Below are 54,378 nucleotides of genomic sequence, written 5' to 3' on the forward strand. Positions count from 1 at the left end.
CGCCGCGGGCCGTCGACGAGTACGTCGCGAGACAGACTGCAGCGCAAACGGCCTAGGCAACCGGGTCCGACGTGAGGTGGGGTCGCCCACCTACACTCGACGGGTGATTCGATTCGACAAGGTCACCAAGACCTATCCCGGCCAGAAGCGCGCTGCGCTCGACGCCGTCGACCTGGAGATCGAGAAGGGCGAGTTCGTCTTCCTCGTCGGCTCCTCCGGCTCGGGCAAGTCGACGTTCCTGCGCCTGATCCTTCGCGAGGCCCGGCCGACGACCGGTCGTGTCTACGTCGCCGGCAAGGAGATCAACAAGCTCTCGAGCTGGAAGGTGCCCAAGCTGCGCCGCCAGGTCGGCACGGTGTTCCAGGACTTCCGGCTGCTCCCCAACAAGACCGTGACCGAGAACGTCGCCTTCGCGCTGCAGGTCATCGGCAAGTCGCGCAGCGAGATCAACAAGGTCGTCCCGGAGACGCTGGAGATGGTGGGGCTCGAGGGCAAGGGCCACCGCATGCCCGACGAGCTCTCGGGCGGTGAGCAGCAGCGCGTCGCCGTGGCGCGTGCGTTCGTCAACCGGCCCATGATCCTCATCGCCGACGAGCCCACCGGAAACCTCGATCCCGCGACGAGCGTCGGCATCATGAAGCTGCTCGACCGGATCAACCGCACTGACACCACCGTGGTCATGGCGACGCACGACTCGTCGATCGTCGACCAGATGCGCAAGCGGGTCATCGAGCTCGACAACGGACTCGTCGTCCGTGACGAGGCCCGCGGCATCTACGGCTACCAGAACTAGGAGACGTCGATGCGAAGCACCTTGAGTGAGCTGCGTCAAAGCCTGTCCCGCAACAAGTCCATGACGATCTCGTTGGTCGTCACCATGACGGTCTCCCTGCTGCTCGTCGCCCTCGGTCTGCTGATCCAGAGCCAGGCCGACCGGACCGAGAAGTACTTCGGCTCCAAGCTCCAGCTGCAGGTCAACCTGTGCACCAAGAACTCGCCGAGCTCCAACTGCATCGGCGGGGTCGCGACGGACGACCAGAAGACGGCCGTGCAGCAGGCGTTGCGCGAGAACCCCGAGGTCAAGTCGTTCGACGTCCGCACGCCGAGTGACAACTACGAGCGGGCGCGTGCACTCCTCGGGCAGTCCGACTCCGGCCGCAAGCAGCTCGAGACCCTCAGCCCCGACTCGTTCCCCGAGTCGTACTTCGTGACGTTGAAGGACGCCGAAAAGTATGACGGCGTGGTCAGCCAGGTCTCGGGCATGGACGGCGTGGGCAACGTCAACTCGCTCAAGAAGCTGCTGAGTCCGCTGTTCGACTTCCTCACGAACATGAAGGTCGGTGCCTGGGCGGTTGCGCTGCTCCTGATCATCGCGGCGATCCTGCAGGTCTCCAACACGATCCGCATGACGGCGTACGCCCGGCGGCGGGAGATCGGCATCATGCGACTCGTCGGCGCCTCCAGCTGGCACATCCAGCTGCCGTTCGTCCTCGAGTCGCTGATCGCCGCGCTGCTGTCGGCGGCCTTCGCCGCTGGTGGCCTGGCTGCGTTCATGTACTTGGTGGTCTACCGCTACCTCCGGCACACGCTGGGCCAGCTGACGACGTGGGTGGGCTGGCATGAAGCCCTGATCGTCATGGGTGGGACGACGTTGCTCGCCCTGGTGCTCGCACTCGTACCCACGCTCGTCATGACGCGGAAGTACCTCGACGTCTAGCCACTCCCGACGCGGGAAATGCTTCACGGTGTGACTCATGTGACGTAAGGTGCGGGAGAGGCAACCGACACGTCTTCCCTCCGGGGAGGATCTTCCCCCGAGGTCGAGGTCATGTTTTCCACCACCCGCAGAGCATCGCTGGCGGTGCTGCTGGTCGCGGCGCTGATCGCTGCGCTGACGACCCCGTCGTTCGCCGACAAGCGTGACGACCTCGAGAAGCAGAAGAAGGGCGTCAGCGGCAAGATCGGTGACGCGAAGAAGGATCTCGAGCAGTCGACGCAGAAGTACGCCAACGCGGTGGCCGCGCTCAAGAAGGCCCAGGGCAAGCTCAACGCGGCCCAGTCCAAGCTCAGCAACACCCGCGGGGCCCTCGCCACCGCGAAGGCTCAGGACGCCCAGATGCAGGCCAAGCTGGTCTCGACCCAGGCCGAGCTCGACGCCGCCGTGGCGCGCCTCAGCCAGGGCAAGTCGGAGCTGCGCAGCTCCGAGGCCAAGGTCGAGCAGTTCGCGGTCCAGAACATCGAGCAGGGCGACCCGGGGATGCGTGCGTTCAGCGAGCTCCTGCAGGGCGAGGACCCCAGCGCGTTCACGGAGCAGATGAGCCTCAACGACGCGGTCAGCGACGATCAGCTCGCGACGATGCAAGGTCTCGCCGCCACCCGGGTGCTGCTCGAGGTCAACCGCAAGCGGGTGACGAAGCTGCGCGACCAGGTCAAGGTGCAGCGCGAGGCCGCCGCCGCCAACCTCGTCCGCAAGCAGCAGCTCGAAGCCGCAGCCGAGGATCAGAGGGCCCAGGTCGCCGAGCTCGTCGTCGCGCGCAAGGGTGCGCGCAAGACCGCGGCACGACTCCGTGAGGCCGACAAGAAGCAGCTGGCCTCGCTCGAGTCCGACCGCCGCAGCCTCGAGGCCAAGATCCGGGCGCTCACGCCCAAGCAGGTCAACAATGCCGGTGGCGACGGCGGGGGCACGCTTTCGTACCCGGTCAGCGGCTACCCGATCACCTCGCCGTACGGCATGCGGTTCCACCCCGTGCTGCACGTCTGGAAGCTGCACGACGGCACGGACTTCGGCGCGCCGTGCGGCACGCCGGTCCACGCCGCTGCGGGGGGCACGGTCCTGCAGACGTACTACAACGGCGGCTACGGCAACCGGATCATCCTCAACAACGGGCGGATGCGCGGCAAGGGGATCGTCACGACGTACAACCACCTGACGCGCTGGACCGTGCACCCGGGCGAGCGGGTCAAGCGCGGCGAGACGATCGGCTACTCCGGCACGACCGGGTACTCGACCGGCTGCCACCTGCACTTCATGGTCCTGGTCAACGGCGCGACCGTGAACCCGATGGGCTGGCTGTAGGGAAGCGTGCCGGTCGTCGAGTCGAGCGTGATCCTCGGGGTCGATCCCGCGACGGCGTTCGCGGTCTCGCAGACCACCGGCGAGACCAGGCTGCGGTGGGACCCGTTCATCCACGAGCAGCACCTGTTGGACGGCGCGACGACGCCCGCCAAGGGCGTACGGACCGCCACGCGACACCGGCTCAAGGTCCTGCGCATGACGAGTGAGTACGTGTCGTTCAACCCGCCGACCAACGTCGGGATGAAGATGCTCGACGGTCCGTGGTTCTTCGAGTCGTTCGCCGGTGGCTGGCGGTTCGCTGCTGAACCGGGCGGCGGCACGCGCGCGACCTGGCGCTACAACTTCCGCTGCCGTCCCCGCTGGCTGGCACCGGTCATCGAGTGGATCGGAGCCCGCGTGCTCCAGCGGGACATCGACCGGCGGATCGCGGGATTCGCCCGCGGGTGCGCCGACCCGGTGGTCCTGGCGGCCGTACGCCGCTGAGTGTCGGCCCGACATGAGAACATGGAGGCGTGGCCAAGGAAACCGGGCGCAAGCTCGTTGCGCAGAACAAGAAGGCGCGCCACGACTTCCACATCGAAGACACGTTTGAGGCCGGACTGGTCCTCACCGGCACCGAGGTGAAGTCGTTGCGTGCAGGTCGCGCATCCCTCGTCGACGGATTCGGTGAGATCGAGCGCGGCGAGGCGTGGCTGCTGCACGTCCACATCCCGGAGTACACCCAGGGCACGTGGACCAACCACGAGACCCGCCGGCGCCGCAAGATGCTGCTCAACCGCCAGGAGATCGACCGGATCGAGCGGCGTACGTCCGAGAAGGGCCTGACGATCGTCCCGCTCTCGCTCTACTTCAAGGACGGCCGCGCCAAGGTCGAGATCGCGCTCGCCAAGGGCAAGAAGACGTACGACAAGCGGCATGCGATCGCCGAGCGCGATGCGACCCGCGAGGCAGAACGCGACCTCGGACGCCGGCTCAAGGGCATGTAGCGGTGGCCCTGCAGGACGCCGACCTCCCGGCATGGACCGAGAAGCTCGGCATCCCGGGCATCGTCGACGTCCACACGCATTTCATGCCCCCGGCGATCCTCGCCAAGGTCTGGGCCTACTTCGACTCGGCGGGCCCGCTGCTCGGCCGCCCCTGGCCGGTGACCTATCGGGGGAGTGACGAGGAGCGCGTCGCACAGCTGCGCGCGATGGGGGTCAAGCGGTTCTCGGCGCTCTCCTACGCCCACAAGCCCGGCGTCGCCGAGTTCATGAATGCCTGGACCGGGGAGTTCGCGGCGAGCACGCCCGACGCGTTGCACTCGGCGACGTTCTATCCCGAGCCGGAGGCGGCGACGTACGTGCCGAAGCTCATCGCCGACGGGGTCGAGGTCTTCAAGGCGCACGTGCAGGTCGGGGACTTCGCCCCGAACGACCCGCTGCTCGAACCCGTCTGGGCCGCCCTCGCGGAGAGCGGCACGCCGATCGTCCTGCATGCCGGCTCCGGCCCCGCGCCCGGGACGCACACGGGCCCCGCCGGAGTCGCCGATGTGCTGTCGCGGCATCCGAACCTCGCGCTGATCATCGCGCACCTCGGGATGCCCGAGATCTCGGAATTCCTCGAGCTCGCTGAGACTTATGCCCACGTGCGGCTCGACACCACGATGGCGTTCGTCGACTTCTGGGGACTGCCGGTCCCCGATGGCGTGGTGCCGCGCCTGGCCGCGTTGCAGGACAAGATCCTGTTCGGCACCGACTTCCCCAACATCCCCTATGCGTACGCGCACCAGGTCGAGGTGCTCGAACGCCTCGACCTCGGCGACGAGTGGCTGCGCTCGGTGCTGTGGCACAACGGCGCCGAGCTGTTCGGGGTCGCGCCATGAGTGGAGACGGCATGAGACTCGCGAGCGCGCAGGGCAAGTGGCTGCTGGCCGCGATGATCCTCGGCTCCGGCATGGCGTTCCTCGACGGCTCGGTCGTCGGGCTCGCGCTGCCGGCCATCACGCGTGATCTCGGTGGCGGACTGCCGGGGCAGCAGTGGACCGTCAACGCCTACACGCTCACGCTCGCGGCGCTGATCCTGGTCGGCGGCTCGTTGGGCGACCGGCTCGGTCGCCGCCGGGTCTTCGTGGTCGGCGTCGTGTGGTTCGCCGCGGCATCGGTGGCCTGCGCCTTGGCGCCGACGATCGAGGTGCTGGTGGCGGCCCGTGGCCTGCAAGGCGTCGGCGCCGCACTCCTGACACCCGGCAGCCTGGCCATCATCTCGGCGTCGTTCGTGCCCGAGGACCGCGGCCCGGCGATCGGGGTCTGGTCGGGCCTCGCCGGGGTCACGACGGCCATCGGGCCCTTGGTCGGCGGCTGGCTGGTCGACTCCGTCGGCTGGCGCTCGATCTTCTGGATCAACGTGCCGCTCGCCGCGGCCGTGGTCTACCTGTCGGTCAAGCGCGTGCCCGAGACGACCGGCGAGCAGAAGAAGCTCGATCTCGGCGGCGCGGCTCTGACGGCGGCCGGACTGGCCTTCCTGACGTACGGGCTGGTCGAGAAGTCGTGGATGTGGTCGATCGGTGGCGTTCTCGTCCTGGTGGCGTTCGTCGTGCACCAGAAGGTCACGCCGCACGCGCTGGTGCCGCTCGAGCTGTTCGCCAACCGCGTGTTCACGGCGGCCAACATCTGCACGTTCGCGATCTATGGCGCGCTCGCTGCGTCGGGCTTCCTGCTGGTGCTGCAGCTCCAGTACGTCGCTGGGTTCTCGCCGCTCGAGGCGGGGCTCTCGACGATCCCGGCGACGATCCTGATGCTGCTGTTCTCCGCCAAGGCCGGCGCGCTCGCGACCCGCATCGGCCCTCGCTGGCCCATGACGTTCGGCCCGTTGGTGGCGGCCGGTGGCCTGCTGTGGTGGCTCATGATCGACGAGGACGCCACCTTCTGGATCGACGTGCTGCCCGGGTCGGTCATCTTCGGCGTCGGCCTGGTGCTGTTGGTCGCGCCGCTCACGACGGCGGTGCTGGCTGCGGCTCCCGACATGCAGACCGGGATCGCGTCAGGCATCAACAATGCGGTCGCGCGCACGGCGTCGCTGCTCGCGGTCGCCGCGATCCCGCCGATCGCCGGGATCGCCGGCTCGGACTTCGCCGACCCGGACGTGTTCGCGCCGGGCTTCCGCATGGGCACCCTGATCTGTGTCGGCATGCTGGTCGTCGCCGGAGCGTGCGCAGCCGCGCTGATCCACGGCCGTGCTGTCAGCCCCGAAGCCCTGCTCGCCGACGACTGATCGGAAGCCGTACGACCCGCTGCTGGAATTCCTGAGGCGGCCCGGAGGTTGTACAGGAGTAGGATGGAAGCGTTGCCTCGGCAGCGTTTGAAAACTCAAGAGGGGCTGATCGGTTTCGACTAAGGTCGTTCGATTCAGGTGAAGCGGGTAGAGGATCCAGGGTTATCTCTTAAACGATCTCTGGAAACCAACAAGTGCCGATTCAAAGCGCACTGACTTCGCCCTCGCTGCTTAAGCGATAGGTGAAGGGCTGGCCCGGGGGCGTTCCCGCTCCGGATCGCCAGTCTCATTTAGGGGACTTGCTGATCACACGGCGTCGCAGCGTGTGATCGGGACTTTTCTGCGACTGGGCCTGTCGGCGACGCGTTCGTCCGAGCGTCGGGGCCGAAAAAAGCGATAGACGAACTGCACCCGGAGAAGCCCTGACTCAGCGCCATAGGACCGGGGTTCGATTCCCCGCAGCTCCACGAATGAGAAGTGCCCCCTGCCGACCCCGTTCTTGGGTCGGCAGGGGGCACTTCTCATTCATGAACCCAGCAGAGTGAATCGAGTGGGCCCCTGACACGCGGCGCCTCAGTGCGGCGAAGCCGCCAGTCCAGCGTCGCCGGACAAGGGATCCCGGCAGCTCGCTCCTCGTGAATAGGATCCCGGCAGCTCGTGAAAGCAGCGGAGTGAATCGAGAGCGGTGCTTCTACAGCTCCGTCTCGGTCAACGGCTCGGGCGACCCCGCGACCCGGATCTCGACACGGGCGATCGAGCCCTTCGGCACGGCGCTCGAGGTCGACAAGGACGTCGCCTTGGGGCTCGTCGCGACCCACGACGCCGCGATCGTCTCGCGGCCGGACGTGTCGATGACGACGAGCTCGTACACGCGCTTGGCGCTGTAGCCGCTGGTGGCGAGGTAGTGGCAGTTCCAGTCGAGCCGCGTGCCCCATGACTTCTTCTCGACCCGCAGGCTGGCGGTGATGATGCCCGGCTGCACCTCGCTCATCGCGGCGAACTGGCCAGACGGTGCGTCATCCGCCGACCCCACGGCGTACCCGGCGACGCCGAGGCCCAGGGCCGCAGCGACTCCCGCACCAGCGATCGCGAGGCGTACGCGACGCCGGCGACGCACGGCCGCCGTGGCCAGCCGGGTCACGAGGCCGTCGGACTCAGGCACCTCGACCGGCTCGAGCAGTGCGATCGCCTCGTCCTTGCCCAGAGTCGCGAGGATGCCGGGCATGCCGGCGAGCTCGGCGACAGCGGCCGAGCAGGACGTGCACGTGGCCAGGTGCTCCTCGTACGCTCGTCGGTCGTCGGGCCCGAGCTGGCCGAGGACGTACGCGGCGTCCCAGTCGTGGAACGGATCGTCGTTCATCGCGTGACACCTCTTTCCTGCATCGCGAGCCTGAGGGCACGGAGTGCGTAGTGCATGCGTGAGCGGACCGTCCCTTCGGGAATGCCCTCCTCGCGCGCGACCTCGGCGGCGGACCGGCCGAGGTAGTAGGCGTTGACGACCGTCTGACGGTGCTCGGCGGACAGCGACCTGAGGGCGTCGGCCACCAGCCAGCGGTCGAGTGTGGCGTCGGTGCCGTCGCCGCGCAACGTCTCGGGCAGTCGCTCGCTCGTCACCTCGTGCAGATGGCGGGCGCTGCGCCGGTCGTCGATGACCAGGTTGCGGGCGACGGTGAACAGCCAGGCGCGCGATGCTGCATCGCCCTGCTCGAGGATGGCTGGGCGTCTCCACGCGCGGAACAGCGCCTCCTGCACCACGTCCTGGGCCAACGCCGGGTCGTACGTCAGCCGGGTGACGTAGCGCAGGAGGGCAGGCGCGTGCGCATCGTGCAGTGCACGCAACAGCTCGTCCTGGTCCTCGGGCATCGGTCCTCCAGCCCCTACAACGGGAAGCGCGGCCATTTCGTTCACCTTCTCCGTTCATTGAACGCCTCAGGCGTCCATCTCGTCCTCACAACAGGGGCGTGTCCGCGCCCCGCGAGATCGAGAACAGGTGATCGCCATGAACAGCAGGCTCACACTGGCCGTGGCAGGCGGTTCGCTCGCCCTGCTCAGCCTGACGGCATGCGGAGGCTCCGACTCGGCCGGCGCGGTGCCGCCGAAGGGCTCGGTCATCGGTACGTCCGACAGCTCGCTCGGCACGATCGTCGTCGACGGCAAGGGCATGACCGCGTACGTGTTCGACAAGGACTCGCCGGGCTCAGGCAAGAGCGCGTGCACGGGGGAGTGCGTCGAGGAGTGGCCCGCGATCACGTCCTCGTCCGACCAGCCCAAGGTCGACGGGGTGACCGGCAAGGTCGGCACGATCACGGGCAACGGTGGAGCCAAGCAGGTCACGCTCGACGGCAGGCCCTTGTACACGTACCACGACGACGGTGAGCCCGGCGACACCGAGGGCCAGGGCGCGGAGGGAGGCACGTGGTGGGTCGTGTCGCCCGCCGGGAAGAAGGTCACCGAGACGTCCGGCACCGGCGGCGGGGGCTACTGAGCGCTGGGGAGCCGACGTATCGTCGAAGACATGTCGACCTTCACTGACGCCCAGATCGAAGAAGCCCTCGAGTCGCTGCCCGGCTGGTCACAAGAGGGCGAGGCGATCGTCCGAACGTACGAGTTCGCTGACTTCCGCGCGGCGCTCACCTTCATGAACCGCGCGGCGGGCCCGGTCGAGGAGATGGACCACCACCCGGAGTGGACCAACGTCTACAACCGGGTCGACATCCGGCTCACCAGCCACGACGTCGGCGGCGTCACCGGCCGCGACATCCAGCTCGCGAACGTCCTCGAGCGCGTGGCCGGGGCGGTGGCCTAGGCCCAGAGGTCGCTGCCGAACTGGAACCAGATCGCCGAGATCACGGCGACGTACCAAAGGATGTTGATCAGCAGTGTCCACTCGGTCACGATCCGCGAGACCGGGTTGTCGGGGGCGTACGCACGCAGGTTTCGCGCGGTGACCCAGACGAAGATCGGGATCATGATGGTCCAGACCACCATGCAGTAGGGGCACAGGCCGTGGATGTCGTAGATGCTCTGGTACTGCAGCCACGTGACGAACGCGATGCCGAAGATCACGCCGAGCTGGAGGCCCAGCCACACGAACCTCGGCAGCGTGACCCGAGCCAGCACGAGGACGCCGATCACCACGACGATCGCGAAGCCGGCAACACCGATGATCGGATTGGGGAAGCCGAACGCCGAGGCCTGGTCGGTGTTGATGACCTTGCCGCAGCCGACGATCGGGTTGATGTCACAGGACGTGCTGCCCGGCTTGCCGTCGGCGAGGTCCTGGAGGTAGTTGACCTTCTCGATGATGAGCCTCGCGGCGGAGAACAGGCCGATCGCTCCGCCGATCGTCAGCAGGAGCCCGAGCGCGCGGCTCGCGAGGGTGTCGTCGCCCGTGGTGTCGACGTCGTCGATCAGATCGGTCATAACCGTGATCCTAGGGTGAGCGGGCAACCCGGGGTGGGGCACATCACTGGCGTAACCGGATTATGTGAGTTAGAGTCTTCACATACCACCAGTATGTGAGAGGTCATCATGAGCGCGGACACCACCACCCCCGAGCACGTCGACGTCATCATCGTCGGAGCTGGACTCTCCGGCATCGGCGCGGCGTACCGGCTCCAGGAGCAGTGCCCCGGCAAGTCGTACGCGATCCTCGAGGCACGCGAGGCCGTCGGCGGCACGTGGGACCTGTTCCGCTACCCGGGCATCCGCTCGGACTCCGACATGTACACGTTGAGCTTCCCGTTCCGCCCGTGGACCAACCGCAAGTCGATCGCTGACGGCGAGCACATCCGTGACTACATCAGCGACGCCGCCGACGAGTTCGGCATCGCCGAGCACATCCAGTTCGGTCACCGCGTGGTCTCGGCGTCGTGGTCGTCGGAGGACGCGCGCTGGACCGTGACGTCGCAGGTCGGCGACGCGCGCATCGTGCAGACCGCGTCGTTCCTCTACCTCTGCAGCGGCTACTACAACTACGACAAGGGCTTCCAGCCGGAGTTCCCCGGTCTCGACTCGTTCGACGGGCAGGTCGTGCACCCCCAGTTCTGGCCCGAGGACCTCGACTACGCCGGCAAGAAGGTCGTCGTGATCGGCAGTGGCGCGACGGCGGTGACCTTGATCCCGTCGATGGCGGAGGACGTCGAGCACATCACGATGCTGCAGCGCTCTCCGACCTACATCACGACGCTGCCGGCCGAGGACAAGCTCGCGCAGGTCATGCGCAAGGTGCTCCCGGCGAACCTCGCGCACCGGGCGGTCCGCCGCAAGAACGCGATCGTCACGATCGGCTTCTACCAGTTCTGCCGGCGCTTCCCGGCTGCGGCGACCAAGCTGCTGCTGGGCCGGGTCAAGCGCCAGCTGCCCGAGGGCGCCGACATGACGCACTTCACACCCCGCTACAAGCCGTGGGACCAGCGCCTGTGCATCGTGCCCAACGGTGACCTGTTCCGGGTCATTCGCCGGGGCAAGGCGTCGATCGTCACCGACACGATCAAGACGTTCACCCCCACCGGCATCGAGCTCGACTCCGGTCAGCACCTCGACGCCGACGTCGTCGTCACCGCCACCGGTCTGCAGGTCGTCGCGTTCGGCCAGCTCGAGATCGAGGTCGACGGCCAGCGCGTCGACCCGCACGAGGTCTATGTCTACAAGGGGCTGATGTTCAGCGGCGTGCCCAACCTTGCGTGGTGCGTCGGCTACACCAACGCGTCGTGGACCCTGCGCGCCGACCTGTCGTCGCAGTACGTGTGTCAGTACCTCAATCACCTCGACGCCAAGGGCTACGCGTTCGGCATGCCCGACCCCAAGGGTGCGGCCGGGCAGGCACGGCCGATCCTCGACCTGACCTCGGGCTATGTCATGCGCGTCGCGGACCTGCTGCCGCAGCAGGGCACCAGCTCGCCGTGGACGATCCGGCAGAACTGGCTCCTCGACTCGTACGACATGAAGCGGACCGACCTGGAGCAGGACATGGTGTTTGAGAAGGCCACGGTGTCCGTCTCCGCCTGAGCCCGGGGGCGATGCGCCAGCTTGTCTGCGGGCAGTCCATGATGGTGGCTGCGCGTCGGGGGATCGCACCTGCTCTGGCGTGTCGCCACGACCAGGTGCCTGGGGGAACGCATGACCGACGCTGCCACGACCGAACCGAGCCAGCCCACCAACCGCCGACGGTTGCTCCTCGTCCTCGGAGCGGTCCTGATCGTCGTGATCGCGCTCGTCGTGGGGTCGTTCCTGTACGCGGCCTCGGCAGCGAAGGGCAAGGCGTCGGACTACGACGACGCGTACGCCGCGTGGAAGGCCAAGGACAAGCCGGTCCTGCTCGCGGCGACCGCCAAGGTGCCGAGCACGACGTTTCCGATCAAGGGAGACGTCTACACCGCGAAGAGCCGGCGGTCACAGAAGCAGGGGTGTGATGCCGTGGCGGCATCGCGCAAGGACATCGCGGCCGCGGCCGACCGTCTGCCGACCATCGACGGCGGCGGGCTGCTCGGCACCGTCAGCTCGGACTACAGCGACGCCGGCGACCACTCGGTGAAGCGCCAGAAGGTCGTGAAGGCGTACGTCAAGCGGGCCTCTGCCGCGTTGGCGCAGATCGAACGCGACTGCCGCTTCAACATCAAGGTCAACTCGACCTCCGCCGCCTACTCGAAGGTGTTCAACCAGGCCACGAAGTACCTCCTCAAGCGTGGGCAGTCCGAGGGCAATGGCAGCTGCACGAGCTTTGACACCTGTGTGTCGCCGCTCGCCTCGAAGAAGAACAAGTACGCCGACCTGCGGCTCAAGGCGACGCGCATGTATGAGTCGACCGGATTGAAGCTGTGGACCTCGAGCGCGTGCACCGAGACGTCCTTCAAGACGGCCTGCCGCACGATCGGCCAGGCCTACACCGCATCGACCAAGCAGCAGCTCAAGAACTACCGGTACGTCCGCACGAGTCGTTCGGCCGTCAACAACCCGGGGATCTCGAAGGGCAACAAGAAGCTCGACAAGATCGCCGCGCAGGGGCAGAAGCGCATCAGGAAGGCTGTGCTGGCCCTTGGGCCGGCCTACGCCAAGGACAAGAAGGTGCGACGCTCGCCAGGCTGGACGGAGAACTTCTTCACGCTGTCGGCGCGGATCCTGCTGGACGACCTCGCGGACGAGCGGGCGGCGCTCGGCAAGCTTTAGGTCTGGCAGCGCGGGCACCAGAACGTGTTGCGCTCGGTGGTCGGCTGATCGCCGAGCGAGCCGCTGCGCAGCGGGGTGCCACACCGCCGGCAGCGCGCGCGCTCTCGCCCGTAGACCCAGCGCTCCTCGCCGTGGCGGGCACTGCCGGTGAACGATCGCTCGATGCGGGACTTGTTGACATCGAGCATCCTCTGGCCTCGTGAGATCACCCGTCGGACGTCGGCGATGTCGCCCACCGGCCGGGCCGGGGCGAGACCCATCAGGAACAGCAGCTCGTTGACGTACTCGTTGCCGAACCCGGCGACGTTGCGCTGGTCGAGCAGGGCGAGGAACACCGGCCGGCCCGGATCGGCAGTGACGCGCCGGGCTGCCTCGTCGAGGTCGAAGTCAGGGCCCAGCAGATCGGGCCCGAGGTGGCCGACCACCGAGTCCTCGTCGGTGCGAGCCAGCACCTCGAGGATGCCGAGTGAGTAGCCCACGGTCTGCCACTCGTCATTCTCCAGCACCGCGCGTGCCGTGTGGCCCGGCCGACGCCACGGGCTGCCGAGCCGGTAGACGTGCCAGGCGCCCTCCATCTTGAGGTGGGAGTGGATCGAGTGCTCGGGCGTGCGGATCAGCAGATGCTTGCCGCGGCTGACCACCTCGTCGACAGACGTGCCGGTGAGGTCGACCGTCGCCCAGGCGGGCACGCGGAAGTCGGTGCGCGTCAGCTCTCGGCCCGCGAGCGCCTTGTCCAGGTGGCGTGCGGTGCGCCAGACCGTGTCGCCCTCAGGCATCGAGGCGGAGGCCCTTGATCGTGCGCTCGAAACCCGCCTCGAGCAGCGCCTCGCCGAACGGTGTGCCGGCGACGGACTGTCCGTCGGCGGTCTCGATCGACAAGCGACTGATGCGCTTGGCGCGCACGGTGGTGGCGAGCGACGCTGCGGCGGCCGCCAGCCGTGCGGGCTGGTCGTCGAACATCAGGACCTTGCGCCCGCCGCGTTCGAGATAGGCGACGAGGCGACCGTCGTGGATCACCACGAGCGATCCGGCCTTGCGCGCCGGTCGGTGCCGGGTGCCCTCGTCGTCGGTGCTGCGTTCGGGCCACGGCAGCGCGGCGCCGAACGGGTTGGCCGGATCGGTCGCGGCGAGCGTGAGTGCCGCTGCATCGCTGGGCCGGTCGTCGTCGGTGACGTGACCGCGCATGCGGTCGACCGTGGCGGGAGCCGCGAACTGGGCCGCTCCGAGGGTCTCGATGTAATAGCCGCGGAGCACGGCTCCGGTCTGCTCGAGCTCGCGCAGGACGCGGTAGACGCCCGCGAACCCGCCGGGGGTCTGCTCGGCCATGACGGAGCCACGGGTCACCACCCCGTAGCGCCCGACCAGGGACTCGGTTCGAGCCAGCTGGAGGCTGGTCGGGTCGCTCGACGTCTCGGCGAGGGCGAACCACCGGCCGCTGACGGTCGGCGGTCCCTGCAGCGCGACTCGCGGGGCTCGCGCACGCCGGCCATGAATGCGGGCCCGGGGCGTGGGACGCGTCGTGCGGTGCGCGCCGCCACGACCGACGAGGGTGCGGACCGGCGCGAACGTGTCGTTGCTGACCCGGCCGGACCACACGAGGTCCCACAGGGCGTCAGCCAACGCGCCGTGGTCGTCGGTGCCGACCGTGTCGGCGAGCTGGCGGAACAGGAACGCGCCACCCCCGTCCAGGGCGTCGGCGATGGTCGCCTGCAGGGAGTCGGCCTCGGGCGGGGTCGTGCCGGCAGCACGGAGCACGAGGTCGGCCGGGTGCAGCTGGACCCAGCCGTCGTTGCCAGGAAGGGTGCCTGCACCCGACCACATGACCTCGCCCGCCGTCGTGAGCTCGTCGAGCATGGCCGGGGAGTAGTCGCGTACGCGTGCCGGGAGCACGAGCGACTCCCAGGCCGAGGCAGGCAGCGCCAGGCCGGCCAGCTGGTCGATCGCGGTCAGCACGCCGTCGGGCCCGCGGAGGTTGCCACCCACGCCCTGCCAGGACGGGAGGAAGCGGGCGTAGGTCACCGGGTCGACCGGTTCGACCTGGTGGCGCGCAGCGGCGAGCGAGCGGGAGCGCAGACGGCGCAGCACACCCGGCTCGACCCACTCGGTGCCGGTGGCCTGTGGCCGGAACTCGCCCTCGGTCAACCGACCGTCGCGCGAGAGGCGGCGCAGGACCTGGAGCACCACCGCGCTGCCGAGCCCGAACCGGGCGGCGGCCTCGTCGGTCGTGAACGGGCCGTGCGTGCGGGCGAAGCGTGAGAACAGATCGGTCAGCGGGTCAGCAGTGACTTCGAGGAACGCCTCGGGCACGCCCATCGGCACCACGACTCCCAGCGCGTCACGCAGGCGGCCGGCGTCCTCGACCACGGCCCAGCGCACCTCGCCGGCCATCGCCACCTCGATGACCCGTCGCGACTCCTGCAGCTCGCCGAGCCAGGTCGCGGCATGCATCGCGACCTCGGGCTGCAGCCGCGCGACAACCTCCGTGGTGGTGAGTGGGCCCAGCATGCGAAGCAGATCGGCGACGCCCTCGACGTCCTTGGCCCGCCGGTCGTCGGTCAGGCGCTGCAGCTCGAGCTCGGTCTGCTCGATCACGGCGGGGTCGAGCAGCTCACGCAGCTCGGCGCGGCCCAGCAGCTCGGCGAGGAGGGTCGGGTCGAGCGTCAGCGCCGATGCCCGGCGCTCGGCCAACGGGGTGTCGCCTTCGTAGAGGAAGGCGGCGACATAGCCGAACAGCAGGTTCTGGGCGAACGGCGAGGCGCGCTCGGTCGTGACCTCGGCGATCTGGACCTCTCGCGACGCCAGCCGCGTGGTCAGCGCCATCAACGCCGGCAGGTCATAGACGTCCTGGAGGCACTCGCGGGCCGTCTCGAGCAGGATCGGGAACGTCGGGTGGTTGCGGGCCACGTCGAGCAGCTGGGCCGACCGTTGGCGCTGCTGCCACAGCGGCGCCCGGGACCCGGGGTTGCGCCGGGGCAGGAGCAGGGCCCGTGCGGCGCACTCGCGAAATCGCGAGGCGAACAGCGCCGAGCCGCCGACCTCTTCGGTGACGATCTTGTCGAGGTCGTCGGTGTCGAACACGAACAGGTCGGCTCCCGGGGGCTCGACCTCGGTGTCGGGGATGCGAGCGACGATCCCGTCGTCGCTCGCCACGACGGATCCGTCCATGCCGTAGCGCTCGACGATGCGGGCACCGATCGCGAGAGCCCACGGGGCATGGACGCGCCGGCCGAACGGGGAATGCAGGACGACCCGCCAGTCGCCCAGCTCGTCGCGGAACCGCTCGACGACCAGCGTGCGGTCGGACGGGACCTGACCCGTGGCCTCCTTCTGGTCGCGGAGGTAGGCCGCGAGGTTGTCGGACGCCTGACGGCCGAGGCCGAGAGCTGACGTGCGCTCCGCCAGCTTGGCGGGCGAGAGACTCGATGCCTCGCGGACGAAGCCGCCGATCGCCTCGCCGAGCTCATAGGGCCGGCCGACCGCGTCGCCCTTCCAGAACGGCAGCCGAGCGGGTTGGCCGAACGCCGGTGTGACGATGACCCGGTCGTGGGTGATCTCCTGGATGCGCCAGCTCGTGGCGCCCAGGGCGAAGACGTCGTTGATGCGCGACTCGTAGACCATCTCCTCGTCGAGCTCGCCGACCTTGCGGCTGGCGCCGGAGTCGTCGGTGCCTGCGGCGAGGTTGACCGAGAACATGCCACGATCGGGGATCGTGCCTCCGCTGGTGACCGCGAGGCGCTGAGCGCCCGGCCGGCCGGTCAGCGTGCCGGCGTCGCGGTCCCACACGAGCCTGGGTCGCAGCTCGGCGAACTCGTCTGAGGGATAGCGGCCCGCGAGCAGGTCGAGTGTCGCGTCGTAGGCGGAGCGTGGGAGCGTCGCGAACGGGGCGCTGCGGCGTACGGTGTCGAACCACTCCTCGACGTCGATCGGCTCGAGAGCGGTCACGGCGACGGTCTGCTGGGCGAGGATGTCGAGCGGGTTGGCGGGGATGTCGAGCCGCTCGATCAGGCCCTGCTGCATGCGCGAGGTGGTGACGGCGGCGCCCAGCAGGTCCTGGCGCGAGGTCGGGAACGTCACGCCTTGCGAGACCTCGCCGACCTGGTGCCCGGCGCGTCCGACCCTCTGAAGCCCGCTGGCGACCGACGGCGGCGATGAGACCTGGATGACGAGGTCGACGGCGCCCATGTCGATGCCCAGCTCGAGGCTCGAGGTCGCGACGACGCAGCGCAACCGGCCTGACTTGAGCTCGTCCTCGATCAGCGCTCGCTGCTCCTTGCTGACCGATCCGTGGTGCGCCCGGGCCAGGACGGCCTCGGCTCCCGAGCTCTGCGCGCTGCCGCCCATGAGCTGGGCCGGGGGGCGCCCGGTGCCGGTGCTGACCGGCTCCGCACCGGAGTGCGAGGCGTAGGCCTCGTTGAGCCGGGCGGTGAGGCGCTCAGCGACGCCACGGGAGTTGACGAAGATGATCGTCGAGCGGTGCTCGAGGACCCGCTGCATGATGGCTTCCTCGACGTGCGGCCAGATGCTGCCGCGTGGCTGCTCGTCATCGAGGGCCCGGGCCGCGCTGCCCTCGTCGCGGGGCGGAGCCGGGATGCTCGTCATGTCGTCGACCGGCACCTGCACCTCGAGGGCCAGGCGCGCCGGCGACTCCGGAGCGACGACCGCCACCCGGGAGGCGCCGCCCAGGAACCGCGCGACCTCGTCGTGCGGGCGTACGGTCGCGCTGAGGCCGATCCGGCGCGCCGGCTGGTCGAGCAGGGCGTCGAGCCGCTCGAGCGACAACGCGAGGTGCGCGCCTCGCTTGGTGCCTGCCACGGCGTGGATCTCGTCGACGATCACGGTCTCGACCGCGCGCAGCGTCTCGCGTGCGGCCGAGGTCAGCATGAGGAACAGCGACTCGGGCGTCGTGATCAAGATGTCGGGCGGGTGGGTCACGAGGGCCCGGCGATCGCGCTGGGGGGTGTCGCCGGAGCGGACGCCGACCGTGACCTCGCGGAACTCGTCGCCGCGCCGCGCCGCCGCCTGCGTGATGCCGACGAGCGGCGACCGCAGGTTGCGCTCGACGTCGACCGCGAGCGCCTTGAGCGGGGAGATGTAGAGCACCCGGGTGCCCTCGGACTCGCCGGCATGCATGAGCCGGTCGATCGAGGACAGGAAGGCCGCCAGGGTCTTGCCCGATCCGGTCGGGGCGACCACCAGGACGTGCTCGTCGCCGGCGACCGCGTCCCACGCCCCGAGCTGGGCCGGAGTCGGCGCATCGAAGGACTCGTCGAACCACTGCCGGGTGGCGGGGGCGAATCGGTCGAGCGTGCCGGTCATCGTCCCATCGTCGCAGCCACCACCGACATGCGCCCGGGAGTGCCGGGACCAGCGGCTCGGGCCGGATAGTCTGAGCATCGGTCCGTACGTCCAGGCAAGGGGAGCGGGAGTGTCGGAGAAGCGGCTCAAGGGCATCGCCGCGCTCGTGGGGGTCGCGCTCCTGGCAGCGGTCACGCTCGGCGCACTGCTCGGCTCGCGGGCGACGGCCGGCGACCTCCAGACCGAGGCCGAACGCGCGCTCGCCGGTGCGGACCTTGCCGACGTGCGCGTCACCTTCCACGGCCGGGAGGCCGAGCTCAGTGGCAGCGACGCCGACCAGCTCGCCAAGGCTCGGCGCATCGTCGAGGGGATCGACGGGGTTCGTTGGGCCGACGTCGCGCAGACCGGCACCCCGGCACCCCGACCGCCCGACACGACTCCCACGCTCAGGCTCAGGCACACCGGTGCCGGCATCTCGATCGAGGGCACGGTGCCCGACGCCGATGCGGCCGCGGGCATCAAGGCGCGGGTCGCCGAGGACTTCGCGGTCCCGGTCACCGGCGACCTCATGATCGACCCGGCCGTGGGCGGTGCGCCGTGGATCGCGCGGCTGCCCGGCGTCTTCGGCGACATCGTCGGCGTCAAGGGCCTCAGGCTCGCGATCGACGGCACCGGCACGCTCGACCTGTCCGGCTCGATCGAGAGCCGGGCCGGGGCGGACGACGTACGCCGCCTGGTCGCCCAGGCCGCGCCCGGTCTCGACGTCGTGGGTCGTCTGGACGTACGGCCGGGCCCCTTGTCCGAGGCGGATGCGGCCGTCCTCAACACGGCGACGCTCTACTTCGCGTCGGACAGCTCCAGGCTGCGTGCCTCCGGCAGGCGGGTGCTCGACTCGGTCGCGGAGGTCCTCGCCCGCAATCCTGCTGTCGAGCTCCGAGCGGGTGCTCACGCGGGACCGCACGACCCGGCCGCGGGGGAGGTGCTCGGCCTGGCCCGCGTCGCCGCGGTCAAGGCCTACCTGGTCCGCGCCGGTGTGAGCCCCGAGCGGCTCAGCACAAGGACGTTCGCGTCCGACAGTCGTACGGTCGGCGCGTCGGCCGGGAAGTTCCGTCGCGTCGACTTCGTCGTGACGAGCCACTGAGCGTGTCGGCGTACACGATCGGCGAGATCGTCGGGTGGTTGCTGCTGGCTGCGGTGCTCGGGTTCGCCCTGGGGTGGATCGCACGTGAGCTGGTGCTCCGACAACGCGAGGCGACCCGTGCGGCGGACGTACCGCAGATGAAGCAGCCCGAGCCGGTCGCGCCGCCGGCCCCGGTCCCGGCCAGGAAGGCTGCCGCGAAGAAGACGGCCGCGAAGAAGACTCCGGCCAAGAAGGCTGCGGCGAAGAAGGCTCCGGCCAAGAAGGTGGCAGCCAAGAAGGCCGCCACGAAGAAGGCGGCAACGAAGAAGGCGCCGCCTCAGCCCGGGCCCGACGACACCTGACCGACAGGCCCGTGGCGGTACGCCGAGTGCCCCTGCGCATGAGGCATGCTGGCGGCATGAAGTTGCGCCTGCTCGTCGCGGTCACTGCGGCGGCCCTCACCCTGACCGCCTGCTCCTCGTCGTCGGACGGCAAGAAGGAGCCGACGACACCTGACGCGTCCAAGGGCACCGCTGAGAAGCTCGTCGAGATCTCGCCACTGACGGGTCGCCCGATGCCTCACGGCCGCCCGGCCAACCCGGTCTTCGTCGTCAAGATCGAGAACACGGAGGGTGGCGCTCCCCAGTACGGTCTCAACAAGGCTGACCTGGTGATGGAAGAGCTCGTCGAGGGCGGTCTGACGCGACTCGCGGCGTTCTACTACTCCACGATCCCGTCCAAGATCGGGCACGTACGTTCACTGCGCGACACCGACATCGGCATCGCCTCACCGGTCGGCGGCCAGGTCGTGGCATCCGGCGGCGCGGCCGGCACCTACCGGCGGGTCCAGCGGGCCGGCGTCACGGTGTTCTCCGAGGACGGCGGTGCACCGGGCTTCAGCAGCGACCCGCTGAAGGTGCGCCCCTACAACCGGCTGATCAACCTCAAGACCGTGGCGAAGAAGGCCAAGGCCACCAGGATCCTCGGCCCCTACCTGCCCTGGACGCCCAGGAAGTCCACGGCGAAGCCAGCCGCCACCACCGGCACGCCGCCCGCTCCGCCACGGCACAAGACCACCCGCGCAGCGACCGTACGCTTCTCCAACTCGACGTCCACCCGTTGGAAGCTCGCCGGCGGCACGTGGCAGCGCACCAACGGGCATGCCGCGGCCGGGCAGGACTTCAAGGCCAACACGATGATCGTGATGTTCTGCCGCGTCGGTGACGCAGGCTACACCGATCCCGCCGGCAACCCCGTCCCGGAGACCAAGTTCGAGGGCTCGGGCCGGGCGCTGGTGTTCCACGGCAGCACCGTGACCGAGGTCGAGTGGCACAAGCCGAGTCTTGACGAGGCGATCACGTTCCGGACCAAGGCCGGCCAGGCGTACACGATCGATCCGGGCAAGGTCTTCTTCGAGCTCGTGCCCAAGGGGGACGGCAAGGTCACCCTCGGCTGACCTTTCGACAGGCTCAAGGAGCGAGGGGCCGGCTCAGGGAGCGGGAGCGAGCGTCAGTCGATCGAGGGCAGCAGGCGCAGGCCGGCGAGGATCGTGCCGATGGCCGCCTGCACGTGCTCGCTCGCGGCCTCAGGGTCCTCGGCGTCGGCCACGAATTCCGACGCCGACCTGATGGCACCGTAGAACACCGCGCCGAACGCCTCGTTGAGCTCGCCGCCGCCACCGAGATCGGCCAGCAGGTCGTCGACCGTGCGCTGCACGATGCCGAATGACGAGGCCCGCTCCGCCTCGGCCCAGCGTTCGTGGCCCAGGGCGACGGGGCCCTCCTGCATGCAGATGCGGCGGAACTGCGGCTCGCGGCAGACTTCAAGGAACTTCTCGAGGCCGATCTGGGCCCGCTCCCACGGGTCCTTGGAGGCGTTGATGGCCTTCTCGACGTCGTTGGCGGTGGCTTCCTGCACCCGGAAGAACACACTTTCGAAGAGCGCGAGCTTGCTGGGGAAGTGGTGGTAGAGCGCGCCCTTGGTGACCCGCGCGGCGGCCACGACCTCGTCGAGCGAGGTGCCGGCATAGCCGTGATCGGTGAACAGCGTCGTGGCGCTCTCCAGGAGGGCCCGCTTGGTGCTGGACGAATAGTCCTGGCGCCGCGTCGTCTTGCGCGCGGTCCGCAGGACGCTCTTCGTCACGCGTGCGTGGTTGGGCATACCGACCAGTCTAGGGCCCGGCAGCCCTCGTGGGGCGAATCACATACCGGGGGTTTGTCTTTGGTGCGAGTCTCGAACATACTGAGAGTACGTACCGAGAGTATGGAACTCTCGATTCGACGGGAACAGAAAGGAGCACACCATGACCTGGGATGCTTACAACCGTCGCAAGGAAACACTCCGTGACCTGCTCGCGATCGCCGATCGGCGCCGCGACCTGACACTCACCGAACTGCTCGACACGGTCGACGAGGGCCGCAGTGCCTTCGCGAACGAGACCGAGCTTCTCTTCGATCTCCAGATGGCCTGGTTCCAGCGCCTCAGTGGACAGCTGGACCGCCTCGTCAGCGAGAGCGTCGAGACCCCCGAGCTGATGGCCGTCACCGCATGGGTCAACGCCGCGGCAGAGATGCCCGGCGCCCGCGCCCTGCTGGACGCTCATCTCCACGAACCCGCGCTCGCCAAGGCATTCGCCAAGGAGCAGGCCTTCCTGGCTGCTTCGGCCGGCGTGCCGATGGATCATCCGGACCTCACGGGTCACGGTCGCCGCATCATGGACTCCGCTCGTGAGTCCGTGGTCGACGAGATCGAGATCGTGGACGAGGAGCCCCGCATGGGACTCGTCGCCAAGCTGCGCAGCGTCATCGCCGCGTAGTCCTCTGGTTCAGGACCACCCCGTCCGGCGCCGCCCTCCCTCAGGGCGCCGGGCGGGGTTGTGTCTTTTCAGGACCGCTTCGTCGCGAGCCCGGTGATCTGCTCGCCGACCTCGACCTCGATCGCGTCGCGGAACTCCGAGCGGAAGATTCCCAGAGTCACCTGGCTCGCGATCGGCAGCAGGTTCTCGACGATGCTGAGGACCTGCGGCCAGTCGTCCTCGGGCAGCCCCGCGTCGATGAACGGCTGGACCAGCTCCTTGACGACCTCGCGGACGAACGCGTCGGCGATCGTCCGCAGGTGGGACTTGAGCAGAGGGAACAGGGCGATGACGGTCTCGGGGGCGAGCCCGAGCTTGACCGCGGCAGCTCCCGAGCGTACGACCGCCGGTTCGATCAGGCGGACCTGGTCGCTGCCGATCTTCTCCACGAGACCGAGGCCGACCAGCGACTCGATCAGCGTGTCGTCGCGGTGCACCCCGGCCAGTGCTGCCAGGTCGTCGCGCGACATCGTCTCGGGCTCGGCGGTGTCCGGCTGGTCGAGGATCGCGATGAGGTCGAGGGTGTGCCCGGCGGCGTGGGGGGCGTTGAGGATCGCCTTCTCGATCGCCGCCAGCGTGAAGCCGCGCTCGATCAGCTGGCGGATGAGCTGCAGCCGCTGCAGGTGCTCGCGGTTGTAGTAGCCCGTACGTCCTTCGAGTCGTGGCGCCTCGATGAGGCCACGGCCGGCGTACGCCCGGACGTTGCGGACCGTCATCTGGGCTCGCGCGGCGAGCTCGTCGACGGTGAACTCCTCGCCGTCCGTCGGATCCTCTGGCATGCAGGAATCATAGGGGCAGCTCGATTGCGGGCGGAGCGTGGTGGCAGGGGGCATCATGGAGGCATGGACACGTTGCGAGGGAGGCTCCTGGTGGCCACGCCGGCCATCGAGTCCGGCCCGTTCATGCGCAGCGTCGTGTTCGTCCTCGACCACGACGCCGACGGAGCCCTCGGCGTTATCCTCAACCGGCCGCTCGACTCCGAGGTCGACGACGTGCTGCCCGACTGGGCCGGCCTCGTCAACGCACCTGTGTGCCTGTTCGACGGCGGGCCCGTGGCGATGGACTCGGCGCTCGCGCTCGGCGTCATCGCCGACGTCGCACCTCCGATCGGCTGGCGCCAGATGGCCGGGCGCGTGGGCCTCGTCGACCTCGAGGGACCGCTGCCGGGCAACGGCGAGTTCGCCGGCATCCGGGTGTTCGCGGGCTATGCGGGGTGGGGCGCGGACCAGCTCGAGGCCGAGCTCGAGGAGGGTGCGTGGCTGGTCGTCGAGGCCCAGGACGCCGACCTCATCTCGCCGCAGCCCGAGACGCTCTGGCGCGAGGTCCTGCGACGCCAGGACAACGACGTGAGGTTCTGGACGACATTCCCCGACGACCCCTCCGCCAACTGACCCGCGTGTCCTGAGGACTCGTTAGACTGGCCACGTGGCTTTCTTCGGGCGAGGTACTCAGACGGTTGTCGACGAGCGCACCGACATGCGCACCGAAGAGGGTGACCACGAGAAGTTCTCGCACTACGTCCCCAAGGACGAGCTGACCGAGGCCATGATCATGGGTCACCCCGTCGTCGCCCTGTGCGGCAAGGTGTGGGTGCCGAGCCGTGATCCTGAGCGCTTCCCGGTGTGCCCCGAGTGCAAGGACATCTGGGAGAGCCTCAACGACGGCGACGAGGGGGACCCCTCGGGTGACGCGTAGCCAGCACCTCCGGGTCTGGCAGCGTGAGGCATTCGAGCTCTACCAGCGCGCGCAACCGCGCGACTTCCTCACGGTCGCCACGCCGGGCGCCGGCAAGACGACCTTTGCCCTGACGATCGCCGCCGACCTGCTCGCCCGCGGCGTCATCGAGCGCGTCGTCATCGTCACGCCGACGGACCACCTCAAGACCCAGTGGGCGCTCGCCGCGTCCGGCATCGGCATCACGCTCGACCCGTCGCTGGCCGGGCAGGGTGTGCTCGGCAAGGACTTCCAGGGCTTTGCCGTCACGTACGCCGGGCTCGCGGTCAACCCCAATGCCTATCGGGCGCGCATCGAGCACCGCCCGACGCTCGTGATCCTCGACGAGGTGCACCACGCGGCCGACGCGCTGTCGTGGGGCGATGCCGTCCAGGAGGCGTGCGACCCCGCAGTGCGGCGCCTCGCCCTCACCGGCACCCCGTTCCGCTCCGACGACAACCCGATCCCGTTCGTCACCTACGCGCCGCAGCACGACGGCACGATGACGAGCGTCGCCGACTACTCCTACGGCTATGCCCAGGCGCTCAAGGACCGGGTCGTACGTCCGGTGCTGTTCATGGCCTACTCCGGCCAGATGCACTGGCGCACCCGAGCCGGCGACGAGGTCGCGGCGCGGCTCGGTGAACCGCTCGACCGGGCGGCGACGGCGCAGGCGCTGCGCACGGCGCTGGACCCCAACGGCTCGTGGATCCCCGAAGTCATCACGGCGGCCCACACCCGGCTGATGGAGGTGCGCCGCGACGTTCCCGACGCCGGCGGCATGGTGATCGCGAGCGACCAGGACACCGCGCGGCAGTATGCCGCCGTGCTCGCCGAGATCTCCGGTGCGGCGCCGACCGTCGTGCTGTCCGACGAGGCCGGCGCGAGTGCGCGGATCGCCGAGTTCTCCGCCGGGATGACCCCCTGGATGGTCGCCGTGCGCATGGTCAGCGAGGGCGTCGACGTTCCACGCCTCTCCGTGGGTGTGTATGCCACCACGACCTCGACGCCGCTGTTCTTCGCCCAAGCGGTCGGCCGGTTCGTGCGGGCCCGGCGCAAGGGTGAGACCGCGTCGATCTTCGTGCCGAGCGTGCCACGCCTGCTGCAGTTGGCGTCCGACCTCGAGGCGCAGCGCGATCACGTCATCGGTCGGCCGGTCAAGGACGAGCAGGACCTCTTCGCCGCCGAGGCCGAGCTGATGGCCAAGGCCAACGAGGACCAGGGTGCCTCGGACCAACTGGGGGAGTACCGCGCGCTCGGCAGCGACGCGTCCTTCGACCGGCTGGTCTACGACGGCGGCGAGTTCGGCTACGACGCGCTGTCGGATGACGACGGCGAGCTGGACTTCCTCGGCATCCCGGGGCTGCTCGACCACGACCAGGTCGCCGAGCTGCTGCGCACGTCACGAGCCAAGCGGGCCAAGGCGAAGGCCAAGGACGCCTCGGCGCCCGAGGCCGATGTCGCCTTCGAGAAGCGCAGCGAGCTGCGACGCGAGCTGCACGCGCTCGTGGGCGCCTGGCACCACCGCACAGGTGCGCCGCACGGTGTCACGCACAGCCGGCTGCGGCAGCAGTGTGGCGGGCCCCCCGCGGCCCAGGCCTCGGCCGCACAGCTGCAGGAGCGCATCGACGCGATCCGCGCCTGGGCGCTCAAGGCCTCCGGCTGATCAGGCCGCAGGCGTGAGCGTCCGCTCCCGCCGGTACTCGCGCCACTCCCAGGCAATGCGGTCTCGGTTGACGCACCAGACGATCAACCAGAGCGGCCACCATGCGCCGGCAACCACGCCGATCACGACGCTCTTCCAGACCGGGTAGCCGCTGAGGCACCGGCTCCGGCGATAGCTCGCCACGGCGACGACGAGGAACACGACCCAGTTGGCCGTCGTGAGGAGCACCTCGCCCAGCGACGGCGACAGCGGGCTGAGCTCCATGGCTCGAGCCTACGGCTCACCGCGTGCGGCAGGGTGCGAACGGCTACGCTCGCGGGCGTGACTTCGACGATGGCGCTGCGCACGCGCGTGTTCGCGGCCCTGCTGGGCCTCACCGACAAGGGCATCGAGGACGTCGTCGACCTTCCGGCACACCGGGCGAAGCGGGTCAGGCTGCAGCGCACCCTCCCCGGCCAGTACGTCTTCGGCCGCGCCGACCGGGCCGCGGTCGCGGAGGAGATCGCGGTCGGCAACGGCTCCCGTGCGCTCGTGCATCGGCCCGCCGACGCAGCCGCGCCGCTGCCCGTCGTCATCAACTTCCATGGCGGCGGCTGGGTGCAGGGCAACCCCGAGCAGTCGCAGTGGATGGCGAGCCGGATCGCCGTGCGCAATCGCGCCGCCGTGATCTCGCCGGCGTACGCGCTGGCGCCCGAGCACCCGTTCCCGGCCGGCGTCGAGGACTGCTGGGCGACGCTGGAGTGGGTCGTCGCGCACGCCGACGAGCTGGGCATCGACCCGGATCGCCTCGCGGTGATGGGTGACAGCGGCGGAGGCAACCTGGCCGCCGTGCTGGCACTGCTCGCCAGGGACGCCGGTGGTCCCAAGGTCCGGGCCCAGGTGCTGATCTATCCCGGCACCGAGATGTACGACCGCTACCCGTCCGAGGATCGTCATGCCGAGGCCCCCGTGCTCACGTCGAGGAACATGCGCGCGTTCGCCCGGCTCTACATGGGCGAGCGCTACGGTGACGAGGACTTCCGCGCCTCGCCGATCAGGGCGACGTCGCACGCCGGCCTGCCGCCGGCGTTCATCCTGACGGCCGAGCTGGACCCGTTGCTCGACAACGGCTCGCGCTATCGTGACGCACTCGAGGCGGCCGGCGTGGCGGTCCGCTATGCCGAGTACGCGGGCGCGATCCACGGGTTCATGAGCCTGCCGGGTGTCGTTCCGGTCGCGAAGCGGGCGCTCGACGACATCGTGGACTACCTCGGTCGTACGCTCTGAGGCATTGTGACAGTGGTGCTGTCACGGTAACGTCAGGCCATGCGACGTGACCACTGGCAGCGCCGGATCGCCGAGCTCGACCCGGAGACTCAATACGAGGAGATCGCCCGGATCGGCCTCCACCACGAGTTCCCGTGGGACTACCAGCAGGCGCTGAGCTTCGCGTTGTTCCGGACGTACGCCGTGCCGTCGATCGGCCGGCTGCTGTTCGACACGGGGGAGTTCACCGAGCGCACCCAGAAGCGGCACGACGACACCGCTCTCGTCCTGGAAGCCGTGCTCGTCGACGGCATGGAGTCCCCGGACGGTCGAGCCGCCGTGCGCCGGATGAACCAGATGCACGGCAGCTACGACATCTCGAACGACGACCTGCGTTACGTCCTGGCGACGTTCGTCGTCGTGCCGCACCGATGGCTGCAGGACTACGGCTGGCGCAAGCCCAGCGACCGTGAGGTGACCGCCGGGGTCAGGTACTACCAGCGGCTGGGCGCGCTGATGGGCATCAAGGACATCCCGCACGACCTCGCCGGGTTCGAGGAGCTGATGGACTCGTACGAGACCGAGCACTTCACGCCGGACCCGAAGACGCGGGCCGTGGCCGACGCGACGCTCGAGCTGCTGGTCTCGTTCTATCCACGCATCGCCGCCAAGCCGGTCGAGGTGTTCAGCCGCGCGCTGATGGACGACGCGCTGCTCGAGGCGTTCGGCTACGAGAAGCCGTCGCGCCTGGTCGTCGCGATGGCGCGGGGTGGCCTGCGGCTGCGGGCCCGGATCGAGCGGTTCATGCCGCCGCGCCGCACCCCGCAGTACGCGCGCGACCTCAAGCGCATCAAGACGTACCCGGGTGGGTTCATGGTCGAGCGGCTCGGCACCTTCCCGTCGACCATGCCGGAGATGGACGACGTCGCCTGAGTTGTACATCCGCGTGACTTTCGTGACCCGCGTCTCGTTATGACTCCCAAGTAACTTGGGAGGCTTCATGCGGCCGGTCTCACGCCACCGTCACTTCTGGCCCGTCACGATCGCGATCACCACGATCGCCGTCACGATGGGATCGTTCCCCGCGTACGCGAGCTGGGCCCAGCAGTTCCACGACCGACCGGCGACCGCACCGGCTGCCGGGGCCGTGATCGACGAGTCGAAGCCGCACACGCACAACGACCCGGCGACCAAGAACGCGATATCCCGGGCGCCGCAGTCGGCCGACACCGCTGACCCCACGACCCTCACCGAAGCGGTCACGCACGTGAGCAGAGTCGCCGAGCAGCGCGACGAGCCGGACCCGACCCTCGTACCCACCACGTCGCCCGCGGCACGTACCGCGGTGCCCCAGGACCGCTATGCGATGGCCGGCGGGTGCTACGCGCTGCAGTCCGCGACGACTGGCAAGTGGGTCGTGCGCGACGGTGGAGGCTACGCAGCCAAGGGCACCTCGCTCACGGGGGCGCTGCCGTTCCACTTCCAGGCGACCGACCTGGGAACGTACCTGCTGTTCGCGCCCGACAAGTCCTTCCTGGGTGCGAGCACCCTGACGCGGCCGAACCCGCACCTGAACCCCAGCGCGATGTCCGACTGGACCGTGACGAAGTCCGGCTCGACCTTCACGTTCAGCCTGCCGACGAAGAAGATCTCGCTCGGCCGGTCGTCCACCGGTGGGCTGGTCAACGGCGCCGCTGCGCCGTTCAACCTCAGGCTGGCGAACGGGTGTGCCGCCTGGCCCGAGGTCGATGTCAACGTCACCGGCAACCCCTTCGCGGGTGCGACGCCCTACCAAGAGGTGCGCGGCTACCTCGACGCACACACGCACGGGATGGCGTTCGAGTTCCTGGGCGGTGACGTGCACTGCGGCCGCCCGTGGCACCCGTACGGCGTCGCGTACGCACTCAAGGACTGCATCGACCACGAGCTCACCGGCGGCAGTGGCGCGGTGCTCGAGAACTTCCTCAAGGGCGGCACGATCGAGCCGCACGACACCGTCGGCTGGCCGACGTTCAAGGACTGGCCCGCCCCGGACTCGCTGACCCACGAGGGTACGTACTACAAGTGGCTCGAGCGGTCGTGGCGTGGCGGACAGCGCATCCTGGTCAACCTGCTGGTGGAGAACAACCAGCTCTGCATGCTCTACCCGCTCAAGCGCAACTCGTGCGACGACATGGCGTCGATCCGCCTGCAGGCCGGCGACATGCGCAAGCTCGAGCGCTACGTCGACGCGCAGAGCGGCGGCCCGGGCAAGGGCTGGTACCGCATCGTCACGGATCCGTTCCAGGCGCGTGAGGTCATCAACCAGGGCAAGCTCGCGGTCGTGATGGGGATCGAGACCAGCGCGGTGTTCGGCTGCTCCAGCAAGCTCGACCGGCCGCAGTGCACGACCGCCTCGATCGACCAGCAGCTCGACGAGGTCCATGCCCTCGGCGTGCGGCAGATGGAGCTGGTCAACAAGTTCGACAACGCGCTGGCAGGGGTGGCCGGCGACACCGGCACCGCCGCCCCGCTGATCAACGCCGCCAACTTCCTCGAGACCGGGTCGTTCTGGGACATGCGAAAGTGTCCCGACGGCAGCGATCCGGAGGTGCACGACAAGGATCAGCTCGCGCTGCCGTCCGTCGCGCCCCAGCAGGATGCGCTGTTCGGCGCTATCGCGGGGCTGGCAGTGCCGATCAAGCTCCCGCTGTACGCCTCCGGGCCGCACTGCAACGCGCGCGGTCTCACGAACCTCGGTGACCACACGATCGAGGAGATGGCCAAGCGCAAGATGATCTTCGACCCCGACCACATGAGTGTCGTGGCCCGCAAGTCGTCGCTGGACCTCGCCGAGAAGCTGAAGTATCCCGGCGTCGTGTCGAGCCACTCGTGGGCGACCCCGGACGCGTACCCGCGCATCTATGAGCTGGGCGGGGTCGTGACGCCGTACGCAGGGGACAGCGCGGGCTTCGTCGAGAAGTGGCGCAAGCACCTGACCTGGGCAGACCCGCGCTACTACTTCGGCTTCGGCTACGGCGCCGACATCAACGGCCTGGGTGCACAGGGCAACCCGCGCGGCGCGAACGCCCCCGACAAGGTGACCTATCCGTTCGCAGGTCTCGGCGGTGTCACGATCGACAAGCAGGTCAGCGGCAAGCGGACGTACGACATCAACGTCGACGGCGTGGCGCACTACGGCCTCTACCCCGACTGGATCGAGGACCTGCGCAAGCAGGGCGGTCAGGCGATCGCCGACGACATGGCCCGCGGCTCCGAGGCATACCTGGACATGTGGGAGCGCGCCGTCGGTGTCACCAACGACGCGTGCCGCGATCCCCGGGCGATCAAGGCCGAGAGCGTCATCAAGGGCATCCCACTCGGCACCACGGTGCAGAACGTGCTGCTCAAGGCCGGGCAGCCCCACACCCGGCTCGCGACGACGTTCACCTACTGTGCTCGCAGCGCTGCTGGGTCGAACGTCACCCGCACCGTCACGTTCGGCTCGACCGGCAAGGTGACCAGGATCAGCTGACCGGGAAGCATCGGCGGGGGTCGCGCGTTGCCCATGACGTGAGACTTTCCGTGCTGGACCTCGTCCCCGTACGCACCGACCAGTCGACCGGGGACGCGCTGGCCGCGACCGTGTCGCTCGCGCAGGTCGCCGACCGTCTCGGCTTCACCCGTTTCTGGGTCGCCGAGCACCACAACATGCCGGCGGTCGCGGCAACCTCGCCGCCGGTGCTGATCGCGATGCTCGGTGCGCAGACGACGTCGATCCGGCTCGGCTCGGGCGGCGTCATGCTGCCCAACCACGCACCGTTGGCGGTCGCCGAGCAGTTCGCCCTGCTCGAGGCCGCGACGCCCGGCCGCATCGACCTCGGCATCGGGCGCGCCCCGGGCTCCGACCCGGTCACCTCGATGGCGCTGCGCGGAGCCGCGGGTCGCGACGACACCGACATCGAGAACTTCCCGCAGTACCTCGACGACGTCGTGGCGCTGATGGGCGCCGAGGGCGTACGTGTCGCGGTGCCGCGCCAGAACTACGTCCTCAAGGCGACGCCCGCCGCGTCGACCGAGCCGCGCATGTGGCTGCTGGGCTCGTCGATGTACTCGGCGCACCTCGCCGCGGCGAAGGGCCTGCCGTACGTGTTCGCGCACCACTTCTCGGGTCAGGGCACCGCCGAGGCGCTCGAGGTCTACCGCTCGGAGTTCCAGCCCAGCGACCTGGCCGCGGAGCCCGTCACGTTCCTGACGGTCAATGCGTCGGTCGCGGAGACCGAGGAGGAGGCCGCGGCGCTGATGCTGCCCAACCTGCACATGATGGCCCGCCTGCGCACGGGGCAGCCGCTGACGGCGCTCGACCTGGTCGAGGACGCCCAGGCGCTCGAGCTGCACCCGCAGGCCGCGGCGATCGTCGACTCCGGGCTCGCCCGCGCCGTCGTCGGGACGGCTGAGCAGGCGGCGACCCAGATCCGGGAGCTCGCTGCGAAGTTTGGCGTCGACGAGGTCATGGTCAACCCGGTCGCGTCGGCCAGGCGTGGCACCGATCCGCGTACGGCTCCGGGACGCGAGCAGACGTTGGAGCTGCTGGCGAAGGAGCTGCTCTAGAGCTCCGTGTACATCACGTGCAGCCCGACCCGGCCTTGTGCCGGGTGCTCGAACGCCCCGGGGACCGTGCCGACGATCGTGAAGCCGTGGCGCTCGTAGAGCTCGACGGCTGACGTGTTGGACGCCGCGACGGCGTTGAACTGCATGCCGGCATAGCCGCGCCCTCGTGCCCAGTCGAGGGCGTCGCGGACCAGCGCTCCGCCGATGCCCTGGCCCCGAGCGTCCTCGGCGACCATGAAGCTCGCCGTCGCGACGTGCGAACCGGGCCCGGGCCGGTTGGTGTTCATGTGCGCCGTGCCGAGGATCTGGCCGTCATCGTGGGCGACGACCGTGCGGCCGGGCGGCGGCTGGACCCAGAGGTCGTACGCCTGCTCGGACGTCATCGCCGGATCGTAGGTGAACGTGTCGGCCGCACGGATGACAGCACGCACGATCGGCCAGACCTGCGCCCAGTCGTCGGCCTGGAATGCACGGACCTGCACGTCAGAACCAGATGCTCAAGAACGGTGCGACGGGGGAGCGGAACATGGCGTCGAGCGCGGTGGCGTCGCCGTGCACGCGTCCGGCCGACTGCAGCACACGGGGCGAGGTGCCGCCGAGATAGATCACCGCGAGGTCCGCGATCGTCATGGACACGTCGGCCGGCTCCTCGGTCGGGGAGACCGTGGCGGCCCCCGCATCGTCGATCTCGAGAGCCCAGCACCCGTCGCCCGCCTCGAACGGATCGGTCACGCGCAGGACCAGGCGACCGGACGCTGCATAGGTGCGCGCCTCGAGCGCGGCCGGGACGTCGAGGACGCGGATCCAGAGATGGTCGAGCTCGGCGACCTTGACGGCGCGGAAGTCCGACACCATCCACCGCACGGGTTCGTCGACCGGTCGCAGGTGCGCCTTGACCTCGGACACGAGATCCATCTCGAGGACGAACCGCCACAATGCGGCGTAGGCGTCGTCGGTCGCCGTCACCAGGTGCAGCAGGTCGAGCCGGTGCTGGGTGAAGTCGTCGGGGTTCTCGGTCAGCGTGTAGCTGGCCCACCCCTGCATCTGGCCGTTCTCGTCGTCGTAGCGGACGTGTCGCTGCTTCTTGGCGACCTCGTCGTCGACCATCATGCCGAGCTGACGATCCCAGAGGACACCGTCGTAGGCGATCTGGCCGGGGGTGGCGAGGCGTACGCGCTCGACCAGGGCGAGCCCGGGCTCGAGGAGCTGGTCGGCGTTGACGAAGTGCACCCGCCCGGCCGGCCGGGGACCGGTCCAGCTCGCCCGCCGGGCGTCGATCGTGAGGTCGCGCGCCAGTGCCGCCGGTCCGAAGCCGAAGTGTCCGTAGATCGTCGACTCGGACACCGTCAGGGTGGCGATGGGTGCGCCGTGAGCCTGCGCCGTGCGGAGCTCGGCCTCGATGAGTGCGCGAGCGACGCCGCGCCGTCGGTGGGTGGGCGCGACCGTGACGTCGCTGATCGCCCAGGACCGGACCGCGCGGTGGCCCGGCACTGTGAGGTCGGCGGGCCACACCTTGGTCGTGGCGACCGGCTCCTCCGGCACGGGGAGGGAGTCGTCGTAGACGCCGGTGATGCGGCGGTCGATGGAGTAGCCGTGCCGCTGCTCGATCGCCGCGTCGGTCTGCTGGGGGCCGTGAAAGCCGCGTGCCTCGGCCCGCGTCCAGGCGGCGAACGCCTGCTTGTCGGAGACGTCGAGGAGCTCGAGCCGGAGCCCGTCGGCGGCGAGCCGCTCGCGAGAGGTGGGATCGATCGGCAGGTCGAGGTGGTCGTTGCCCATCTGCTCAGGCTATCCATGCCGGCGGACAACCTGACGCCCACCGATCCCGCGGAGTTCATCCTGCCGTCGATCGCCCGTCAGCCCGGGGCGGGATCGTCGAGTCATGTCAGACATCACGCTTCCCTCGCGGTGGTCGCTGCTGGTGCGATTCCTCGCGGGACCGACGCTCGTCGGGCTGGTCGCCGGATCGGTCGCCGCCGTCGTCGTGCCGCCGCGGTCCTAGTCGCTGATCGCCACTCCGGCGTCGGCCCACTCACGGTGCACGTCCGGCAGGTTGTCCGGTGACACCGCGGCGGTGAGCCCTTCGAGCACACGCACGGCGAATCCCTCACGTGCCGCGTCGAGAGCCGTCGCACGTACGCAGTAGTCGGTCGCGATGCCGCACACGTCGACCGCATCGACGCCGGCAGCGCGGAGCCAGTCGGCGAGGCGTACGCCGTCGGCGGATGCACCTTCGAAGCCCGAGTAGGCGGCGGCGTACTCACCCTTGTAGAAGATCTCGTCGAACAGGGCCGGCTCCAGGGGCGGGTGGAACTCCTCGCCCGAGGTGCCGACGACGCAGTGACGCGGCCATGAGTCGACGAAGTCGGGGTCGTCCGAGAAGTGCGAGCCCGGATCGATGTGGTGGTCGCGGGTCGCGGCGACCGTGGCGTACGTCTTGGTGGTCAGCAGGTCGGCGACGTCGGCCGCGACCTGGGCGCCGCCGGTGACGGCGAGCGAGCCGCCCTCGCAGAAGTCGTTCTGCACGTCGACGACGATCAATGCTGTGGTCATGTGCGCTCCTCGTAGACGGTGTCGATGGCGGGTTCGCCGCGCATGAGCTGCATCGCCGACAGCGGCAGCTCGGCGAGCGACGTACGGAGCCGGTCGCGGGCGTCCTCGAGCGTCGCGTCGTGCACGCGTGAGCCGTCGCGGACGAGCTCGACCAGCAGCGTACGGTCGTCACCGTCGTCGACCGGGGTGAGATCGATGCCGATGACCTCCGCCTGCGCCGTGCCGTCGGCGTCGCGGCGGCGCAGGGCCGACTTGCGGCCGCCGACCGAGATCTTGTCCTTGCTCTTCTTGGCGACCGGCACCATCTCGCCGGTGGGGTCCTCGCGCGACACGAGCTTGTAGACGAAACCGCTGGTCGGCGCGCCGGACCCGGTCACCAGCGCGGTGCCGACGCCGTATCCGTCGACAGGTGCCGCGGCCAAGGCGGCGATGGCGTACTCGTCGAGGTCACTGGTCACGGTGATGCGGGTCGACGTGGCGCCGAGGTCGTCGAGCTGCGTGCGGACCTCGGCGGCGAGGGCCACGAGATCGCCGGAGTCGAGGCGTACGCCGCCCAGCTCGGGACCGGCCACCTTGACGGCGGTGCGGATCGCCTCAGGGATGTCGTACGTGTCGACCAGCAGCGTCGTGCCGGGGCCGAGCGCTCGCACCTGCGCCTCGAACGCGTCGCGCTCGGTGTCGTGCAGCAACGTGAACGAGTGGGCGCTGGTGCCGGTCGTCGGGATGCCGTACGTACGACCGGCCTCGAGGTTGGAGGTCGCGGCGAACCCGGCGACGTAGGCCGACCGGGCCGCGGCGACGGCCGAGCCCTCGTGCGTACGCCGGGACCCCATCTCGATGCAGGGCCGGTCGCCGGCGGCGGTGATCATGCGAGCTGCGGCGGAGGCGATCGCCGAGTCGTGGTTGAGGATCGACAGGAACAGCGTCTCGAGGATCACCGATTCCGCGAACGTGCCCTCGACGATCAGCACGGGGGACTGCGGGAAGTAGAGCTCGCCCTCGGGGTAGCCCCAGATCGTGCCGGTGAACCGGTAGTCGGCGAGCCACTGGATCGTGTCCTCGTCGACGACGTCTGACTCCCGGAGCCAGTTGAGCTCGGCGGCGTCGAACCGGAACTCCTCGAGCGCGTCGAGGAGTCGCCCGATGCCAGCCACCACGCCGTACCGGCGGCCCTCGGGCAGCCGTCTCGCGAACAGCTCGAACACGGAGCGTCGCTGCGCCGTGCCGTCGCGCAGCGTGGCCTGCAGCATCGTGAGCTCGTAGCGGTCGGTCAGCAGGGCCGTGGAGGCGTTCACGGTGTCCAGCCTAGAGGCGCACGGGGAACGGGGCTCAGACGTCGAGTCGGCGGAGGCAGCCGCAGAGCCACATCACGACGCCGACCGGGATGAGCAGGAACCGGCCGAAGACCGTGCTGTCGTACGCGTCGCCGTGGTCCGTGAGCCCGATCGCGGTGAGGGCGACGCCGGCAACGACCAGGGCGACGGTCGCGAGATTGCGACGGGTCGGCCGGGCGTACGCCCGCAAGGCCGGCAGCAGCGCGGATCCGAGGAGTGCGACTGCGAAGAGCGTCCAGAGCGTGCCGGCGGCCACCCCATGTTCGTGCCCGCTCGAATATCCCGCCATGACAGCGAGCGCGGGGACGACGGGGATGACCATCCACCCTGCGACGCGCGTGTCCTGCCCCCGGTCGATCGTCATGCTCCGAGTATGACCGAGGCGGGGGCACCGACCGCGCGGTTTCACTCCGTCAGGTGCCTGGGACACAATGGCCGTATGACCACGCCGTCGCCCGTCGAGATCGCGGAGCCCGACGTTGACGAGATCGTCGAGCTCGAGGATCCCTGGGTCACCATCGTCTGGAACGACCCGGTCAACCTGATGTCCTACGTCGCCTACGTCTTCCGCAACTACTTCGGCTACACCGAGGAGAAGGCGCACGAGCTGATGCTCGCGGTGCACCACGAGGGCAAGGCCGTCGTGTCGAGCGGCAGCCGCGAGCAGATGGAACGCCACGTGCAGGCCATGCACGAGTACGGCCTGTGGGCCACGCTGGAACGGCAGGATGCATGAAGCCGTTCAAGAAGCGCCGCCGCGGGGGCATCACCGCGACGTTCGAGGCAGGCGAGGCGCACCTGCTGGCGAGCCTGTCCGGCCAGGTCGTCGAGCTGCTGCGCGACCGCAACGGCGCCGACGAGTCGACCGCCGACCCGCTGGCGACCCAGCTGGGCATGGGCGGCCCGTCGCTGCCGCCCGAGGACCCGGTCCTCCGTCGCCTGCTGCCCGACGCCTACCGCGACGACGAGGAGGGCGCCGGCGAGTTCCGGCGGTTCACCGAGCGGTCGCTGACGTCGGCCAAGGTCGCCAACGCCGAGGCGCTGATCGGATCCCTCGTCGACGGCGGCCTCACGTTCGGCACGCCGGTCGACGACGACGAGCCGCAGATCGAGATCGAGCTCGACGACGCCGAGGTGCAGGCCTGGCTGCGAGCTCTGACCGACGTGCGCCTGTCGCTCGCCGTGCGACTCGGCATCGACGCCGAGGAGGACGCGATGCTCATCGCCCAGTCCGAGGACGAGGCGATCGCGGCGATGTCCGAGATCTACGACTGGCTCGGCTACGTGCAGGAGACCCTGATCTCCGCACTCGACTGAGCGCCGACCTCAGGCGCTCCGCTCGAGCTCGTCAAGCTGCCCGGCGACGACGAACGCCACGACCTGCCGCACGACGGCATCGTCCCGCAGGATCCGGTGGTGACCGAGCCCGTCGATCGTGGTGAGCCGCGCTCCGTCCCACGCGTCGACGAGCTGCACGGCCGAGTCGTACCTCGCCAGCCGGTCAGCCGGGTCGTGGATCACCAGCAGGTCAGGACGCTCGATCTCCTCGGCGATGCAGACGAGATCGACCTCGTCGACCGACAGACCGACCCGGTCGTACGCACGCTGCTTGAGCCGCTGGCGAATGCGCGGACCGAAGCCCAGGCCGGCCTCGAGCGTGGGCAGGTGGTCGCCGATGCGCACCATCGGCGCCACCAGGGCCAGCCGCTGGGTGCCCAACCAGCCGTATCGCAGTGTCAGCCCGGTGGCGAGGCCACCCATGGAGTGCGCGACGACGGCATGGGCCGGGCCGTGCACCGCCGCCACGGCGTCGAGCGCGCGACCCATCTCGACCGCATGGCCCTGGCCCGCGACGGCGCCGGGGTCGGAGCTGCCGTGGCTCGGCGCATCATGCGTGACGACTGAGAAGCCGGCCGCGAGGAGGGGTGGCACGAACCGGGCCAGCTGGGTCTCGTTGCCGCCCCACCCGTGCACGAGGTAGATCACCGGACCGGATCCCCAACGGTGCCCGCGGACGGTGTGGCCTTCGGACTCGACCTCGAACGGCGTCCCTCCGGGCGGCAGGTCGCCGACCCGCGACGCGGGCAGGGTGAACCACCAACGGTCGGCCCAGCGGGCGCCGAGCGCGGGCGCGACGTGCTCGAGCGTCCGGAAACCGGCGCGCAGCAGACGCTGAGAAGGCCGAACGGTCGTGCTTTTTTGCGATGATGAGAGAGCCATGTCAGATTCCTTTGCTGGAGGTCAGGCGGCGTGCGTGATGAGCGAGTCGAACGCGCGGCGCACGCGTTCGAGGGCCTTGGGGTCGCGCAGGAGGCGCGAGGAGTGCTGGTGGGCGAGGGTCAGGGCGTGCAGCTCGTACGCGAACTGCTCGAGGTCCAGGTCCTCGCGGAACTCGCCCTCGCTGACGGCGGTGCCGGCGACGGTGACGATCATCTCGAGCCAGTCGTGCTCGTCGCGGACCAGGGCGTCGCGGACCGGACCGGGCTGGTCGTCGAGCTCCGAGCACGCGGCGACGAACAGGCAGCCGCCGTCCGCCGATGTCTCGGACCAGGTGACCCAGGCGTCGAACAGGACGCGGAGGCGGGCGACGCCGCGCGGCGCCTGCAGCGCGGGGCGTACGACCTGGTCGACGAACCGCTCACGGGTGTGCCGCAGGATCTCGATCTGCAGCGCCTCCTTGGAGGCGAAGTGCGCGTAGAGGCCACTCTTGGACATCCCGGTGTGCGCGGCGAGCTGGCCGATCGTCATGCCGGTGAGCCCGACCTTGGCGGCGACGGCGGTCGCCTCGGTCAGGATCGCGTGTCGCGTCTCGTCACCCTTGGACATGGACCAGTTATAGCACGGTCGTTCTTTTCTGTCGACTACTCCCTGGGGCGTACGCCGCAATGCTCCGCCGGTGCGATGCTCGCGCCCGGCTGGTTCGCCTACCGTGAAGGCATGTCCGTCGACCTGAGAGCCGTGCCGCGGCCTGCGCTTTTCGGCTGGCTGCCATTGACGGTCTTCCAGGTCGCCGGTACGGTCGGCGCCCACCACAACCAGGCGGGCCACCGCGGACTCGACGCGCTGGCGATCGCCATCGCCGCTCTGGGCCCGGTGTCGCTACTGTTCCTCCGGCGTTGGCCCAGGCAGGTCCTGGCGTTCGTGGTGGCGATCACGGTGGCGTACGTCCTGCGCGACTACGCGTTCGGACCGGTGCTTGCGAGCCTCGCGATCGCGACCGTCATCACCGTCGTGCGGGGACACCGGATTGCCGCGTGGCTCGGGCTGGGCGCCGTCGTGGTCACGGTGCTCGCGGTCCAGCGGCCGATGTACGACCGGGAGTGGTCGTGGTCCTGGCTGTCCGGCGCGGTGGCGTGGTCCCTGCTCGTGCTGGCTGCGGGAGAGCTCGTGCGGGTGCGGCGCGAGCGCCTCGTCGCGTCGAGGCAGGCGCGGGCCGAGGCATCCCGCCGGCAGGCCAACGAGGAGCGCCTCCAGATCGCCCGTGAGCTCCACGACGTCGTCGCCCACCACATCTCGTTGATCAACGTGCAAGCCGGCGTCGCGCTGCACATCGTCGACCGCAGGCCCGAGCAGGCGCAGACGGCGCTCGAGGCGATCAAGGACGCCAGCAAGGACGCGCTCATCGAGCTGCGGTCGCTCGTCGGGGTCCTGCGGGACGTCGACGAGCAGGCCCCTCGCCGCCCCTCGGGCACCCTGGCGTCGCTCGACGACCTCGTGGAGCGCAGCGGCCACGCCGGGCTGGCGGTGCGCAAGACCGTGCGGGGTGAGGTACGTCCGCTGCCGTCGTCGGTCGAGCTCGCCGCCCTGCGCATCGTGCAGGAGGCGATCACCAATGTCGTACGCCACGCCGCTGCGTCACGTGCCGAGATCGAGCTGGCCTACGACGACGCGGCGTTGAGCGTGACCGTCGAGGACGACGGCCGTGGCTTCGACCCAGACGACAGCGGTGGCACGGGCATCATCGGCATGCGCGAGCGCGCAGAGACGCTCGGTGGCACGCTCGAGGTCGGGCGCGCGGGCGCCGGTGGCACCCGGGTGCACGCGTCGCTGCCGTTGAGGAGTCGCTCATGATCCGCGTCGTGCTGGTCGACGACCAGGCGTTGCTGCGGGCGGGATTTCGCGCTCTGATCGACGCCGAGGAGGACATCGAGGTCGTCGCCGAGGGCTCCGACGGAGGCGAGGCCGTCGAGGTCGTCGCTCGCCACGTCCCCGACGTCGTGCTGATGGACATCCGCATGCCGGGCGTCGACGGACTGGAGGCCACACGGCGGATCACGGCCGACCCGGCCCTCGAGGCGGTGCGCGTGGTCATCCTGACGACGTTCGAGCTCGACGAGTACGTCTTCGAGGCGGTCCGCATCGGGGCGAGTGGCTTCCTGGTCAAGGACACCGAGCCCGCCGAGCTGCTCGCCGGCATACGCGCCGTCGCAGCCGGTGACGCTCTGCTGTCGCCCGGGGTCACCCGCAGGCTGATCTCGGAGTTCGCGGACCGCAGCCGCGGGACGGCCAGCCCGGCAGTGCTCGAACCGCTGACCGATCGCGAGCGCGAGGTCGTCGCCCTCGTCGGCGAAGGCCTCAACAACGACGAGATCGGCGCCCGGCTGTTCATGAGCCCGGCGACCGCCAAGACCCATGTCAGCCGCGCGATGATCAAGCTCGACGCGCGCGACCGGGCCCAGCTCGTCGTCATCGCGTACGAGTCCGGTCTCGTACGCCCCGGCTGGTCCTGAGGCGCCGCGCGTACGCCCGGCGGCGTACGTGAAGAGACTCCCCGCGGCCGATTCGCCGAGGCCCGGATCTCACGAGACTCGAAGAGTCAGTTCAGTCTCGTTCAAGGAGTTCCATCATGTTGTCCACCCAGCTTCTCGCCCACGACACCTGGGACGGCCCGGGTCCGTGGTGGCCACTGTTCCCGCTGTTCTGGATCGCGTTCTTCGTCCTCGTGTTCGGCGTCTTCGGGCGCTTCGGTCGCCGCCGCTGGCACCGCGGCTCGTACGCCGGGGAGTCCCGTCTCGCTGAGCGCTACGCCGCCGGCGAGATCGACGAGTCGGAGTATCGCGAGCGCCTCGCGGTCCTCCGGGAGCGGGACAAGTGACCGCCGAGACGGTCGTCGAGATCCGTGACCTGACCAAGCGCTACGACACCGTCACGGCGGTCGACCAGGTCAGCCTGAGCGTGCGGCGCGGGGAGGTCTACGGCTTCCTCGGCCCCAACGGCGCCGGCAAGACGACGACCCTCCGCATGCTGCTGGGCCTCATCCGGCCGACCAGCGGGAGCCTCACGGTGCTCGGCCGCCAGCCGGGTGAGGCGGGCGTCCTGGCTCGGATCGGCTCGATGATCGAAGGTCCGGCGTTCTACCCGTTCCTGTCCGGCCGGGCCAACCTCGAGGTCGTCGCCAGGTACGCCGGCACCGGCTCCGCGCGGATCGACGAGACCCTCGAGACGGTCGACCTGACCTCGCGCGGCGGCGACAGGTTCTCGACGTACTCACTCGGCATGAAGCAGCGCCTCGGTGTCGCCGCCGCACTGCTCAAGGACCCCGACCTCGTGGTGCTCGACGAGCCGACGAACGGTCTCGACCCGGCCGGCATGCGCGACATGCGGGCGCTGATCCGACGCCTGGGCGACTCGGGCCGAACCGTGATCCTGTCGAGCCACATGCTCGGCGAGGTGCAGCAGATCTGCGACCGGGTCGGTGTGATCAACGCCGGGCGCATGGTCGTCGAGAGCACCGTCGAGGAGCTCCGCGGCGACAGTGAGCTCGTCATCCGGGCGACCCCGGCCGACGTCGTGAGGGCGACCGTCGACCAGCTGGCGTACGTCCAGTCCATCCGCACGCTCGACGACGAGCTCCGGCTGCGTGTCGACGAGCGCCACACCGGCGAGGTCACCCGTGCTCTGGTGCTCGCCGGCGTCGACGTCCGCGAGGTCCGCCGCGTCGACCGCCAGCTCGAGGACGTGTTCTTCGAGATCACCGCAAAGGAGTCCAGTCATGCCTAGTGTCGTCGATGTCTCGCGCGCCGAGCTGTTCAAGCTCGTACGCCGCCCGGCAGCCTGGACGCTGCTCGCCGCTGCAGCGCTGCTGAGCCAGGTGTTCGGCTACCTGATTCCCTACCTGTCGTTCGCCGGCGACGGCTCCGGCCCGATCGAGGGCGCGTCGAAGCAGGCGATCCTGGCGAGCACGCTGCCGGACCAGATCGTCGCCAGCACGCTCGGCGGGTTCCCGGTGTTCGCCGGTGCCCTCGCGCTCGTGTTCGGTGCGCTGGTGCTCGGCAGCGAGTACGGCTGGGGCACGGTCAAGACCGTGCTGACGCAGCGCCCGGGACGCACGACCGTGCTGGCCGGGCAGGCCGTCGCCCTCGGCGCCTCGGTCGCGGTCGGCGTGCTGGTCCTGTTCGTCCTCGGCGCGGTGAGCTCGACCGCCATCGCGCTGGGCCAGGGGGAGTCGACGGCGTTCCCGTCGGTGCTCGACCTGCTTGGCGGCTACGGAGCCGGCGTGGCGATCATGCTGATGTGGGCCGGCCTCGGCGGGATGCTCGGCGTCGTGCTCCGAGGGGTCGCCCTGCCGATCGGCCTCGGGGTCGTGTGGGTGCTCGGGGTGGAGAACCTGATCGCCGGCGTCGCCAGCTCCGTGCTCACCGCGCTCCGGCCCCTGCGCGACGTCATGCCCGGGATCAACGCCGGATCGCTCGCCTCAGCGGTGATGCCGACGCGTCCGCCGGGCCTGGAGTCGCCTCCCGGGGTCAACTCCGACGTCGCCGACGGCCGGGCGCTCCTCACGGTGGCCTGCTACGTCGTGGTCTGCCTCGCCGTGGCGCTGTGGACGTACCGGCGGCGGGACGTCGCCTGACCCGTCCCGTCACGGCGTCTCAGCGGATGACCTTCGCTGAGGCGCCGACGGGCGGGCCGATAAACTCGGCAGGTGCTGACCATCGACCGAGCCACGCATGACGCGATCATCGCGCACGCGCGGCGCGACCACCCGGACGAGGCCTGCGGCGTCGTCGCCGGGCCGATCGGCTCCGACGTGCCCGCGCGGTTCATCCCGATGCTCAATGCCGCGATGTCCCCGACGTTCTACGAGTTCGACTCCGGCGACCTGCTCAAGCTCTACCGCGAGATGGACGACCGCGACGAGGAGCCTGTCGTCGTCTACCACTCGCACACCTCGACCGAGGCCTATCCGTCGCGCACCGACATCAACCTCGCGGGCGAGCCCGGCGCGCACTACGTCCTCGTGTCGACCCGTGACGGCGCCGACCAGTCCGGCCCCGTCGACTTCCGGTCCTACCGGATCGTCGACGGCGAGGTCACCGAGGAAGAAGTTCGCGTCGTCGACCGTTATGAAGACGTAGCCGCAACCCAACAGAAGGCAGAACACTGATGGCCATCGAGGTCCGCATCCCCACGATCCTGCGCACCTACACCGGCGGCGAACGTGCCGTCGAGGGCAGCGGAGCGACCGTCACCGAGCTGATCGACAAGCTCGAGGTCGACCACCCCGGCATCCAGGAGCGCCTGCTGGAGAACGGCGAGGCCCGCCGGTTCGTCAACATCTACGTCAACGACGAGGACATCCGGTTCACCGGTGGCCTCGACACCGCTGTCGCCGACGGCGACACCGTGGTGATCCTGCCGGCCGTCGCCGGCGGCTCCGCCTCCGGGTTCTAGGGCCCGACAGAGTGCGCTTCGACTCCCTGATCGACTCCGTCGGCGGCACGCCGCTCGTGGGCCTTCCCAACCTCTCGCCGACCCCGGACGTACGCCTGTGGGCCAAGCTCGAGGACCAGAACCCGACCGGGTCGATCAAGGACCGCGCGGCGCTCAGCATGATCCTGCGTGCCGAGCAGGACGGCCGGCTCACGCCGGGCGCGACGATCCTCGAACCCACGAGTGGCAACACCGGCATCTCGCTCGCGATGGTCGCCAGCCAGCGGGGCTACCAGCTCATCTGCGTCATGCCCGAGAACACCTCGATCGAGCGCACGCAGCTGCTGACGATGTGGGGTGCCCGGATCATCCCGTCGCCGGCCGCCGGGGGCTCCAACGAGGCCGTGCGCGTCGCCAAGGGCCTCGCGGCCGAGAACCCCGACTGGGTCATGCTCTACCAGTACGGCAACCCGGCCAACGCCGATGCGCACTACGAGGGCACGGCGCCGGAGATCCTCGCCGACCTGCCCGAGGTGACCCACTTCGTCGGCGGGCTCGGCACCACCGGCACGTTGATGGGCGTCGGCCGGTTCTTCCGCGAGCACAAGCCCGAGGTGCGGATCGTCGCCGCCGAGCCGCGCTACGGCGAGCTGGTCTACGGCCTCCGCAACCTCGACGAGGGCTTCGTCCCCGAGCTCTACGACGCGACGCTGATCGACTCGCGGTTCAGCGTCGGTCCGCGCGACGCCGTCCGCCGGGTGCGTGAGCTGATCGAGGCCGAAGGCATCTTCGCCGGCATCTCCACCGGCGCGATCCTGCACGCCGCCCTCGCCCAGGCGGCCAAGTGCGTCAAGGCCGGCGAGACCGCCGACATCGCGTTCGTCGTCGCCGACGGCGGCTGGAAGTACCTGTCGACCGGCGCCTACGAGGGCACGCTCGACGAGGCCGAGGACAAGCTCGACGGCCAGCTCTGGGCCTAGGTCATGGCCTGATCCCGCCCAACCCGTGTCGCGACGGCATGTCGTCGGTTAGCCTCGTCCCGTGAGCCAGATCGTGGTGTTCTCCGGAAGCGCTCATCGACCCCTCGCCGAGAAGATCTGTTCCGAGCTCGGCCAGCCGCTGTCGGCCTCCGACACCATCCGGTTCAGCAACGACTGCCTCCAGGTGCAGCTGCTCGCCAACTGCCGCAAGAAGGACGTCTTCATCATTCAGCCGCTGGTCCCGCCGACGCAGGACCACCTGATGGAGCTGCTGCTCATGATCGACGCGGCCCGTGGTGCCAGCGCCGACTCGGTGACCGCCGTGATCCCGCACTATGCGTACGCCCGCTCGGACAAGAAGGACGCCTCGCGCATCTCGATCGGCGGTCGGCTCGTCGCGGACATGCTGACGACCGCCGGCGCCGACCGGGTCGTCACGATGACGCTGCACGCGCCGCAGGTGCACGGCTTCTTCAGCGTCCCGGTCGACCACCTCACGGCGATCGGCGAGCTCGCCGACTACTACCGCAACCGCGACCTGACCAACACCGTCGTCGTGTCGCCCGACCTCGGCAACGCCAAGACCGCGTCGCTGTTCGCCCGGCTGCTGGGCGTACCGGTCGCCGCGGGCAGCAAGCAGCGCCAGGCCGACGACAAGGTCGTCATCGACGCGATCGTCGGCGACGTGGCCGGCAAGACCGCGATCGTCCTCGACGACGAGATCGCCACGGGCGGGTCGATCGTCGAGCTCATGGACAAGCTCGAGGCCGAGGGTTGCACCGAGGCCTCGGTCGCGTGCACGCACGGCCTGTTCACCGGCAAAGCCGTCGAGCGGCTCCGCAACCATCCGTCGATCACCGAGGTCGTCACGACCGACACCGTGCCGCCGCCGGCTGACTGGCCCGAGCTGCAGGTGCGCTCGATCGCCGGGCTGTTCGCCGAGGCGATCGCCCGCATCCATGCCGGCGAGTCGGTCTCGTCGCTGTTCGACGGCGTCGACCCCGCGCACGCCCCGCCCCAGCCCAAGCTGCCGCTCTAGCTTCCCGCTGAGCGTGGGAGGCCAGACTCACGTGTGATCTGCGGCCAGTTCACTTTGTCGTAACACGTCGCCCCCGTAACCTTTTCGCTTGTGAGCAATGCACCGATCGGCATCTTCGACTCCGGCTTCGGCGGCCTGACCGTCGTCCGCGCGGTGCTCGATCAGCTGCCGCACGAGCCGGTGCTCTATCTGGGCGACACGGCCCGCCAGCCGTACGGTCCCAAACCCATCTCCGAGGTCCGTGAGTACGCCCTCGAGTGCCTCGACCACCTCGTCGCCCAGGGCGTCAAGGCGCTCGTCATCGCCTGCAACTCCGCGAGCGCCGCGGTGCTGCGGGATGCGCGCGAACGCTACGACGTCCCGGTCGTCGAGGTCATCGTGCCGGCCACCCGGCGCGCCGTGAGCGCGACCCGCAACGGTTCGATCGGCGTGATCTGCACCGAGGCGACCGCGACCTCCCGGGCCTACGACGACGCATTCGCCGCCAATCCCGGCATCACCCTGCACACGCAGGCCTGCCCCGCCTTCGTCGATCTCGTCGAGGCCGGCATCACGAGCGGCCCGGAGCTCCTGGCCGCGGCCGAGGGCTACCTGCGGCCGCTGCTCTCCCTCGACGTCGACACCTTGGTCCTGGGCTGCACTCATTACCCGTTGCTCACCGGTGTCCTCTCCTACGTCATGGGCGACGGCGTCACGCTCGTCTCGAGCGCCGAGGAGACCGCCAAGGACGTCTACGCGCTGCTGGTGCGTGAGGGCCTCGAGCGTGACCTCTCGCTCCCGGAGCCGACCCATCGCTTCCTGACGACCGGCCGGCCCGAGCAGTTCCGCGAGCTCGGCCGCCGGTTCCTCGGCCCCGAGATCGAGACCGTCGACCAGTTCGCCTGGGTCGGCGTATGAAGCTCACCGTCATCGGTTGCTCCGGCTCGTTCCCCGGGCCGGACTCGCCGGCGAGCTGCTACCTCGTCGAGGCGCCGTTCGACGGTCGGACGTACCGCTTGCTCATCGATCTCGGCTCTGGCGCGCTCGGCGACCTGCAGCGCTTCTGCGACCTCCGCGACATCGATGCCGTCGCGCTCTCGCACCTGCACGCCGACCACTGCTTCGACCTGTCGGGCCTCTATGTCGTCAGCAAGTACCACCCCGGCGGGCAGCTCGACCGCATTCCCGTGCTGGGCCCGGCCGGCACGGGCGAGTTCCTCGCCACTGCCTACGGGGTCGAAGAGCCCGTCGGCATGACCGAGCAGTTCGACTTCCGTGACTGGCAGGACGGCGGGACCGTCGAGCTCGGCCCGTTCGCGGTGACGTCCGTGCGCGTCGACCATCCGGTGCCGGCGTACGCCCTTCGTGTCGCCGCCGGTGACCGTTCGCTGGTCTACTCCGGCGACACCGGCCCGACCGACCAGCTCGTCGACCTGGCCGCCGGCGCCGACCTGTTCCTGTGCGAGGCCTCGTTCGTGGAGTCGGTGGACAACCCGCCCAACCTGCACCTCACGGGTGCCGAGGCGGGCGCCTGTGCGGCCCGCGCCGGCGTGGGCCGCCTGCTCGTGACCCACATCCCGCCGTGGACCGATCGCGCCGAGGTCGAGTCCGACGTCAAGACGACGTGGGACGGCCCGTACGACCTGGTGGCCGCCGGCTCGACCTATCAGCTCGGCTAGATAGGCTCGCGGCATGACCCGCGAAGATGGCCGCAGTGCCGATCAGCTCCGACCCGTGACCATCACCCGCAACTGGCTCGACCACGCGCAGGGCTCGTGCCTCATCGAGTTCGGCAAGACCAAGGTGCTGTGCGCCGCGAGCGCGAGCGAAGGTGTGCCGCGCTGGCGCAAGGGCTCCGGACTGGGCTGGGTCACCGCGGAGTACGCGATGCTGCCGCAGGCGACCCACGACCGCTCGCCCCGCGAGTCGGTCAAGGGCCGGGTCGGCGGGCGTACGCACGAGATCTCCCGCCTGGTCGGCCGCTCGCTGCGCGCCGCGATCGACTACAAGGCGCTCGGCGAGAACACCATCACGATCGACTGTGACGTGCTGCAGGCCGACGGCGGCACCCGCACCGCCGCGATCACCGGCGCGTACGTCGCCCTCGCCGACGCCGTCGAGCACCTGCGCTCCAAGGGCGCGTTGACCGGGGAGCCGCTCGTCGAGTCGATCGCCGCCACCAGCGTGGGCATCATCGACGGCGTCCCGCTGCTCGACCTCCCGTACGTCGAGGACGTCCGCGCCGAGACCGACATGAACGTCGTGATGACGGGCGGCGGCAAGTTCATCGAGGTGCAGGGCACTGCCGAGGGTGCCCCCTTCGACAAGCCCGAGCTCGACGCGCTGCTCGAGCTCGCCGCCAAGGGCTGCGCCGACCTCACCACGCTGCAGCACGACGCCCTCGGCCGTGGCTGAGGTCGTCCTGGCGTCCAACAACGCCAAGAAGCTGGCCGAGCTGCGCCGGATCCTCGAGCCGCTCGTGCCCGGGATCCGGGTGCTGGGGCTCGCCGACGTGACGCCGTACGACGAGCCGGCCGAGACCGAGCCGACGTTCGAGGGCAATGCGTTGATCAAGGCGCGAGCCTGCCTCGCCGTCACCGGGCTGCCGTCGCTCGCCGACGACTCGGGCCTGTGCGTCGACGCCCTCAACGGCATGCCGGGGGTGCTCTCCGCGCGATGGTCCGGCGTGGCCAAGGAAGCCGGGGGAGACGCCGCCAACAACGCGCTGCTCCTGAGCCAGCTGTCGGACGTACCGGATGAGCGTCGCACGGCGCAGTTCCGCTGCGCCGTCGCCCTCTGCACCCCTGACGGCGCCGAGATCATCGAGCTCGGAGAGATGCCAGGACGCATCCTCCGGGCGGAGCACGGTGAGGGCGGGTTCGGCTACGACCCGCTGTTCGCCGCGGACGGCTACGACGTCTCGACCGCCGAGCTGCCCGCTGGCGAGAAGGATCGCATCAGCCACCGGGGCAAGGCGCTCACCGCGATCGCTCCGGCCGTGGTCGACGCCCTCAGCTAGCAGGATCGAGCGCGGCGATGACCCGCCGCGCGATTGCGAGGCTGCCCTTGCGGTTGGGGTGCACGCCGTCGACCACGCTGTCGGCCCCCAGAGTGCCGGACGTGCTGATGAACTGGATGCCGTGGCGCTTGGCCTGCGCTGCGATGATCGCCGTGACGCGCTGCCTGTTCTGTGGGTCACGGGGTCCCCACGGCGGGCCCAGCACGACGATGCGTGTCGACTTCGGCAGGAACGTCTGCAGGGTGTCGAGGTAGCGATCGACGGCATGGTCGATGACGTCGTCGGACGCCGTGACGAAGCGACCGTCACGGCACGCGGCCCAGTCGTTGCGGCCGCCCTCGACGATGAGCAACGAGGGGGCTGCGCCCGAGTACGCCTTGGGGCGGTCGATGAACGTGTCGCCCGTGCAGGCGTGGCCGGGTCGGAGGTAGCCCGAGCCCGACTGGGCGTAGCGCGTCACCGTGGCGTGGAAGTGGTAGCCGGCGATGCTCCACCAGCCCTGGTTCGCATCGCCGGGCTCGTCGTTGTAGCGCGCCGTGATCGAGTCGCCGACGACCACGATGCCGCGAGGCGCCACGGGCGATGCGGCGATCCTCTCGTCACCCGTGGCGCCCTGCCAGGCGATGAACGGGGCGATCAGCAGTGCGGCCAGGATGGCGAGGATGAGGGACCGTCGAGTGGTCACCCGGGGAATCGTCATGCGTGCGCTTTCTCTGCTGAAGTCAGCGCAACTCTAGGTCGGATGTGTCGCCCGGCCCGACAGAATGGCCGAAGTCAATCCAAAAGTCATCAAACCTCATCCGAACGGTTCATGAAAACCTGACGCAAAGGACTACTCGGGCAGGCTGAAGCCGTGTTGACGCCAGGCCTCGAAGACCGCGACGGAGGCGGTGTTGGCGAGGTTCATCGACCGCCGGCCGGGCAGCATCGGCAGGCGTACGCGCGCCGTGACGCGCGGATCGGCGAGCACCTCGGGAGGCAGCCCGGTCGGCTCCGGGCCGAACATCAGGACGTCGCCGGGCTCGTACCCGACGTCGGTGTAGAGCTCGTCGCCGCCGGCGGTGAACGCATAGACGCGTCCCGGCGCCAAAGCCGTCAGCGCGGCGTCGAGCTCGGGGTGCACCGACATGACCGCGAGATCGTGGTAGTCGAGCCCCGCGCGGCGCAGCTTGGACTCTTCAAGGTCGAAGCCCAACGGCTCGACCAGGTGCAGCTCGGCTCCGGTCACGGCGGCGAGGCGGATCGCGGCGCCGGTGTTGCCGGCGATGCGCGGCTCGTAGAACAGGATGCGGAACACGTCAGCCACGCCCCTTCGGACTCCAGTGCAGCACTGCGTGGACCACGAGGCCCGCGACGATCGCCCATGCCGCCGACCCGATGTGGAGCGCCGTGATGCCCGACGCGGCGACGAGGAATGTGACGACCGCCGCCTCCCGGCCCTTGCGCTGCGACATCGCGCCCTCCAACGAGTCGGCGAGGGTGCCGAGCAGAGCGAGGCCGGCGACGGTGGCGATGACTCCGGCTGGCGCCACCGCGACGAGTGCTGCCAGTGCTGCCGACGACACGGCCAGCACGACGTACGTGGCTCCGGCCGACTGTGAGGCGATCCACCGCCGGCTCTTGTCGGGCCCGGCGTCCGGCCCGGCGGCGAGCGCGGCGCTGATGGCGGCGAGGTTGACCGAGTGCCCGCCGGCCGAGGCTCCGGCGACGGTGGCCAGGCCGGTCGTGACGATCGTGTCCCGCCACGGCACGTCATAGCCGAGCGACTTCATGATCGCCACTCCCGGCACGTTCTGCGACGCCATCGTGACGATGTAGAGCGGCAGGGCGATGCCGACGACCGCCTCCCAGGTCCACGACGGTGCGGTCAGGCTGAGCTCGGGGAGCAGGGACGACGAGGCGATGCCCTCCCCGCGGTGGATCATGTCGATGCCGATCACGATGCCGGCGGTCAGGAACGCCGCGGGCACCGCCCAGCGCGGCGCCAGACGTACGCCGATCAGCCAGACCAGGGCGATCGCCACGATCGCGCCCGGGTTGTCGACCAGGGCCCTGACCGGCCGGATGCACAGCTCGAGCACCACGCCGGCGAGCATCGCCTGGGCGATCGGTGCGGGGATACGGCCGATCAGACGGCCGAGCGCGGGCCAGAAGCCCGTGAGCACGTAGGCCACGCCCGCGATCATGAATGCACCGACCGCAGCCGGCCAGCCGCCGTCGACCCCGCCCATGCCCGCGAGCAGGGCGGCTCCCGGCGTCGACCACGCCAGCACGATCGGGATCCGGTGGCGGCGGCTCAGCCAGACCACGCCGACGGCTTGGGTCAGGCAGAGGGCCAGCAGCCCTGACGCAGCCTGGTGGCGATCGGCGCCGACGGCGGCGAGCCCGGTGAGGACCACGGCGAACGAGCTCGTGTAGCCCACGACCATCGCGATGATCCCGGCGCTGATGGGCTGTTGGAGCTCCGACCGGCTCATCCGCGACCCGAGACGATGCAGTGCCGCTCCATGGTGAATCACCCTAGACTCACCCACCATGGCCTCACCTCAGCGCGTCCACGTCACGCACACGTACACGTCCGATCCCGCCACGGTCTTCGAGAAGCTCGCGGAGCACGAGAACCTCGGGCCGGTGTTCGGTGCCAAGATCACCCGCGTCTGCGACGGCGACACCTCGCGCAACGGTGCCGGCTCGACGCGGACCCTCAAGATCGGGCCGTTGCCGGCGTTCCAGGAGACGACGACCAGGGCCGAGCCCAACAGCCTGATCGAGTACAAGATCAGCAAGGGCAGCCCGCTCAGCGGTCACTGGGGCGTCCAGAAGCTCACGCCGACCCCCGAGGGCGGCACCACGCTCGACTACACGATCGGCTTCGACATGCCGATCCCCGGCATGGCGGCCCTCGTCGGCAAGGTCCTCTCGTCCAACATCAAGAAGGGTCTTGGCAAGCTGGCACCCTGAGCCCCGCGCAGGATTGTGTAACAATATGGCGTGCGTCCCGTCCTGCTCGTCATCGCAGCTGCGATCTGCTTCGGCACGACCGGGACGGCCCAGGCGTACGGCCCTGATGGGGCCTCGACCACCTCGGTGGGGCTGACCAGGATCGTGGCTGGAGGCGGCCTGCTGGCCGCGTTCGCCTGGTGGGTCGCCCGTCGTTCGCCGGCACCGACCCGGGCTCGGCTGTCGCCCGGCGTCGTGCTCCTCGGCGGCGTCGCGGTGCTGGCGTACCAGCCCACGTTCTTCGCCGGCACGCGACTCAACGGTGTCGCGGTGGGCACGGTCGTGGCGCTGGGTGCCGCGCCGGCGTTGACCGGTCTGCTCGAGTGGCTCGTCACCCGGCGACTGCCGTCGACGCCGTGGTTCATCGCGACGGGGTGTGCCGTGGTCGGCGTCGTCCTGCTCGGGGGGTTGCTCGACGAGGCTGACGCTGGCATCAGCATGCGAGGCCTCGCGGGCTCGCTTGGTGCCGCGTTGTCGTACGCGGTCTACGCCTTGGCTGCCAAGCGGCTCCTCGACGACGGCGCCAGTGCGACCACGGCGATCGGCAGCATCTTCGGCGCGGCAGCCCTGATGGGAGCGCCGTTCCTCCTGCTCGTCGACCTGTCGTGGCTCGGTTCGGCATCAGGCGTCGCGATGGTCACCTGGTTGGCCGCGGCGACGGTGGCGCTGGCCTACGTCCTGTTCGCGATCGGGCTGCGGAGCCTGCGCGCGTCGACGGTCTCGACCCTCACCCTGGTCGAGCCGATGACGGCGTGCCTTCTCGGGATCATGCTGCTCGACGAGCGGCTCTCGACGGCGGGTTGGATCGGGCTCGCTGTCCTGCTGGGTGGCGTGGTGCTGCTTGCCCTGCCGTCCCGCCGTGCGGTGGCGGTGCCGGTATGAGTGCACGCGCGACCGGGGCCGACCGGCTCGCCGCCGAGCTGCGCCAGCGAGTCCTGTCCGGTGACCTCGAACCCGGCGCTCCGCTGCGCGAGGAAGCACTGGCCGACGAGTACGCCTTGTCGCGGCACACCGTGCGGCGCGCCCTCGAACGGCTCGTCGCCGAGCGGCTGCTGGTCTCCGAGGCGTACCGGGGCGTCCGGGTCACCTCGTTCAGTGACGCCGACATCCTCGCGTTGCAGCAGCTCCGTGCGGCCCTGGAGTCCGAAGCCGTGCGGCTGATCCGTGCTGACCACGGCGACTCGTGGCCGGCCGAGCTGGTCACGCCGCTGCTCGACGCCGCGGACCGGATGGCGGCCGACGCGTCACCTGAGCACGCGCACTCCGCGTTCCACCGCGCGCTGGTCGCTGCGGCCGGCAGCCCTCGGATCACCGAGGCGTACGAGCGCCTCGACACCGAGATGCTGCTGTTCCTCCGGCAGCTGCGTTCGGCGTACGACGGTGCCCAGCTGTGCACGGAGCACCGCGACTACGTCGCTGACGTGCAGCGTCGTGGCGAGGACGCCGTGCGGCGCCACCTCGCCGACTCGACCGCGATGCTGCTGTCCCTGCGTACCTGAATCTGCAGGTCCGATTGGCGCCAGCGACGGCGAGCGATGCCGCCGACGATGGACTCATGACGATCACCCAGCAGACCACCACCATCGCCCTCGTGACGGGAGCCAACCGCGGGCTCGGCTTCGCCACGGCCCGCCTGATAGCCCAGAACGGAGCCATGGTCCTGCTCGGTGCGCGCAACACGGCGAAGGCGGAGCTCGCAGCCGCTGAGCTGCGTGACGAAGGGCTCGCGTGCTGGCCGATCACGCTCGACGTGGAGTCCGGGTCGAGCATCGCGGAGGCAGCCGCCCAGGTCGAGCGGGAGCACGGCCGACTCGACATCCTCGTCAACAACGCCGGGATCCTGCCGGAGGCGACCACGCCCGAGGCAGACCAGCCGCTGGACATCGGGCTGTTCCGGCGCACGTTCGACACCAACGTCTTCGGCGCCGCGGCAGTCTCGCAGGCGTTCCTGCCGCTGCTCCGCGCTGCCGATGCCGGCCGCATCGTCAATGTGTCGAGTCGGATGGGCTCGCTGACCGATCAGCTCGATCCCACGTCGCCGTACGCGGCGATGGTGCTCCCGGCCTACCAGAGCTCGAAGGCGGCGCTCAACGGTCTGACCGTGGCCCTCGCGAAGTCCCTGAGCGACACCCCGGTGCGGGTGAACTCGGTGTGCCCCGGCTGGGTGCAGACCGACCTCGGCGGACCGGACAACCGCGCCGCGGCACCCACTCCTGCTCTCGAGGCGGCTCGCGCCGTCGTGCAGATGGCGTTCGTTCCAGCCGACGGTCCGACGGGTACGTTCGTGGACCTCGACGGCCCGATCCCGTGGTGATCACTCCTGGTTGAGCGTCGACCAGAGCGCCGCCGTCCGGGCCTCGACATCGTCGGTGTGGATGCGTTGGACGTTGCGACCGCCTCGTGCGAACGTCCGGGACACCGCCATCGGCACGAGGGCGGCGTCGACGGGTTCACTGATCCAGTCGGTGTCCCGCACGTTGACGAGGTCGACCTCGGTGCCGCCGGCGTCGTGGCGCCACGGACCGGTCAGCCGGCCGACGTACGTCCGACCGTGGAGGTCGCGGGTCCACACGAAGGAGCCGAGAGGCGCCGTGGCGAACCGTTCGAGCCGCCGCTCGCTGCGCGGGTCGTCGGCCTCGCCCATCCCGCAGACGCCCAGCATCAGCGCACGGTCGACTGCGGCGTACGGCTCGACGTCATCGCGACGAGACCGCATCGGCGCCCTGAAGACAAGGACGCTGCGGTCAGCCGTTGGCTCGCGCGGCGTCGCTCTCCACCGCGTCCGACGAGTCGTGCCACTGGTCGTGCTCGTCGAAGTATCCATCCCGACGATGGCGGGGTGCCGCCACGGAGGGTCGGGCGGAATCGCGCCGACGGGCGAAGGGTGTGACGACGTTCGGCATGGTGACTGCCTCCCTGTGGTGGTCCCCACTTCGGAACCGGAAGACCAGGAATACCCCGCCATGACAGCCGCAAACCGTGCGCGAAGCATCGCTCAGGCAAACGCCTCGTGAAGTGCCGGCGACGGTCGGGGAGTCTTGGCTTCGTCGCTCACGTGAGCGGTTCGTGAAGTGCCGGCGACAGGACTTGAACCTGCACGCTCGAAAGCACAGGATCCTAAATCCTGCGTGTCTACCAGTTCCACCACGCCGGCCCGGGGTTGATGTTAGTCGACCCGGTCTCGGCACGCGGGTAGACGTCGCTGACGGGGGACCACTGTGACCTGCCGGTTCAGCGCGCCGTGCCGACGTACGTTATGCCCCGAGGCCGAGGTCCTTGCGGAGCTTGGCGACGTGGCCCGTGGCCTTGACGTTGTACTGCGCGAGGACAATGGTGCCGGCATCCACGACGAACGTCGAGCGGATGACGCCCTCGACGACCTTGCCGTAGAGCTTCTTCTCGCCGTACGCGCCCCACGCCTCGAGCACCGCGCGGTCGGGGTCCGACAGCAACGTGATCGTCAGCCCGTCGCGCTCACGGAACTTCGCGAGCTTCTCCGGCTTGTCCGGCGAGATGCCGAGCACCGTGTAGCCCTCGGCCTGCAGCCGGTCGATCGAGTCGCTGAAGTCGCAGGCCTGCTTGGTGCATCCCGGCGTCATGGCGGCGGGGTAGAAGTAGACGATGACCTTCTGGTCCTTGAAGTCCGAGAGCGTGACCTCGTCACCCGCGTCGTTCGTGAGCGTGAAGTCGGGTGCCGTGTCGCCAGGCTGCAGCCGCGTCGTCATGGGCACTATCCTGACGTACGTGTGCAGGTGAGTGGCCTGCACCCTCCGCAGACCCAGGTGAGTGAGGCGCGACGTGGCGAAGGCCAAACCCGACCAGATGGTCGACGAGATCGACGAGATCCG

The 54,378-nt window shown here is 69.7% G+C and carries 64 protein-coding genes, 1 tRNA gene and 1 other RNA gene (2 of these 66 only partly in view); 44 read left to right on the top strand and 22 right to left on the bottom strand.

What is annotated here, in order from left to right; translation table 11 throughout:
- The 9 genes from ASC61_RS13035 to ssrA all read left to right on the top strand — a co-directional run.
- Positions 1-56 carry the final stretch of an ROK family transcriptional regulator gene (locus ASC61_RS13035; RefSeq protein ID WP_056215656.1) on the top strand. 1,153 nt of this gene lie to the left of the window's left edge, so the window shows 56 of its 1,209 coding nt (coding positions 1,154-1,209); its start codon lies off the left edge, out of view; the stop codon is at positions 54-56.
- 47 nt (positions 57-103) lie between these two features.
- On the top strand, positions 104-793 hold the full coding sequence (gene ftsE, locus ASC61_RS13040; RefSeq protein WP_056212567.1) for a cell division ATP-binding protein FtsE: 690 nt from the start codon (positions 104-106) through the stop codon (positions 791-793).
- 9 nt (positions 794-802) lie between these two features.
- Positions 803-1,717, top strand: coding sequence for a permease-like cell division protein FtsX (gene ftsX, locus ASC61_RS13045; RefSeq protein WP_082530658.1), 915 nt, complete (start codon positions 803-805; stop codon positions 1,715-1,717).
- Positions 1,718-1,828: 111 nt separating this feature from the next.
- Complete coding sequence (locus ASC61_RS13050) at positions 1,829-3,076, top strand: peptidoglycan DD-metalloendopeptidase family protein (protein WP_082530659.1); 1,248 nt, start codon at positions 1,829-1,831, stop codon at positions 3,074-3,076.
- A 6-nt stretch (positions 3,077-3,082) separates the two neighbouring features.
- Positions 3,083-3,559: a type II toxin-antitoxin system RatA family toxin gene (locus ASC61_RS13055; protein WP_056212573.1), complete on the top strand. Its 477-nt coding sequence runs from the start codon at positions 3,083-3,085 to the stop codon at positions 3,557-3,559.
- A gap of 29 nt (positions 3,560-3,588) precedes the next feature.
- Positions 3,589-4,062, top strand: a complete 474-nt coding sequence (gene smpB / locus ASC61_RS13060) for an SsrA-binding protein SmpB (protein ID WP_056212575.1) — start codon at positions 3,589-3,591, stop codon at positions 4,060-4,062.
- A gap of 2 nt (positions 4,063-4,064) precedes the next feature.
- Positions 4,065-4,940 carry an amidohydrolase family protein gene (locus ASC61_RS13065; RefSeq protein ID WP_056212577.1) on the top strand — a complete coding sequence of 292 codons (876 nt, stop codon included), beginning with the start codon at positions 4,065-4,067 and terminating at the stop codon, positions 4,938-4,940.
- 11 nt (positions 4,941-4,951) lie between these two features.
- On the top strand, positions 4,952-6,328 hold the full coding sequence (locus ASC61_RS13070; protein ID WP_200935452.1) for an MFS transporter: 1,377 nt from the start codon (positions 4,952-4,954) through the stop codon (positions 6,326-6,328).
- Between the two features lie 101 nt (positions 6,329-6,429).
- Positions 6,430-6,798: a transfer-messenger RNA gene (gene ssrA / locus ASC61_RS19450) on the top strand.
- Positions 6,799-7,019: 221 nt separating this feature from the next.
- Here the strand turns inward: ssrA and ASC61_RS13075 are convergent.
- A complete protein-coding gene (locus ASC61_RS13075) occupies positions 7,020-7,688 on the bottom strand; it encodes an anti-sigma factor family protein (RefSeq protein ID WP_056212579.1) in 669 nt (222 codons plus the stop codon).
- On the bottom strand, positions 7,685-8,191 hold the full coding sequence (locus tag ASC61_RS13080) for a sigma-70 family RNA polymerase sigma factor (protein ID WP_056212581.1): 507 nt from the start codon (positions 8,189-8,191) through the stop codon (positions 7,685-7,687). Before ASC61_RS13080 ends, ASC61_RS13075 begins: the two co-directional genes overlap by 4 nt.
- 136 nt (positions 8,192-8,327) lie before the next feature.
- Between ASC61_RS13080 and ASC61_RS13085 the strand changes: the two genes are divergently transcribed.
- A complete protein-coding gene (locus ASC61_RS13085; protein ID WP_056215662.1) occupies positions 8,328-8,813 on the top strand; it encodes a COG4315 family predicted lipoprotein in 486 nt (161 codons plus the stop codon).
- Positions 8,814-8,843: 30 nt separating this feature from the next.
- Positions 8,844-9,134, top strand: coding sequence for a 4a-hydroxytetrahydrobiopterin dehydratase (locus tag ASC61_RS13090; protein ID WP_056212583.1), 291 nt, complete (start codon positions 8,844-8,846; stop codon positions 9,132-9,134).
- Here ASC61_RS13090 and ASC61_RS13095 read toward each other — a convergent pair.
- On the bottom strand, positions 9,131-9,751 hold the full coding sequence (locus ASC61_RS13095) for a vitamin K epoxide reductase family protein (RefSeq protein WP_056212585.1): 621 nt from the start codon (positions 9,749-9,751) through the stop codon (positions 9,131-9,133). The genes ASC61_RS13090 and ASC61_RS13095 overlap by 4 nt on opposite strands.
- A 108-nt stretch (positions 9,752-9,859) precedes the next feature.
- Between ASC61_RS13095 and ASC61_RS13100 the strand changes: the two genes are divergently transcribed.
- Together ASC61_RS13100 and ASC61_RS13105 are read left to right on the top strand one after the other, a co-directional pair.
- Positions 9,860-11,338: a flavin-containing monooxygenase gene (locus tag ASC61_RS13100; protein WP_056212587.1), complete on the top strand. Its 1,479-nt coding sequence runs from the start codon at positions 9,860-9,862 to the stop codon at positions 11,336-11,338.
- Between the two features lie 111 nt (positions 11,339-11,449).
- The gene (locus ASC61_RS13105; protein ID WP_056212590.1) at positions 11,450-12,496 is read left to right on the top strand and encodes a hypothetical protein; all 1,047 of its coding nucleotides are present in this window, start codon (positions 11,450-11,452) and stop codon (positions 12,494-12,496) included.
- Here the strand turns inward: ASC61_RS13105 and ASC61_RS13110 are convergent.
- A complete protein-coding gene (locus ASC61_RS13110) occupies positions 12,493-13,272 on the bottom strand; it encodes a DNA-formamidopyrimidine glycosylase family protein (protein ID WP_056212591.1) in 780 nt (259 codons plus the stop codon). The genes ASC61_RS13105 and ASC61_RS13110 overlap by 4 nt on opposite strands.
- A complete protein-coding gene (locus ASC61_RS13115) occupies positions 13,265-17,812 on the bottom strand; it encodes an ATP-dependent helicase (protein WP_056212593.1) in 4,548 nt (1,515 codons plus the stop codon). Before ASC61_RS13115 ends, ASC61_RS13110 begins: the two co-directional genes overlap by 8 nt.
- A gap of 109 nt (positions 17,813-17,921) precedes the next feature.
- Between ASC61_RS13115 and ASC61_RS13120 the strand changes: the two genes are divergently transcribed.
- From ASC61_RS13120 to ASC61_RS13130, 3 genes are read left to right on the top strand one after another with little or no spacing between them, the layout of a single operon-like run.
- Entirely contained in the window at positions 17,922-18,932 is a 1,011-nt protein-coding gene (locus ASC61_RS13120) for an OmpA family protein (protein WP_056212595.1), read from the top strand.
- Between the two features lie 2 nt (positions 18,933-18,934).
- Positions 18,935-19,273 (top strand): hypothetical protein, encoded by a 339-nt coding sequence (locus ASC61_RS20110; RefSeq protein WP_200935454.1) that lies wholly within the window; start codon positions 18,935-18,937, stop codon positions 19,271-19,273.
- 56 nt (positions 19,274-19,329) lie between these two features.
- Positions 19,330-20,367, top strand: coding sequence for a DUF3048 domain-containing protein (locus ASC61_RS13130; protein WP_056212597.1), 1,038 nt, complete (start codon positions 19,330-19,332; stop codon positions 20,365-20,367).
- A gap of 53 nt (positions 20,368-20,420) precedes the next feature.
- On the opposite strand, the gene ASC61_RS13135 is transcribed toward ASC61_RS13130, so the two are convergent.
- Positions 20,421-21,071 carry a TetR/AcrR family transcriptional regulator gene (locus ASC61_RS13135; RefSeq protein WP_056212598.1) on the bottom strand — a complete coding sequence of 217 codons (651 nt, stop codon included), beginning with the start codon at positions 21,069-21,071 and terminating at the stop codon, positions 20,421-20,423.
- Between the two features lie 142 nt (positions 21,072-21,213).
- On the opposite strand from ASC61_RS13135, the gene ASC61_RS13140 reads away from it, so the two are divergent.
- On the top strand, positions 21,214-21,726 hold the full coding sequence (locus ASC61_RS13140) for a hypothetical protein (RefSeq protein WP_056212599.1): 513 nt from the start codon (positions 21,214-21,216) through the stop codon (positions 21,724-21,726).
- Positions 21,727-21,794: 68 nt separating this feature from the next.
- Here the strand turns inward: ASC61_RS13140 and ASC61_RS13145 are convergent, their stop codons facing one another.
- The gene (locus ASC61_RS13145) at positions 21,795-22,544 is read right to left on the bottom strand and encodes a MerR family transcriptional regulator (protein ID WP_056212600.1); all 750 of its coding nucleotides are present in this window, start codon (positions 22,542-22,544) and stop codon (positions 21,795-21,797) included.
- 63 nt (positions 22,545-22,607) lie between these two features.
- Between ASC61_RS13145 and ASC61_RS13150 the strand changes: the two genes are divergently transcribed.
- From ASC61_RS13150 to ASC61_RS13160, 3 genes are read left to right on the top strand one after another with little or no spacing between them, the layout of a single operon-like run.
- Positions 22,608-23,156 (top strand): YqgE/AlgH family protein, encoded by a 549-nt coding sequence (locus ASC61_RS13150; RefSeq protein ID WP_056212601.1) that lies wholly within the window; start codon positions 22,608-22,610, stop codon positions 23,154-23,156.
- 34 nt (positions 23,157-23,190) lie between these two features.
- Complete coding sequence (locus ASC61_RS13155) at positions 23,191-23,460, top strand: DUF3039 domain-containing protein (protein WP_425458383.1); 270 nt, start codon at positions 23,191-23,193, stop codon at positions 23,458-23,460.
- On the top strand, positions 23,450-25,144 hold the full coding sequence (locus tag ASC61_RS13160) for a DEAD/DEAH box helicase (RefSeq protein WP_056212603.1): 1,695 nt from the start codon (positions 23,450-23,452) through the stop codon (positions 25,142-25,144). The genes ASC61_RS13155 and ASC61_RS13160 overlap by 11 nt, the downstream gene beginning before the upstream one ends.
- On the opposite strand, the gene ASC61_RS13165 is transcribed toward ASC61_RS13160, so the two are convergent.
- The gene (locus tag ASC61_RS13165) at positions 25,145-25,408 is read right to left on the bottom strand and encodes a hypothetical protein (RefSeq protein ID WP_056212605.1); all 264 of its coding nucleotides are present in this window, start codon (positions 25,406-25,408) and stop codon (positions 25,145-25,147) included.
- 57 nt (positions 25,409-25,465) lie between these two features.
- Between ASC61_RS13165 and ASC61_RS13170 the strand changes: the two genes are divergently transcribed.
- From ASC61_RS13170 to ASC61_RS13185, 4 genes are all read left to right on the top strand, one after another.
- A complete protein-coding gene (locus tag ASC61_RS13170; RefSeq protein ID WP_082530662.1) occupies positions 25,466-26,410 on the top strand; it encodes an alpha/beta hydrolase in 945 nt (314 codons plus the stop codon).
- A 39-nt stretch (positions 26,411-26,449) separates the two neighbouring features.
- Positions 26,450-27,322: an oxygenase MpaB family protein gene (locus ASC61_RS13175; protein WP_056212609.1), complete on the top strand. Its 873-nt coding sequence runs from the start codon at positions 26,450-26,452 to the stop codon at positions 27,320-27,322.
- Positions 27,323-27,389: 67 nt separating this feature from the next.
- Positions 27,390-29,903, top strand: a complete 2,514-nt coding sequence (locus tag ASC61_RS13180) for a hypothetical protein (protein WP_056212610.1) — start codon at positions 27,390-27,392, stop codon at positions 29,901-29,903.
- A 50-nt stretch (positions 29,904-29,953) separates the two neighbouring features.
- Positions 29,954-30,979, top strand: a complete 1,026-nt coding sequence (locus ASC61_RS13185; protein ID WP_235503556.1) for an LLM class flavin-dependent oxidoreductase — start codon at positions 29,954-29,956, stop codon at positions 30,977-30,979.
- On the opposite strand, the gene ASC61_RS13190 is transcribed toward ASC61_RS13185, so the two are convergent.
- The 5 genes from ASC61_RS13190 to ASC61_RS13210 form a co-directional block, all read right to left on the bottom strand.
- Positions 30,976-31,461 carry a GNAT family N-acetyltransferase gene (locus ASC61_RS13190; protein WP_056212615.1) on the bottom strand — a complete coding sequence of 162 codons (486 nt, stop codon included), beginning with the start codon at positions 31,459-31,461 and terminating at the stop codon, positions 30,976-30,978. The genes ASC61_RS13185 and ASC61_RS13190 overlap by 4 nt on opposite strands.
- A gap of 1 nt (position 31,462) precedes the next feature.
- Complete coding sequence (locus tag ASC61_RS13195; RefSeq protein WP_056212617.1) at positions 31,463-32,755, bottom strand: GNAT family N-acetyltransferase; 1,293 nt, start codon at positions 32,753-32,755, stop codon at positions 31,463-31,465.
- Positions 32,756-32,974: 219 nt separating this feature from the next.
- Positions 32,975-33,529 carry an isochorismatase family protein gene (locus ASC61_RS13200; RefSeq protein ID WP_056212619.1) on the bottom strand — a complete coding sequence of 185 codons (555 nt, stop codon included), beginning with the start codon at positions 33,527-33,529 and terminating at the stop codon, positions 32,975-32,977.
- A complete protein-coding gene (locus ASC61_RS13205; RefSeq protein WP_268750615.1) occupies positions 33,526-34,824 on the bottom strand; it encodes a nicotinate phosphoribosyltransferase in 1,299 nt (432 codons plus the stop codon). Before ASC61_RS13205 ends, ASC61_RS13200 begins: the two co-directional genes overlap by 4 nt.
- A gap of 34 nt (positions 34,825-34,858) precedes the next feature.
- Positions 34,859-35,227, bottom strand: coding sequence for a hypothetical protein (locus ASC61_RS13210; RefSeq protein ID WP_056212623.1), 369 nt, complete (start codon positions 35,225-35,227; stop codon positions 34,859-34,861).
- 75 nt (positions 35,228-35,302) lie between these two features.
- On the opposite strand from ASC61_RS13210, the gene clpS reads away from it, so the two are divergent.
- Both clpS and ASC61_RS13220 read left to right on the top strand, forming a co-directional pair.
- Positions 35,303-35,599, top strand: coding sequence for an ATP-dependent Clp protease adapter ClpS (gene clpS, locus ASC61_RS13215; protein ID WP_056212624.1), 297 nt, complete (start codon positions 35,303-35,305; stop codon positions 35,597-35,599).
- Complete coding sequence (locus ASC61_RS13220; RefSeq protein WP_056212626.1) at positions 35,596-36,180, top strand: DUF2017 domain-containing protein; 585 nt, start codon at positions 35,596-35,598, stop codon at positions 36,178-36,180. Before clpS ends, ASC61_RS13220 begins: the two co-directional genes overlap by 4 nt.
- 9 nt (positions 36,181-36,189) lie before the next feature.
- On the opposite strand, the gene ASC61_RS13225 is transcribed toward ASC61_RS13220, so the two are convergent.
- Positions 36,190-37,083 carry an alpha/beta hydrolase gene (locus ASC61_RS13225; RefSeq protein ID WP_056212628.1) on the bottom strand — a complete coding sequence of 298 codons (894 nt, stop codon included), beginning with the start codon at positions 37,081-37,083 and terminating at the stop codon, positions 36,190-36,192.
- 21 nt (positions 37,084-37,104) lie between these two features.
- Positions 37,105-37,689 (bottom strand): TetR/AcrR family transcriptional regulator, encoded by a 585-nt coding sequence (locus ASC61_RS13230; protein ID WP_056212630.1) that lies wholly within the window; start codon positions 37,687-37,689, stop codon positions 37,105-37,107.
- A gap of 111 nt (positions 37,690-37,800) precedes the next feature.
- Between ASC61_RS13230 and ASC61_RS13235 the strand changes: the two genes are divergently transcribed.
- From ASC61_RS13235 to rdgB, 13 genes are all read left to right on the top strand, one after another.
- Positions 37,801-38,934 (top strand): sensor histidine kinase, encoded by a 1,134-nt coding sequence (locus ASC61_RS13235; RefSeq protein ID WP_157439491.1) that lies wholly within the window; start codon positions 37,801-37,803, stop codon positions 38,932-38,934.
- Entirely contained in the window at positions 38,931-39,593 is a 663-nt protein-coding gene (locus ASC61_RS13240) for a response regulator transcription factor (protein WP_056212633.1), read from the top strand. The genes ASC61_RS13235 and ASC61_RS13240 overlap by 4 nt, the downstream gene beginning before the upstream one ends.
- Positions 39,594-39,709: 116 nt before the next feature.
- Complete coding sequence (locus ASC61_RS13245) at positions 39,710-39,958, top strand: SHOCT domain-containing protein (RefSeq protein WP_056212635.1); 249 nt, start codon at positions 39,710-39,712, stop codon at positions 39,956-39,958.
- Positions 39,955-40,863 (top strand): ABC transporter ATP-binding protein, encoded by a 909-nt coding sequence (locus tag ASC61_RS13250; RefSeq protein WP_056212636.1) that lies wholly within the window; start codon positions 39,955-39,957, stop codon positions 40,861-40,863. Before ASC61_RS13245 ends, ASC61_RS13250 begins: the two co-directional genes overlap by 4 nt.
- On the top strand, positions 40,856-41,713 hold the full coding sequence (locus ASC61_RS13255) for an ABC transporter permease subunit (RefSeq protein ID WP_056212639.1): 858 nt from the start codon (positions 40,856-40,858) through the stop codon (positions 41,711-41,713). The genes ASC61_RS13250 and ASC61_RS13255 overlap by 8 nt, the downstream gene beginning before the upstream one ends.
- A 72-nt stretch (positions 41,714-41,785) precedes the next feature.
- Positions 41,786-42,247, top strand: coding sequence for a Mov34/MPN/PAD-1 family protein (locus ASC61_RS13260; protein WP_056212641.1), 462 nt, complete (start codon positions 41,786-41,788; stop codon positions 42,245-42,247).
- On the top strand, positions 42,247-42,534 hold the full coding sequence (locus ASC61_RS13265) for a MoaD/ThiS family protein (RefSeq protein WP_056212643.1): 288 nt from the start codon (positions 42,247-42,249) through the stop codon (positions 42,532-42,534). The genes ASC61_RS13260 and ASC61_RS13265 overlap by 1 nt, the downstream gene beginning before the upstream one ends.
- 11 nt (positions 42,535-42,545) lie before the next feature.
- Positions 42,546-43,493 (top strand): PLP-dependent cysteine synthase family protein, encoded by a 948-nt coding sequence (locus ASC61_RS13270; protein ID WP_056212645.1) that lies wholly within the window; start codon positions 42,546-42,548, stop codon positions 43,491-43,493.
- Between the two features lie 61 nt (positions 43,494-43,554).
- Entirely contained in the window at positions 43,555-44,532 is a 978-nt protein-coding gene (locus ASC61_RS13275; protein ID WP_056212646.1) for a ribose-phosphate diphosphokinase, read from the top strand.
- 90 nt (positions 44,533-44,622) lie between these two features.
- Positions 44,623-45,429: a glutamate racemase gene (gene murI, locus ASC61_RS13280; RefSeq protein ID WP_056212648.1), complete on the top strand. Its 807-nt coding sequence runs from the start codon at positions 44,623-44,625 to the stop codon at positions 45,427-45,429.
- On the top strand, positions 45,426-46,190 hold the full coding sequence (locus tag ASC61_RS13285) for an MBL fold metallo-hydrolase (protein ID WP_056212650.1): 765 nt from the start codon (positions 45,426-45,428) through the stop codon (positions 46,188-46,190). The genes murI and ASC61_RS13285 overlap by 4 nt, the downstream gene beginning before the upstream one ends.
- Positions 46,191-46,203: 13 nt before the next feature.
- Positions 46,204-46,926, top strand: coding sequence for a ribonuclease PH (gene rph / locus ASC61_RS13290; RefSeq protein WP_056212652.1), 723 nt, complete (start codon positions 46,204-46,206; stop codon positions 46,924-46,926).
- A complete protein-coding gene (gene rdgB / locus ASC61_RS13295; RefSeq protein WP_056212654.1) occupies positions 46,919-47,530 on the top strand; it encodes an RdgB/HAM1 family non-canonical purine NTP pyrophosphatase in 612 nt (203 codons plus the stop codon). Before rph ends, rdgB begins: the two co-directional genes overlap by 8 nt.
- On the opposite strand, the gene ASC61_RS13300 is transcribed toward rdgB, so the two are convergent.
- From ASC61_RS13300 to ASC61_RS13310, 3 genes are all read right to left on the bottom strand, one after another.
- Entirely contained in the window at positions 47,523-48,215 is a 693-nt protein-coding gene (locus tag ASC61_RS13300; protein WP_056212656.1) for an SGNH/GDSL hydrolase family protein, read from the bottom strand. The two genes, rdgB and ASC61_RS13300, sit on opposite strands and share 8 nt — an antisense overlap.
- A gap of 147 nt (positions 48,216-48,362) precedes the next feature.
- On the bottom strand, positions 48,363-48,836 hold the full coding sequence (locus ASC61_RS13305) for a tRNA (cytidine(34)-2'-O)-methyltransferase (RefSeq protein ID WP_235503557.1): 474 nt from the start codon (positions 48,834-48,836) through the stop codon (positions 48,363-48,365).
- Positions 48,829-50,007, bottom strand: coding sequence for a benzoate/H(+) symporter BenE family transporter (locus ASC61_RS13310; protein WP_056212658.1), 1,179 nt, complete (start codon positions 50,005-50,007; stop codon positions 48,829-48,831). The genes ASC61_RS13305 and ASC61_RS13310 overlap by 8 nt, the downstream gene beginning before the upstream one ends.
- Positions 50,008-50,065: 58 nt before the next feature.
- Here ASC61_RS13310 and ASC61_RS13315 point away from each other — a divergent pair, with 58 nt between their 5' ends.
- The 4 genes from ASC61_RS13315 to ASC61_RS13330 are packed head-to-tail and all read left to right on the top strand — an operon-like array spanning position 50,066 to position 52,844.
- On the top strand, positions 50,066-50,491 hold the full coding sequence (locus ASC61_RS13315; RefSeq protein ID WP_056212660.1) for an SRPBCC family protein: 426 nt from the start codon (positions 50,066-50,068) through the stop codon (positions 50,489-50,491).
- A 30-nt stretch (positions 50,492-50,521) separates the two neighbouring features.
- The gene (locus ASC61_RS13320) at positions 50,522-51,412 is read left to right on the top strand and encodes a DMT family transporter (protein ID WP_056212662.1); all 891 of its coding nucleotides are present in this window, start codon (positions 50,522-50,524) and stop codon (positions 51,410-51,412) included.
- Positions 51,409-52,029, top strand: coding sequence for a GntR family transcriptional regulator (locus ASC61_RS13325; protein WP_056212664.1), 621 nt, complete (start codon positions 51,409-51,411; stop codon positions 52,027-52,029). Before ASC61_RS13320 ends, ASC61_RS13325 begins: the two co-directional genes overlap by 4 nt.
- 56 nt (positions 52,030-52,085) lie before the next feature.
- Entirely contained in the window at positions 52,086-52,844 is a 759-nt protein-coding gene (locus ASC61_RS13330; RefSeq protein WP_056212666.1) for an SDR family oxidoreductase, read from the top strand.
- On the opposite strand, the gene ASC61_RS13335 is transcribed toward ASC61_RS13330, so the two are convergent.
- From ASC61_RS13335 to bcp, 4 genes are all read right to left on the bottom strand, one after another.
- Positions 52,845-53,246 (bottom strand): hypothetical protein, encoded by a 402-nt coding sequence (locus ASC61_RS13335; protein ID WP_056212668.1) that lies wholly within the window; start codon positions 53,244-53,246, stop codon positions 52,845-52,847.
- 28 nt (positions 53,247-53,274) lie between these two features.
- Entirely contained in the window at positions 53,275-53,433 is a 159-nt protein-coding gene (locus tag ASC61_RS19780; RefSeq protein ID WP_157439492.1) for a hypothetical protein, read from the bottom strand.
- A gap of 169 nt (positions 53,434-53,602) precedes the next feature.
- Positions 53,603-53,684 (bottom strand) — tRNA-Leu (locus tag ASC61_RS13340).
- Between the two features lie 100 nt (positions 53,685-53,784).
- Entirely contained in the window at positions 53,785-54,255 is a 471-nt protein-coding gene (bcp, locus tag ASC61_RS13345) for a thioredoxin-dependent thiol peroxidase (RefSeq protein WP_056212670.1), read from the bottom strand.
- Positions 54,256-54,328: 73 nt separating this feature from the next.
- Here bcp and ASC61_RS13350 point away from each other — a divergent pair, with 73 nt between their 5' ends.
- Positions 54,329-54,378 carry the 5' end (the start) of a DUF3618 domain-containing protein gene (locus ASC61_RS13350; protein ID WP_056212672.1) on the top strand. The gene runs 199 nt beyond the window's last position, so only the first 50 of its 249 coding nucleotides appear in the window; the start codon lies at positions 54,329-54,331; its stop codon lies beyond the right edge, outside the window.

Source organism: Aeromicrobium sp. Root344 (assembly GCF_001425755.1).
Taxonomy (GTDB): domain Bacteria; phylum Actinomycetota; class Actinomycetes; order Propionibacteriales; family Nocardioidaceae; genus Aeromicrobium.

What these genes read in the sequence shown, in the direction of transcription:
- ftsX (WP_082530658.1), top strand. Translation starts at nt 803, where the DNA reads ATGCGAAGCACCTTGAGTGAGCTGCGTCAAAGCCTGTCCCGCAACAAG.
- ASC61_RS13050 (WP_082530659.1), top strand. Translation starts at nt 1,829, where the DNA reads ATGTTTTCCACCACCCGCAGAGCATCGCTGGCGGTGCTGCTGGTCGCG.
- ASC61_RS13070 (WP_200935452.1), top strand. Translation starts at nt 4,952, where the DNA reads ATGAGACTCGCGAGCGCGCAGGGCAAGTGGCTGCTGGCCGCGATGATC.
- ASC61_RS13075 (WP_056212579.1), bottom strand. Translation starts at nt 7,688, where the DNA reads ATGAACGACGATCCGTTCCACGACTGGGACGCCGCGTACGTCCTCGGC.
- ASC61_RS13080 (WP_056212581.1), bottom strand. Translation starts at nt 8,191, where the DNA reads ATGCCCGAGGACCAGGACGAGCTGTTGCGTGCACTGCACGATGCGCAC.
- ASC61_RS13085 (WP_056215662.1), top strand. Translation starts at nt 8,328, where the DNA reads ATGAACAGCAGGCTCACACTGGCCGTGGCAGGCGGTTCGCTCGCCCTG.
- ASC61_RS13090 (WP_056212583.1), top strand. Translation starts at nt 8,844, where the DNA reads ATGTCGACCTTCACTGACGCCCAGATCGAAGAAGCCCTCGAGTCGCTG.
- ASC61_RS13095 (WP_056212585.1), bottom strand. Translation starts at nt 9,751, where the DNA reads ATGACCGATCTGATCGACGACGTCGACACCACGGGCGACGACACCCTC.
- ASC61_RS13100 (WP_056212587.1), top strand. Translation starts at nt 9,860, where the DNA reads ATGAGCGCGGACACCACCACCCCCGAGCACGTCGACGTCATCATCGTC.
- ASC61_RS13105 (WP_056212590.1), top strand. Translation starts at nt 11,450, where the DNA reads ATGACCGACGCTGCCACGACCGAACCGAGCCAGCCCACCAACCGCCGA.
- ASC61_RS13110 (WP_056212591.1), bottom strand. Translation starts at nt 13,272, where the DNA reads ATGCCTGAGGGCGACACGGTCTGGCGCACCGCACGCCACCTGGACAAG.
- ASC61_RS13115 (WP_056212593.1), bottom strand. Translation starts at nt 17,812, where the DNA reads ATGACCGGCACGCTCGACCGATTCGCCCCCGCCACCCGGCAGTGGTTC.
- ASC61_RS13130 (WP_056212597.1), top strand. Translation starts at nt 19,330, where the DNA reads ATGAAGTTGCGCCTGCTCGTCGCGGTCACTGCGGCGGCCCTCACCCTG.
- ASC61_RS13135 (WP_056212598.1), bottom strand. Translation starts at nt 21,071, where the DNA reads ATGCCCAACCACGCACGCGTGACGAAGAGCGTCCTGCGGACCGCGCGC.
- ASC61_RS13140 (WP_056212599.1), top strand. Translation starts at nt 21,214, where the DNA reads ATGACCTGGGATGCTTACAACCGTCGCAAGGAAACACTCCGTGACCTG.
- ASC61_RS13145 (WP_056212600.1), bottom strand. Translation starts at nt 22,544, where the DNA reads ATGCCAGAGGATCCGACGGACGGCGAGGAGTTCACCGTCGACGAGCTC.
- ASC61_RS13150 (WP_056212601.1), top strand. Translation starts at nt 22,608, where the DNA reads ATGGACACGTTGCGAGGGAGGCTCCTGGTGGCCACGCCGGCCATCGAG.
- ASC61_RS13165 (WP_056212605.1), bottom strand. Translation starts at nt 25,408, where the DNA reads ATGGAGCTCAGCCCGCTGTCGCCGTCGCTGGGCGAGGTGCTCCTCACG.
- ASC61_RS13175 (WP_056212609.1), top strand. Translation starts at nt 26,450, where the DNA reads ATGCGACGTGACCACTGGCAGCGCCGGATCGCCGAGCTCGACCCGGAG.
- ASC61_RS13180 (WP_056212610.1), top strand. Translation starts at nt 27,390, where the DNA reads ATGCGGCCGGTCTCACGCCACCGTCACTTCTGGCCCGTCACGATCGCG.
- ASC61_RS13195 (WP_056212617.1), bottom strand. Translation starts at nt 32,755, where the DNA reads ATGGGCAACGACCACCTCGACCTGCCGATCGATCCCACCTCTCGCGAG.
- ASC61_RS13200 (WP_056212619.1), bottom strand. Translation starts at nt 33,529, where the DNA reads ATGACCACAGCATTGATCGTCGTCGACGTGCAGAACGACTTCTGCGAG.
- ASC61_RS13210 (WP_056212623.1), bottom strand. Translation starts at nt 35,227, where the DNA reads ATGACGATCGACCGGGGGCAGGACACGCGCGTCGCAGGGTGGATGGTC.
- clpS (WP_056212624.1), top strand. Translation starts at nt 35,303, where the DNA reads ATGACCACGCCGTCGCCCGTCGAGATCGCGGAGCCCGACGTTGACGAG.
- ASC61_RS13220 (WP_056212626.1), top strand. Translation starts at nt 35,596, where the DNA reads ATGAAGCCGTTCAAGAAGCGCCGCCGCGGGGGCATCACCGCGACGTTC.
- ASC61_RS13225 (WP_056212628.1), bottom strand. Translation starts at nt 37,083, where the DNA reads ATGGCTCTCTCATCATCGCAAAAAAGCACGACCGTTCGGCCTTCTCAG.
- ASC61_RS13230 (WP_056212630.1), bottom strand. Translation starts at nt 37,689, where the DNA reads ATGTCCAAGGGTGACGAGACGCGACACGCGATCCTGACCGAGGCGACC.
- ASC61_RS13235 (WP_157439491.1), top strand. Translation starts at nt 37,801, where the DNA reads ATGTCCGTCGACCTGAGAGCCGTGCCGCGGCCTGCGCTTTTCGGCTGG.
- ASC61_RS13240 (WP_056212633.1), top strand. Translation starts at nt 38,931, where the DNA reads ATGATCCGCGTCGTGCTGGTCGACGACCAGGCGTTGCTGCGGGCGGGA.
- ASC61_RS13245 (WP_056212635.1), top strand. Translation starts at nt 39,710, where the DNA reads ATGTTGTCCACCCAGCTTCTCGCCCACGACACCTGGGACGGCCCGGGT.
- ASC61_RS13255 (WP_056212639.1), top strand. Translation starts at nt 40,856, where the DNA reads ATGCCTAGTGTCGTCGATGTCTCGCGCGCCGAGCTGTTCAAGCTCGTA.
- ASC61_RS13265 (WP_056212643.1), top strand. Translation starts at nt 42,247, where the DNA reads ATGGCCATCGAGGTCCGCATCCCCACGATCCTGCGCACCTACACCGGC.
- ASC61_RS13285 (WP_056212650.1), top strand. Translation starts at nt 45,426, where the DNA reads ATGAAGCTCACCGTCATCGGTTGCTCCGGCTCGTTCCCCGGGCCGGAC.
- rph (WP_056212652.1), top strand. Translation starts at nt 46,204, where the DNA reads ATGACCCGCGAAGATGGCCGCAGTGCCGATCAGCTCCGACCCGTGACC.
- ASC61_RS13310 (WP_056212658.1), bottom strand. Translation starts at nt 50,007, where the DNA reads ATGAGCCGGTCGGAGCTCCAACAGCCCATCAGCGCCGGGATCATCGCG.
- ASC61_RS13315 (WP_056212660.1), top strand. Translation starts at nt 50,066, where the DNA reads ATGGCCTCACCTCAGCGCGTCCACGTCACGCACACGTACACGTCCGAT.
- ASC61_RS13325 (WP_056212664.1), top strand. Translation starts at nt 51,409, where the DNA reads ATGAGTGCACGCGCGACCGGGGCCGACCGGCTCGCCGCCGAGCTGCGC.
- ASC61_RS13330 (WP_056212666.1), top strand. Translation starts at nt 52,086, where the DNA reads ATGACGATCACCCAGCAGACCACCACCATCGCCCTCGTGACGGGAGCC.
- ASC61_RS13335 (WP_056212668.1), bottom strand. Translation starts at nt 53,246, where the DNA reads ATGCGGTCTCGTCGCGATGACGTCGAGCCGTACGCCGCAGTCGACCGT.
- ASC61_RS19780 (WP_157439492.1), bottom strand. Translation starts at nt 53,433, where the DNA reads ATGCCGAACGTCGTCACACCCTTCGCCCGTCGGCGCGATTCCGCCCGA.
- bcp (WP_056212670.1), bottom strand. Translation starts at nt 54,255, where the DNA reads ATGACGACGCGGCTGCAGCCTGGCGACACGGCACCCGACTTCACGCTC.